The organism is Mycobacterium sp. E2699 (assembly GCF_001666745.1).
In the GTDB taxonomy this organism is placed as follows: domain Bacteria; phylum Actinomycetota; class Actinomycetes; order Mycobacteriales; family Mycobacteriaceae; genus Mycobacterium.
In genome coordinates, this window is record NZ_LZJH01000143.1 from 1 (window position 1) to 57671 (window position 57671).

Here is a 57671-nt window from a genome sequence, read left to right on the forward strand (position 1 = left end):
CCTCGGCCTGACCGATCTCCTCGTGGGTGCCGCGCTGCCATGAAGCTGGGGACCCGGAGCTCGGTGCATCTGCTGCTCGACCGGCGGGTGGGACCCGGTCTTGGGGCCGATATCGGAAACCTGCCAGGTATTGCCCACCTTGTTGACGGTGACCTGCAACAGGATGATGGACACCTTCGGCGTCGGGTTCTGCAGATTGCGGGTGGTTTGGTGGGCCGACACCACTACCTGGTAGACCCCGCCGGGCTGAGCGACCGGGTCGATGGCCAGCACCTCGCCGGTGGAGGTGACCTGGGCCTGCAGCATCACGCTTTTGAGCAGATCGCTGGCGTTGACGTATTTGTCTTTAAGCTGCTGCGACACACCGTCTTCGACGGAGCGGAAGAAGGCGTCGGGGTCTTCGAAGCTGTAGGTCAGCGACTTCAGCGCGTAGTCCTTGGCCAGCTGCGCCACGGTGTCGCGATCGGCCTGCTGTCGACGGAGCTCCGCGAGCTGGCCGGTCACCTGCCGATACTTCAGGTAACCGAACACGCCACCGGCGAGCACCGCCGCCACGAGTAGGGCCGCGACCCAGTGCCAGGGCTTTTCCAGCCTCGGGGGCTGCAGTCGCCACCTCGAGGACCGGTCGGGCCGCGCCTGGTCGTCTGCGGCGCTACCGGTCTCGTCCCGGTCGGCCGCCGGCGTTGCCTCGTCCGCCTTTTCGTCTTCGCTGACGATGGAATTGGTCATGTCAGTTCCTTCTTTGCCGTTGCCTTCTTCGCCGATCACCGATGCCATTCGGGCACGTTGAGTTGCACCCGCATGCCGCCGGTGTCGTTGAAAGTCGATTCCCAGAAGTCGAGCCAGTGCCCGGCGTCCACCTTGATGTCGTGCAGCGGTGCGACGGCGGGTTCCAGGACGGTCGTGAACGTGCTCAGCGGGCCGGCCAGCATGTCGAGCCATTGGCTGAGCTTGGCTACCAGAACCCCCGCCGGATCGTCGGGGCCGACGACGCCCACGCCGGTGTGCGACAGCGTTTCGATTTCGTGGATCATCCGCAAAAACGCCGGCACCGAGCGGGGAAGCAGCTTGCCGGTCTCGCTGATCACTTCGCCCGCGTTGATGTCGCCCAGGTTGGTGGTCATCGTGGCGAAGTTGCTGAACAGCGCGGCCAGCAATTGCTTGTCGTCGTGGATCACCTTCGCGGTCAGCCCCGCGGTTGTGGCCAGGGAATCGACCGTGTCGTCGTTGCCGGCGAACGCCGCGGAGACGTTGTCGATGATCGTGTGCACCTGCTCGAGGTTCAGCGCCGACATCAGGGCGTTGGCCTTGGTGAGCAAGTCGGCGCCGGTCACCATCGACGCGACCCGGTCCGCGGGGATCACCGTCCCGTCGCTGAAGTACGGCGGCGCAATCAGTTTCGGCTTGAAGTCGACGTACTGCTCGCCGGCGGCGGAGAGGTTTTCCACGCTGATCGCGCTGTCGGCGGGCACCGGGTGCGTGCTGTCGAGGTCGATCGACACCGCCAGCCCGCTCGCCGTGGTCTCGATGCTCCTCACCCGGCCGACCTTGATGCCACGCATCGTCACCTCCGATGTGGGCATCAGGCCGCCGGAAGTGTTGAGCATCAACGTGAGTCGGGTGACTTGTTTCGTCGGGCTGATGTCGAGCACGCCGATCGACATGTACGCCGCGCCGGCCAGTGTCATCACCGCCAGGATGGCCAGGGTGGCGCGGGCACCGAACTTCATGGCAGCATTCCCATGCTCTGCATCGCCTTGACCGCCTGGTCGGCCTTGTCGGCGGGATCCACGCCCTCGTGCCCGGTCGGTGGGTGAAGTTCGGAGACAATGTATTTCGGGCCTCCGTTGCGGAAGAACCCGAGAAGCTTGTAGTGCAGGAACGCGATCAGCTTGTCGGCGAGCACCGGAATGGTGGTGTCAAGGGTTGCCACCGTTCCGACCATTGGCGTGAGGTAGGAGAGCATTTGCATGATGTCGCCGGTGATCGGGTTGGTGAGTTCTCCGCCGAGCTTGCTGACGTCTCGGGAGTCCCCGACGACGTCGAGGATGGCCATGGTGATCGCCGACAGCCCTTCGAGCTTCGGCGGGCCCTCGGTCACCAGCCGGTTGAACACCGCGGTATTGGCCGCCATGTTGGTGGTGATGTTCTCCATGCTGGACAGGATGCCGTCGATGGTGTCCTGGTTGGCCGCCAGGTCATTGAGGACGCCGGCGAGGGTCTGCTGCATCCGGGTCAGCTCGGCGGGGTTTTTCGGGAACGACTTGTTGACGTTGACGACGGTGCTCTGCAGCGTGCCGATCGCGCCGCCCGCCACCAGGTTCGACACCGATCTCAAGAGATCCTCGACGTTGTCGGCTGGGGCGGTGTTGCGCAACGGGATGGTGCCGCCGTCGCGCAGCATTGCGGTGTCCCCGGCCCGGTCCTCTGGCGGCACGAGCGCGATGTAGATGTCGCCGAGGGGGGTGGCCTGGCGCAGTTCGGCGCGAGTGTTGCCGGGAAGCTTTGTGCCGCCGGCGATATCGACGTAGGCGACCGCCGTGGTGCCGTCGAGCTGGACGTGGTCGAGCACGCCGATCTGCACTCCGCCGGAGTCCACCTTGGCCCGGGCGGGCAGGTTGAGCACGCTGGAGAACTGGATCTTGATCCGGTAGGCGTGGTCGGGACTGTAGGCGCCCGGGACCGGCAGCCGGGTCGGATCCAGCGAGCACGCCGCCGTCAGGCAGATCGCCATCGCGGTCAGCAGCACGCGCACCGAGCTCCGGGTCCCCAGCTTCATGACAGCGCGGCCCCCAGGATGAGATCGGTCAGGCCGAGGGTGACCGGGTCCGACGCGGCGCCCGACGCGCAGGCCGCCGCGGCGCCGGGGACGTTGCGCTGCCGCAGCCCCTCGCAGATGGCGCCGGCCTGCGACGGCGAAATCGCCACCTGCGGCGGAATATAGGTGACGTTGTGGGTTCCCCACGCCGGTTCGTAGATGTCGCTCAGCCAGTGGCTGAACTGCGGCCACGACTTGATCATGGCCATGATGGCCGGGGTGTGTCGGTTCAGCATGTCGCTCAGCCAGCCGATCCAGTGGTCGAACCTTTGGTAGACCCGCGGCCCCCACCGGTTGATCGCCTCCACCAAGATCGGCAGCAGGTGCGACAGACGGCTCATGGCCGCCCCGAAGTTGTCCGACAGGCCCTCGACCAATTGCGTCGTGGCCGGCAGCGTTTCGACAAACCCGGCGAAGCTGTCCCAATTCTTGAGGAAGTCCGAGGTGAGGATCTCGCTGTTCTCGAACAGCTGCCGGTAGTCGGCGTCGGCCTTGTAGGGGTCGGCGAGCATGGTGACCAGATTGCGCAGGGTCTGGTTGAGGCCGGTGCCGGTCCCGTCCAGCGAGCGGCTGGCCGCGCGCAGGCTGTCGTTGATCGCTTGCACGCCCGGCGCCCGGGACGGGTCTTGGCCGTGTTGAGGTTCCATGATGGCGTCGGCGAGCTTGCCGATGGCAGTGAAGGTTTCGCTGATGCTGATCGGGGTCTTGGTGGACTTCAGCCTGATGCACCCCGGCCCGGTGAACTTCGGGCCCGAGGTGTAGGGCTTGGTCAGTTCGATGTGGCGGTCGGTGACAATCGATTGCGAGTAGGTGACCGCCCCGACGTCGGCCGGTAGGTCGAGGTCGGTGGGCACGGTGAAGTCGACCTCGACATGGTCGGGCTTGTTGACGATCGCGGTCGTCGTGCCGACCTCGATACCCAGCAGCGCCACCTTGTTGCCGGGATAGAGCCCTACCGCGTCGGTGAATTCGGCGCACATCGCGCGGGTGGGTGTGCGCATCAGCGTCTTGGTGCCGAAGATCACCGCCGCCGCGACCGCGGCTACCGTGGCCACCACCACGGCGACACCCCACCGGGAGCGCAGCCGCGAGCCGACAGCCGACAACCTGCTCATCTCAACAGTTCCTCATGATGTTGGGCAGGCACAGGTCCTGTCCGGGCACCAGCCGGCTGTGTTTGTCGAAGACGACCCCGTTGCCGCTGAGCATCGGCAACACGATGTTCAGGCTCTGCCCCAGGCCCTCGAGCGCCTCGCCCCACCGCTCGGGATGGGCGTTCAGCGTGTCGGTGATGTCTTCGAGTCCGTTGACAACCGGCCCGACCTCGCGGCCGTAGAACACCACGATGCGGTCGAGGATGCGGGCCAGTTCGCTGAACAGGCCGAAGAACTCGACAATGTCGACCGACTTGGAGGTGTAGGACTGGCCGATGATGTCCAGCTGCTCGAACAGCGTGATGAGCTGCTTACGCGCGGCGACCGCCGCCCGCAGGCCGTTGTTGGTGAAGTCCAGGCTGCGATGGAAGTCGGCGGTGGACTTGCTCATCGACGTCGTCAAGGCATTGGCCGAGCGGAGCAGGTCGCGCACCGCCTCGGGAAACTTGTTGGCGGCGTTGGCCACCTCGGTGAACGTGTCGTGGATGACCTGGCCGTCGACTTCCTTGATCAGCGGGGTCGCCGCCTGGATGATGTCGTTGACCTCGAACGGCAGCGCGACCCGTTGCGGCGGAATCACGTTGTGGCCCAGCGGAAGAGCACCCTTCGGGTCAAGCGCCACGTAATGGCCGCCCAGCGGCGTCAGCAGCTTGATGTCCAGCGTGGATTCCGAACCGACCGCCACCGAACGCTCGACGTCGAACTTCATCTCGACGACGGCGCCGTCGAGCCGCACGCCGGTGACCTTCCCGACCGGGATGCCGGCGATGCGAACCTGGTCGCCGGCGCGCACACCGCCGGAGTTGGACAGGCGCGCGACATAAGCGGTCTGGCCGGTCGGATTGAGGTAGGCCATCGCGGTGGCGGCCAGCGCCGCGACGATGACGACGACACCGACGATCCCGTGCCGGCGATTGCGGACCGCCGCGGCGCGCTCGTCGAGCACCGGACGCCGCCGCCGTACGCTCTTGTCCCCGAACGGCATCATCGGCACACCACCAAGTTCTGCTGCGCGAAGGACACCTGCCCGATCCCCGGCAGGGTGACTTCGCCGTGCGAGCACGAGAACGACGGTCTGGCGGGCTGGTCGTCGGCCAGCCAGTCCCGCATTCCCTGGATCAGCGACGGCGCGAGCGACAGGCCCGCGATGATCGTCGCGGTCTGCGGCCACATCCGGCTGGTCAGGTCGTAGAGCGGAACCGTGGTCCCGTCGAAGGTGTGCTCGGTGTACTGCAAGATGTGCGTGGTGTTCCGCAGGACGGGCAGCCCTTCGTCCATCGCCGCACGGAACTCCTCGGCCTTGGAACCGAACTTGGTCACCACGTCGTTGAGCGTGGCGATGAGATGAAAGAGTTGCTGCGATTTGCCGCCCAGGTCCGCCGAGATCGCGCTGAGGTTGCGGAGCACGGCGGTGATGACCGCCTGGCGGTTCACGGCCAACTTGGAGATGACGTCGAGGTCGTGCAGGAACGGGCCGATGCCGTTTTCGTCACCTTGGATCAATCGCAGCAGGTTCTCGCCGAGCAGATTGAACTGGGCCGGGTCGAGGGTTTGAAATATCGGCCGAAACCCGTTGAACAGCTTCGCCACATCGAACGAGGGAATCGTCTGCGCCAGGCCGAGGGTGGCCCCGGCCCGCAGCCGTTGATCCGGCCTGGCCGGCTGGACGAGTTCCAGGTAGCGCTGACCGACCAGGGTTTGGTAGCGCACCGCGGCAACGGTGTTGGTGAACACCGGGTGATCGTCCTGCGCGGTGAAATCCACCTTGGCGATCCGGCCGTCGAGCCGGATGGTTTCCACCTTGCCGACCTGCACGCCGGAGATGCGGACGTCGTCGCCGGCGTAGAGGCCCGACACGTCGGAGAATGCCGCGGTGTAGTGGGAAACCGCCCCGGTGACGGGACTGCGCAAGGCGGTCAGCACGATGAGCGTGCAGACCACCGACACCGCGGTGAAGATGGTCAGCCAAATCACCGATTTGGTAACACTTCTCATCGGCCACCCCGCTGCGGTGCGGGCGCGGGCGGCGGGGACGGTAGGGCCGCCGCCAGCCCCGGCATCGTGTCCAGGGTGACTTCGATCTGCATGCGGACCTTGCCGTTGATGATCGGAAACGCCGCGCTGGTGCGGTCCAGCAGACCCGAGAGCCGGTCATAGACCGGCGCCTGGCTGCCCTGGAGGTACGAGAGTGGCAGCAACACGTCCATCACGGATTTCATGAAGGGCGCGAGCCACGCGATGTTCTTCGCGAAGATCCCGTCCGTCTTGAAGAGGAGCTTCGCGGTCTGGTCCAGGATCAGGTTCATGCGCTCGACCCCGTCGGGGTGGGCCAGAAATTCCATCCCATTGAGTAGGTCGTAGGCCAATCCGATGAGCGGGATCGCGTCGCTGGCGCCGTTGACCACCGAGGCGAACACCGACAGCGACTGTGAGAACGGCACCTTCTGGGCGTCGACGAGCATCTTGATCAGATCGAAGTAGGACCGGGTCACCGGCTCGGTCAGGTCCGCGTGTCGGCGCACTATCTCGATGATGTGGTCGACGTCGGGCGAGTCCACCATCTTGCCGATTTTCTGGCCCTGGCGTAGCAGGCCGGTGATGGAAGCCGACCGGACGTTGGCGCCTATCAGCAGCGTCTGGTTCGGCCTCAGCCGGGCGCCGGTGCCGCTGCTGACGAGTTCGACCGCCGCGAGGCCAAAAGTGTTGGAGGACATGAAGTTCGCGGTCGTGTCGGCGGCGAGGGCCCGCGCTTGCCGCGGCTCGAGTTCCACCGTGATCTTCTGGCGGTTGTATCCGGCGGATTCCAGCGATTTCACCGATCCGATCGTCAGCCCGCGGAACTTCACCTCCGCGCCCGGCGTCAGGCCCTCACCGATCGAATCGGCCACCACGGTCAGCTTGAACGTGTCGTCGTAGCCGCCGTTGCCCAGCTGATACAACGAGACGCCCGCGATGCTCAGCGTCACCGCTGCGATCAAGCCCCGGATCCGCAACGAGCGCGGACTTGGCGCCCGCACTCCTTGGTCCGACCCCGGCAGTATCGGCACGACTACCCCGATATCCGGATGCCGGGGTTGTTGCCCCAGAACAACAGCGTCAGCACCATGTCGGCGGCGACCACGGTGACGATGCTGGCGCGGATGGCCCGGCCCGAGGCCCGCCCGACCCCCTCGGGACCACCGCTGGCGAAGTAGCCCTGGTAGCAGTGGATGGCAATGATCAGCGTCACGAAGATGGCGGCCTTGAGCACCGAGAACACCACGTCGGACGGGTGGATGAACGAGTCGAAGTAGTGGTAGTAGGTGCCCGAGGACTGCCCGTGCAGCACGTTGACCACCAACGCGCACGACACATAGCTCAACGCCAGCGTCACCACGTACAGCGGAACGATGGTGATCATCCCGGCGATGACCCGGGTCGTGACCACGAACGGGATCGACTGAATGCCAAGGGCTTCCAACGCGTCGATCTCCTCCGAGATCCGCATGGCGCCGATCTCGGCGGTCATGCGGCACCCCGCCTGTGCCGCGAAGCCGATCCCCGCGATCATCGGCGCCATCTCGCGGGTGTTCGCGTACGCGGAGACGAACCCGGTCAGCGGGCCCATGCCGACCATGTCGAGGGCCCCGTATCCCTCGATTCCCACCGAACCGCCGACCGCCGCGCCCATGAAGATCAGCACGCCGATGGTGCCGCCACCGACGATGAGCGACCCGTTCCCCCAGATCATGTCGACCAACAACACCCCGGTCTGGTGCCGGTAACGCTTCAGCGTGTGCGGGATCGCACCGAGCACCTGGAACAGGAAGGTGATCTGGTGTCCGAGGCGCTGAAGCAGCGAATCACCCCGTCCGGCGACCCACCGCGAGGCCCGCAGCGGCGCGGGTAGGTAGCGTGCCGGCACGGCGATGCGGGCCATCAGCCCACCCTCAGCGGCATGGACATCGACAACCCTTGCGTGATCAGGAGGTTCAGCAGGAACACCGCCACGATGCCGATGACGACGGAGGCGTTGACCGCGTCGGCCACGCCGCGCGCGCCGCCCTTGGCCTCGAGGCCGCGCTGGCAGGCCACGAGGATCACGACCACGCCGAAGAGCCACGTCTTGAGGACGGCGACGACGACGTCGTTGACGCTGGCGAAGGACGCGAACGACGCGATATAGCTGCCGGGGGTGCCGGACTGGAAGCCGACGTTGATGGCGTAGCCCGCCGCGAGCCCCATGAAGATGATGAAGGAGCACAGCACCGGCGCCACGATCACGATCGCCGCCAGCCGCGGGGTGACCAGCCGCTGCACCGGGTCGATGCCCATGACGCGCAGCGCGTCGACCTCTTCGCGGATGGTGCGGGCGCCGAGATCGGTCGCCACCGCCGAACCCGCCGCACCGCCCAGCAGCAGCGCGGCGACGACCGGTGCGCCCTGCCGGATCACCCCGAGGCCGCCGGCCGCACCCGACACCGAAGAGGCGCCGACCTGCTGGATGAAGTTGCCCACCTGTACCGCGACGATGACCCCGAACGGGATGGACACCAGCAACGCGGGTATCGCCGTGACGCTGATGATGAACCAGGCCTGGTTGAGGGTGTCGCGCCACGGGTGACGCAACCTGATCAAATCCCTGAGCAGGTATACGAAGGACTGGGCGGCGAGGTCGAAGAAGCGGCCCAGCGTCTGCAACGAGGAATCGAGTTGGTTGAGGCCGTACCGCAGCGGTTTGGCAAGCAGCGGGACGATTCGCCCGCCGGCGGGCCCTTCGACGGCGGGCCGATCTTCCGGCCCGGCGGCCTCCAGCGGATGGGCGACGTCTTCGCCGTCGGTGATGGTGCTCGCGTCGACATCGACACAGGAGACTTCACTGCCTTCTGTCTCGGTGGCCGGTTCAGCCGCTGTCGCGTCGTGGACACCTGCGGTCAACGGCAAATCCCTTCCTGATCGCTGTCAGGACTTCGCCCCCAGCAAAGATTACGCGTGTTTGACGTGTGTTTATCAGCGGTAGGTGCGTTCTACCAGCGGCAGCGAGGGTCTGTTCGCGGAAGCAGGCGAGTGTGACGTACGTCACATTTCGTGGAGCGTGAAGACCTCCACGGCGGCAGTTTGCCCTGCAACGCGTGGGATCCGCTATCGATGAGCCCAGGCGGTCGAGAAGCCAGTCCGTCGACGCACGAACGGGTGAGAAGGATGGCGTCGCCCGTGCGTTTTCGGGTCTTGACCGCGTCGGGAGCGCAGGGGAGGTTCAACTGGTATGCCCACACCCGACCGGCCCGGCGAACCCCCGGGTCTGCTCGACCGCCGTCAGCTGCTCACGCTGGCGGGCGGCCTCGGCGTGGCGTCCATACTCGGTGCGTGCTCGACGTCGACGACCGGTGTCCGGCTGACCGCTGCGACGTCGGCTCAGTTGCTGTGCCGAGACGCCTGGGGCGCGCGGGCCGCCCGCCCCGGCGGCAAGCCGCACACCATCACCCGCATGACGCTGCACCACGAGGCCGTGGTTCTCGGCGACAACCGCAACGCTCCGAGCCGCCTCCGAGAGGACCAGCGGTACCACCAAGACCAGAAGGGCTGGATCGACATCGCGTATCACGTCGGTGTCGATCGCAACGGCAACATCTACGAACTGCGGAGCACCGAAATCGCCGGCGACACCGCGACGGACTACAACACGACCGGCCATTTCCTCGTTCTCTGCGAAGGAGACTTCGATCAAGAGGCCGTGTCGGAAGCCCAGCTGCACGGCGCGGCTCTGGCGTTCGCCTGGGCCGTGCAGAACTTCCGCATCGCGACCGACACGCTGGCCGGCCATCGCGACCTGGCCCAGACCTCGTGCCCCGGTGCGAACTTGTATGCCCATCTCACCTCAGGAGACCTGAAGCGGCGCATCAACGATCTGGTATCCGCCGGTCCAGTGGATCTTCAGCGCTTCTGCGGACCCGACGCCGCCGCGAGAGTCGCGGCGATCGAGGCGGGCGGCTGAGCTTCGTGTTGGGCACCGGCCAGCCGACGCGCCGACAAGCGACGAAAAGAATGTTTGCGGTCAGGTAAAGCGGGCATGGCTCTCAAACAGCTGACTACACCGGTCTACAGCCGGTGTCCGCATCTACCAAGAAGGGGCCAGCGTGTCGGTCACACATCTCAGCGGTTTCGGGACCGCCTGTCAGGAGGCCGTGAGGGCGGTCCTACACGCCATCACCACCGGCGGGGACGAACGCCGGGGACACCTCTGCGACGCGAAGTTGGCAGTCAACACGGCCTTACGCGTCGCTAATAGCGGCGAAGAATGGTATCTGGCCGAGCACCTGCGCCAGGGCATCAAGGATGTGGAGACTCGACTGCGGGACGCTTCCTAGCCGCCTCCGTCTGGCTGCCATAGCGACGGCGAAAGTCCTTGTCCCGCAAGGACGCGCGGCGGCAACTTTCGTTGCGTCATCGCAGCTGGGCGCTGCGGAGGCTGTCGCCGCGGCCTACCGGCCAGGGCGTTCGCCGCTCGAGTCCCAGTATTCCGGTCCATCCATCTCGAGAACGCCATCGTGGGCAACCGGATAATATTTTTCGATGCGGCGGCGCACTGACTCAAGAAACTGATCAGTCGTCGGGAAGTCCACCGGCAATTTGTCCTTCATGATTTCTTCGGCCGGGACCCCTTGCCGAATGGCAAATCTGGGAAGGTATTGCCACTTCCCGGACTGATCGTGCGGGCCAAAAACATTCATCGCATCAAGCGGAGCAATCATGCAATTGATCGATCCATCCCGCGTTGAGTCATAGATCTGAATCTTGCAATCACTTGAACGGAAGAAGGCGACGGCGCCGTTCCGGCCGCCTTCGTCAACATCACCGTCGTACTCCTCCAGCCGAAAGCCCAGTTCGTTGAGCAGAGGCTCGACAATGGACTTGACTCCCGCCAAGAACTCCTCCGTCATTACCGCCCACCCCCAATCCGCACCCACGTGTTTCCGACCTGCCGATAGCCATACGCCTCGGCGTTGCTCTTCAAGAACGCAATTTCCTTGGCGGAGAAGGAATCTGCATCCAGCGCCAAGACCTGTTCCACACTACTGAATTGTTGCGGCAAATGGTATTCGATGCGAGGCACACCGTTCTCCATCTGGCTGCGGAGGAAGTTTTCGTTCACTTGCCACGCGAGGCCGTTGGCGTCAGGCTTGCTCAGCCCGAAGGTCATGGCGTCCCAAACCGGGTCGCCGGTATCGAAATAAATTCCGCCGGTGCCCCGGGCCTCCCCGATGTAGCCACCATCCTGGCCCGCCCACTTACCTAGGACCACCCGGTCCGGGCTGTCACCAACGTAGTGAGTCGACATGTCAGCGAGTTGCTGGCTGAGCCCCGCAGTGGGTTCCCCGTGCACGAACGAGGCATAGAGATCCTGCGCCGCCTCGTCTGCGAAGGGCTGGTAAGTGACGGGGTGATCGAAGCCCACCGGTACGTGCGGCAAATGCGTTGGACCGTAATCGATTGCGGCGGCGGCATCGATGTCGGCCAGTCGGCCCACGCCCGCCCCTTCGCCACCGAACAGCAACCCCGGCAGGGCGAACGCGCCGTCGGAGGCCTTGCCGCCCAGGTAGTAGGCGGGACTGGGCGAGTCCAGCATGTTCTTCACTTCGCCGACCGCCGCACCGAACGGGTTCTGGACCGTCTCGACGGTGCCCTTGAGCATCTGCTGCCACGACTCGAGCACGCCGGGCGCCCCCGGGCCTCCTACCCCGAGAAGGTTGTGGATGCCCTGTTCTGTGGCGAGCCAGCGGTCAGCGAACCCTTCGCCGAACCCCGGGGGCGGCGGCGCCTTCGGCTCGGGCGGAACGTAGTTCGGCATCCCGCTGTCGATCCACTGTTGGGTGCGGCCCACGATGTCGTTCAGGCGCGCCTCGATCTGTTCCGGCGGCACGCCATCGCGGATCATGGATTGGCGGGCCAGCGCCTTGAAACTCTCCACGTCCGCGGGCTTGAGCTGTGGCGGCGGGCCGGGGACAACGGGTTGATGAAGCCGGCTCAAGAGGTCCGGCAGGCTGCCCGGTTGCGGCTGTTCGGCCTGGCCGGTCGAGGGCTGCTTGCCGTCGGGCAGCAGGAGGTCTTGCAGGGACGGCGGCTTGCCCGCGGCGCCCGCCGCCGGGGCGGGTGCGTCCGACGGCGGGCCGTTACCGGCCGCCGGATCTGCGGCGCCTTCGGGCAACAGCATGTCTTCCAGCGACCGCGGGTGGCGTGCTCCGGGGGGCTTGGGCCGGCCTTGGGCCGGCGGGGGACCGCCGGCCGGCGGACGTCCGCCGGCATCCAACGGGACCTCGCTCACGGCCGCGCGGATGGCGGCGGCGAGCTCGTGGTCGGCGCTGTCGGCGTGCGCCTTCAACAGAATCAGCCGATCCTGCAACAGCTGCTGCTGTGCGGCGAACTCCAAGGTGTCGCGCCCAATCCAGGTGTCGCCCACGTCTATTCGCCAGTCCGGCGTGATCTTCCAGCCCTTGGCGTCAGCGGCGCGCTCGATGTCCGCCAGCTCGTCCTTACACGCGCGCACGTCGGCCTCGGCGCGTGACACCGCGGCGGCCACCTGCCTGGACTCCTGGCCGTCCGCCTCGACGTCGCGACGAGCCTTACCCAAGTCGGCGCGAAACGCCTCGCCGGCCTCCCCGTCCCAACCGGCAAGAACGCTGTTGACCTGCTGCAGGTTGTCCCCCAACCGCTGCAAGGTGGCGGCGCGTCCGTTGGCCGTCTCGAACACCTGCTGGATCGCGCCGAGATCCCACCGCTTGACGTCATTTGGGGTCAACGGCCCCACGGGCTACCCCTCGTCCCGCAGCGACCCGAAAGCCCGCGCCGAGTCGTCCTCGTTGGTCGCATAGCTGAACATCGCCTCGGCGACATGCGACCCCAGCCCGTCCACGCGGAGCCGGTGTTGGTCGTGCCGGATCTCCCACCGCGCCGCCAGCTCAGCCAATGCCAGCTGCGAGGACCCGACCCAACCCGGCGCGGCCCCGGCAAGCCCTTCCTCATGCCTGAGGAACTCCACAGCCGCCTGACCGATTGCGTTGAACATGTCGTTGCTGCCGACGTGCAGTGCCGCGGGATCGACCTTGAATCCATCGGTCACGACGGCCCCCCTTCGGCTCACCGGCGTTGCGCCCTGAATCGTAATTCGTCCCGGGAACGCGCGCCCTTCACCTTGAGCGATCGACTGAACACGAAGCCCAAATCAGGCGGTCGACTGCCGGACCGACACCGACAAATCACGGCGCCGCAAGCAGAAGTGGGTAAACAACCCAAACAGCATGGCACCAGGTTGGGAAACCAGGTCAGTAGTCGGAAGGCGGCATCAGATGGTTGGTCAAGAGGGGGGCCGGTGGGACGTCGGCACCAAGGATAAGGCGGTCTACCTTGAGCGCGTCTCCGAGAGCGACGAGCGGGTATTCGACGACTTGCTGGCAGCCGATGAGGCCCGTGCATTGGCCGGGCTGTTGGCGAAGTACGCCGACAAGCTCGACGCCGCGGAGGACTCCCGCAAGTCTGACGATTCCGACGAGACGAACAACTCCGAGGACGCTGACGCAGCCGACGAGCCCGAGGATTCCGGCAAATCGGACGATTCCGACGACTCGAAGGACTCCGAGGACGCCGACGAGTCGTCGGCGTAGCAACGGAGTTGCCCGGAACCGGGGCCGATGGGTGGGAAGTCGTGTGGAGGTCCGGCTTTTTGACCCGCGCTCAGTGCACGAGGCCGAGTTCCTGGTCGATCTGCGCCCAGTAGCGGGGGCCGGTCGGGGTGAGCAGGATCCAGTCGTGAACTTGGCCGTTGGCCAGTATGAAGCTCATCGGGGCGCCGTCGGCCAACGCTGCTTGCTGGAGCGCAAGCGTCTCGTTGAAGAGTCCATCCAGCGAGCCCGAGTAGACATACGTCGGCGGAAGGCCATGAAGTTGCGCGGGTGACCCATCCAGCGGACTCACCTGATAGTTGGTCAGAGGAAGGTTGGCCGCCCACACCGTGCCGATCTGCCCCCCGGACCGCGCCAAGTCCAGCCAGGGGGACAGCAACACAATCGACGCGGGCACGGTTTGGCCGTGGGCCACCAGGTATTCGGCGGCGGCCAGGGCGAGGTTGCCGCCCGCTGAGTCACCGGTCACGCTGACGTGCGAGGCCCCGTGTAAGGCGATCTCCGAGGAGATGAGGCCGGCCATGTTGGGCACCACCGTGCCGGCGGTGCCGCCCTGCTGCATCAGCGGGTAGATCGGCACCTCGATCGTCGCGCCGGTCTGGTAGGCCATCACCGTGTAATCCAGCCAGTGGAAGATCGACGGCCCGAAGATGAACGCGCCGCCGTGAATGGCCACCACGTAGTCGCCGGTCGGATGAGCCGGGGTGATCTGTACGACGGGCATGCCGTTATAGGTGGTGTGCTGCACCGTTTCGCCGAGCAGCAGCGGCAGCAACCGCGGCGGCGTGTTGGACACGCCTATCCCGAGCAGCGGATTGTCGCCGGTAAACGCCGCTAACAGCGGGGAACCCGGCTCGAAAAACAGGAAATTGAGTTCCTGGCTCAACCCGCTCGCCAGCGTCGTGGGGAGCTGCTGGATTTCTTGTTGAACACCGAGCACCGCCTGCTCGAGGGCCACCAACGGGGATGCGTTGGCCGCCTCGGTGGCGGCATACGCGCCGGCCGCGCCGGTCAATGCCTGGGCAAACCACTTCTGATAGGCCGCCGCCTGTGACCCCAGAGCTTGATAGCCCTGGGCGTGGGCGGAGAACAGCGCGGCGACCGCCAGGGAGACCTCGTCCTCGGCCGCGGCCACCACTCTCGTGGTGGCACCAGCGGCGACCTGGTTTGCCTTCGCTACCGCCGAACCAACCGAAGCCACGTTCGTGGCCGCGGCTGACATCACCTCTGGCAACGCAACAACATACGACACCGCGCCGCTCCCATTACCAATCGCCGATCAGCCAGAGCTTATGCCTGCCCCGAGGAGTCACGTACGAGTTTGCCGTGACTGCCTGGACAGGATCCGACACGGGCACAAGACCGTCGCGGGGACTTTCAGTCCCAACTGCAACGCCCACCTCCGGGCAGGTTGACGCGGTCGTGGATCTCCATGGAGGCCAAGACCTGCGCCGTCTGCACCGTCGGGGCGTAGGCGACGGCGTAATTACTGCCCGCACCGAGGGCGATGGCCATGCAGCTCGTGGTGCTTCCAACGAGTTGGCAGCCGGTCGGGAACTTCGCGCGGCAGTTCGCCATCGCGTATTGCTCGGCATCAGACTGGGTGTAGGCGTTTGTGTAGAAAAACGCCTGGGTCTTGTTGCTCGTCGAGCTGGAGCTCACCGCCCCGGCCATCCAGGTGGCGGCGGCGTGTGCGGGCGACGCATGCCAGAGGGCGCCCGTCAGGACGAGCGGGGCGGCCACTGCCAGCGGCGCGATGCTGCGGGCAGCCGGTTTCCAAGAGTACGTTGCCATTTGACTGGTCTTTCTGTCGTTTCTTCCTGTCGTTGTGGTGCAGCACCCGGCAGTGGCCACGGACGACATCGGCTTTCCTGACCGGACAGATCGACCGCGACGGCTGCTGGCGGTTTGAGGCACGCCCGCGCCAGGCATCCCGGCTGGCGCGGAGTGATGAGCAAACCAGTAGCTCATTTAACGATGATATTACATACTCGACGCATGATCTAGATGTCTTGTCTAAACTTTAAGTATTACCGCCGTGGGTGTCTCGGCGCTCGGCAGCAGCAGGTCGAGGCGTGTCGCAAAGGGCGCTAATGGCCAACTCGACGGGCCCGAGTGAGGTGAGTGAAACGGGCGAGCGTAAAGCCGGCTGACCAACCAAATTGGCCCTGTGAGCGGCGTAAACGATGGTGGAGCTACCGGGACGAACCCGACGCCCTACCAGGCATTTTGGATTCTGAGCTGCGTTTTCGTTACGTCTCGTCAGATTTCGGTCCCGCTCGTTACCTGCCGATTCGTTTTCGAGTCTTGGCGGCGTCAAGAGTGGTCAAAGCAGTGAGTCGCCGGGCGCAGGTGGTGCCAAGACGGACGCCGCGGTCCGGCGGCTACGTCGCAGCCTCGTTCACTCCATGTCCTTTGTGGCCTCAAGCGCCGCCGCGTCGGCCAGAGTGCGTTGGGCGTTTCAATCGGTGCCTTTGGTCCTTCGGCTTGCATCTCTTCGGCCCTGACGGTCACGGCCACCCTGAGCGATCGTGCCGGTGGGTAATCGCCGATCAGAAATGAACTCAGATGTGGCAACCACCACGTGGCGCGATCTTGGTAGGCGTTGACGGCTCGGCAGCGGCACTGATTGCCGTCCGGTGGGCGGCCCGTGATGCAGCGCTGCGGAATGTGCCGCTGACTGTGGTCCATGTCGTCGACGCCCCCTTACCGGAGTGGTTCGAGGTCGCCGCGCCAGCCGGCTTCAGGCAATGGCAGGAACAGCGGGCACGGGGCTTCATCGAGTCGGCGATCAAGGTCGCCAAGGCGAGCACTGATGAGTGCGGTCCGGTGCAGATCGATGGCAAGGTGTTTCATTCGGCGACCATCCCGACGCTCGTCGGCATCTCCGCAGACGCGGAGATGGTCGTCGTCGGCTACCGGGGACATCGCGGCGCGCTGGCCCGCAGTTCCCTGGGCTCGGTGAGTTCGGCATTGGTCTACCACGCGCATTGCGCGGTCGCCGTGATCCACGACGACGGAGCCATGATCGGCGACGACGCACGGACGACGGTGCTGTTGGGTATCGACGGCTCGCCGGCGTCGGAAGCGGCGACTGCTATTGCATTTAACGAAGCCTCCCGACGAGGTGTCGGTCTCATGGCTATGCACGTCTGGACCGATCCCCGGGTTTCCGGCTCCAAGGGGTTGTTTCAGGACGCCAAATGGGACGCTCAGCTATCCGAGGAGGAGGAGACGCTCGCTGAACGGCTGGCGGGTTGGCGCGAACGCTATCCCGACGTGGGGATCCGTCGCAGAATCGAAACCGGTGATCCGGCACGTCGGCTGATCGAGGCGTCCGAACAGGCGCAACTGATTGTGGTCGGCAGCCACGGCTGCGGCCGGTTCAGGGGCACTTTGCTGGGATCCGTCGGGGCGGCGGTGGTCAACAGGGCCAGGATCCCGGTGATCGTGGCGCGTCAGCCCTGACGGCGGCCGTCGTGGGTGGGCTTAACCAACAAATGTTGATGTTGACGGGAAAAGAGAATGGCCAGAGCTTGTGGCCCTGACCAGTCAGTTCTCGGTGGAGCTGCCGGGAATCGAAGACGCATATAACACGGTTGACCTGCGCAGACGCGAAATGGGTCAGCACGAGGTGACATGGGGCTATACCAGCCGGTAGGACGTGAGTGCTGACCGCCGTCAGCACCCTTCGCCCATTGGAGCACTTCGCCGGATCGGTTCACCCTGGGGGTGGCGTTGTGTATCCAATACTGGTGTGGAAGACCAACTAGGCATCGCTGCAGCAGACCAACTCGCCGACTGCGGGCAGGAGGCCGGCTAGCTTTCACCCATCCCGGCCGCATTACTCGTTAACCCAAGCGCGGACCAGCCCGTGGCCGTCGATAGCTCCCGCTGTCACAAGTTCGGCCCTAACATCGGTCGGGTGGTAACGGGACATGAACCATGGGAGCGCCGGATCGAGCCGGCGGACTCGGCGCTGCTTTCCTTCGACGATGCCCTCAACGAGGAGCTGGATCAGCAGAACGGCGCATTTCCCTGGTGGGACGGCCATTCCAATTGGAAGACCCTCACCATGATCGCTGATTACTTGATTCAATCAGTACGAGGAGCGCGCGAAGCGCTGGTCGCCGCGTCGTTCGCCGCGAAAACACACCGCGAGTCAAACTATGCAGCCAGCGTGGCTTACACCAACGCATTGCGAGCGCGGGCGAAATCGGGCGAGACGACTCCGGAAGCGGCCTTCGCGGCCATTTACGACGACGACGCCGCTATCCGGCGAGAGCGCAACATCGTCAGTTCGGCAGAGCATTGCTTCTTTCACCTCGGGCAGACACTCGACCGACTCTCGGCGGCGCTGATTATCGTCGGCGGTTTCGGAGTGGGGGATGTTGTTAGCGCCGACTGGGGGACTATCGTCGGAACCCCGAAACGACCTGGCTTGGTTCAGGACTTGGCAGCACCGGCGCCTCGTAACAGGGTCGAGCCGCCAGCAACACGGGGCCGAGCACTCCAAGAAAAGCTTCTCGAACCGGTCACGAGACCGGACGACTTCGGGCCACCGGGGTGGCTGGACTGGCTGCGCGATACGCGCAATGCCATGACACACCGATCGCCAGCGACAAAGGTGTTGTTCTTAAACGGCGACGCGAAAAGAGGCCTGCATATCGTGCGGTTGTTCTACCGCCAGGGCAGGTGGAGCGAACTGCAATCTGTGATCTACGGCCGACCGCAACATGACCAGACGTTCTGGGGCGCCTTCATTACGCGCCCAAGCGAAGACATCCTCGATGGACTGTGCGAGTCGGTCTGCAAGTTGGTGGTCGATTTGACTGGCGGCATGAGAGCTTGCTGGGATTCGCGCAAGGCGTATCCCGCGCTCATCGTCCAACAGGGATCCCAGTGGCAGAAAATCCAACCGACAGAACCGATTTCGGCCTTCGACGGCTACGGAGAAGACGTAGGATCACTTGTTCGGCAGCAGTCTATAGTCAGCGATGACAACTTTGGAAGGTGGCAGGCAGCCGGTGTGTTCGGTAACGATGACCGTTACGCGGAATGGCTTAGGTAGCCTTGTGCGGTTTCTGACCATCGCGGTGAGGCCATGAAAGGTCGCAGGCGTAAAGGGAGACTGAGCCACATGAGCCGACGCCCGCGCCCCCTGCCTCGGAGTGCGCAGCGCCCGCTGCCCCGCGCTCACCTGCGACGAATCCGGCCGCTGTGAGACATGCCGGCGCTGACACGAGCGCCAGGGCGACCGCCATGGAAACCATGCGTTCCCCATAAGGCGAGCACTTGGCGACTAGGCCGGTCACCTTCTAGCTATGGTTACGATTTTCGTTCAGCATGCGTCCGACCACGCAGAAGGTCAGATCGAGTTCTGCGACATTCCTTCGAGCACCGCACAACTCGTCTATTTCGCGACAGGCGTCAGCCACCCCGCTCAGTAGCAGACCTGCCTGCCCAGGAAACCTCGGGCCGATCCACCAGGTGAGGTGGTGAAGCGTATGGCAGGCCTTCCGAGATAAGTTGTATCGGTTGCCATCTCAGTGGAGTTTGGTGCGCTGGCAGGAAACGAGAGGATCATTTCGCTGTAGAACATCATGTCCGTTGGGCATCCAGAGTCGACTGCTGGTCGTGCCTCGAACGCCGATACGTTTATGGCGTATTGTTCACGGTGGCCTTCTGCACAGCTGGGTTCGCAGACCTGATAGCTGAGGATGCCGGTTCCTTGAGCGCCCGCCGCGCCCCAAAAACTCCATGACATGGACTCAAGACGCTGTCCGCCATCGGCACAGGTTTGAAATGTGACTGCGGCGGGACGTTCTGTCGGCGGATCGTCTTTCGAGTAGCACCCCGGTAATGCGTAGCGGTACGCATTAGTGACTGTCGTTGTAGTGGGGAGAAGTGCTGGCGGCAGCGAATTAGGAGCTACCGCACTCGAAGCCGTCAGTGTCGGTGTGTTGGCGGTCGAGGCCTTATCTTGCATCGTATTAGCGGAACCGGACTGATGCTCCTCCCACGGACGCCATGCCGACGCGATTATGCCTACGAGCAGGATGATTGCAAGACTGGCACCGGAGGCAAGCCGCCGACGCCGGGATCCGACGGATACTGACTTGGTAGCGGGTCTCCCAGAAGCAGGGGCTGCCACTGTTTCAGCCTGGTCTTGGTTGAGCGCCGCCCGTGCTGCATGCGCCAAATCCTTCGGTGTTGGGTATCGGTCCCTGGGACCCTTCGCCAGGCCGGCGGCGATCACGTCATCCATTGCGGTGGAGATGCCGGGACGCTGTGCAGAAGGTTTGGGCGGCGGCGCGGTCATGTGCGCCATCGCGATCTGCTCCAAGGTGGTACCGGGGAAGGGCAGTCTGCCGGTGAGCGATTGGTAAAGCACGCATGCCAGCGCGTAGATGTCGGAGCTGGGTTCGATTTCCCCGCTGCTGAATCTTTCGGGGGCCATGTAAGACCAGGTGCCGATGGTGGCCCCGGTGGACGTTATACCGGTCTCTCCGGCGGCGCGGGCAATGCCGAAGTCGATCAGGTAAGCGAAGTCGTCATCGGTTACCAAGATGTTGGAAGGCTTGATATCTCGATGGACCAAGCCAGCTTGATGCGCTGCATCGAGTGCCGAGGCGACTTGTTCAACGATGCCTACCGACCGACCGGGTTCCAATGGCCCACGGTCGAGAAGGGTCTGCAAGTCCTGCCCCTTAATGAGACGCATCGCCACATAGAGGCGTCCGTCGATTTCGCCGACGTCGTAGATGGGAACGACGTGCGGTTCGTCTAGCCGAGCGGCTGCGCGGGCCTCCCTGCGGAACCTCTGCTCGAATGTCCTGTCCTCAGCGAAATGCGGGAGCAGCGTCTTAATGGCCACCGTCCGATCAATGACGGTGTCGTGGGCCCGCCAGACCTCACCCATGCCGCCCCGACCCAGCAACTCTAGGAGCCGGTACCGTCCGAACGGAGTCCCCTCGATCATCATCCTCCCCTAAGCAATCGCCATTAAGATGATGTCACCTGCCATAATCCGGGGCCGCTAGCAGGCTGTGGCCTTCAATTGATGGACTCCAAAGTCTCGATAAGCGGTTGGCCTCGGCCACTCAATCAGCCAATCCGCTTTCGGCGTCCAGTATGCGACCGATGTCTGCGGCCTCCCCCGGATCGATCGAGGGTTTTACGTCGACGTGCACACCCGTGAATCAATCATGCATAGCCCGTACTTCTGCGGGTTGTAACAGCTTTCATACGCCTGCGACCCGAGGGCTCTTCCAACAGCTGAGGCGATTGGCGAGCTTGGTTCGTCAAGCACTGGCGAACGTGTAGTCCTCGGTGACCGGATCAACTTCGACCGGTGCGTCCATGGGTCGAGTGTGGCAGGGGCCGCATGACATCGATTCCTGTGTGGGGCCGTGCGGAGGCTAGCCGGTAGGGATGGATAAGCAGTGACGATGCGGGTGGAATCGGAAACCGTCACGTTGGGAACCAAGACGCATATAATACGGTTGACCTGCGCGAATACTCGAAGGGTCAGCTCGGCACGACTTGGGCGAACATGGGTTGACATTGAGGAACGTGCTGACTGCCGTCAGCACCGTGACGTTCATTCGCCCAAGAGATCCGCGATCGCCTTGGCGCGCCGAGTCGGATAACGTCCGGTGCGAGCTACCGCCGATAAGGGCCGTAGCTGCTCCAGCCATTCATATGGGGCTCGAGATCGTTGTGGCTAGCGGATGTCACGCAAAGTAGGCGTAGCGGCCCGTTGATCGGATCGGTGCTATCAGCATGCTGTCGAATCCAGGCGGACCATTTCCTGGCTTCGTCTTGGAAAGGATCGTTGAGCCGATCGGCTCGTGCATTGACTTCGTCGGCGTATGTCCGCATGGTTGCGGCGGCCTGCCGACGTTCAAGTTGGTCGCGGAGCATTTCAGCGTTGCGTTCGTAGGTGAGCTTCGTGAACGCCTCCTTCTTTACTTCCTCCCATCGGTTCTGCCGAATCTCTGAGCGTCGCGTCTCCTCTTGCCGAGACCAGTCGGCTTCAGCTTCGGCGATCTCGAGTTTGTGGATCAGCGTGGGCAACTGCTCTTCGATCGATGCACCGGGGGCGTCACAGAAGGACAGAATCGCTTTGTCTTCCCAAATCTTGGTGATCGTGACTTCCAATTTACCCGACGCTTGAAAATTCTTATTCGCAATTGTTCGCGTCTGGCGCGTGTAGTAGTCGGTCTCAGTGACGTATGCCTGCACGTGGCGGCCGCGTTCATCGAGTTCACGCACGGTGAGGACAAGCTCTCGCGATGGAAGTTGAAGCGAGAGGTCAGGAACTGGTTCGGCGCGGCCCCTCGACCAGCTGCGCGCTCTCGAAGGGATCTTCCAGCCAACCTCGCTGGCTGCTGCTATCAACCCTTGCAAGAAGCGCGCTGCACGACCGATTTCGGCCTTGGATACCAATGACTTTTTGGTCTGGAACTCAACAACAGCGGGGTGCGGGTTTCGAAGCTGACGGGGAATGTCGAACGAGCGGATGGCAGTCAAGGTCTCGAAGTTTGGCTCCAGATAGACGGTCACTCCCAGGACGGGATCCATGCGCGTTGATTCCTGGGCAAGTCGCTGATTGTCGGGCAGATGACCCGAGTTTTCGAGACTGACCCGCATCCGCTGGATGTCGTCAGGGTCAGCATTAGTCCCGAGGTCTAGGCGACCACCTGCTGCGATGACATCACACAGCAACTCTTTTGCGCAGTCGCGGAGTTGCTGTTGCTCGCGTTCACGCGCCTCCCTAGCTTGTTCCTCTCGGCGGGCGCGTTCTCGTTCTGCATCGAGGCGTTTGGCTTCTTCTTCCAGGCGTTGTTTGCCTTCGGCTGTGATCTGGGCCGACCAAGTCGCACCGCTGCCTGCGACGCGAAGGAGACCGCGGTTATGGAGTGCGCGCGCGGAAACGCGGTGCGAGCCACCTTCGTATACACCATCTCCGCATCCGTCAGCGACCCACCGCAGCAGCTCGAACTGGGACACGCTCAGATAATTGGTGGCTCGTCCCATCACTACTCCCCTCGTCACACTGCGGGTCGTGGAGCCAGTCTGGATAGGCGGACGCGTTTTCTCAACCTATGGCGGATCCCAGGATCGGTAGGGTCGTACGCACGCCAATGGCGGGGGCTAGCGGGTGACCGTCGATGCCTGGCCTCATGCGTGCCTCCCGGTAGGCCTTTGGACCATCTGCAGGCCAGAGGACACCAATTTGAAGCTCGCGCAACTCGCAAATGTGCCGGTGGCCGATACTTACGAGTGTTAGCTGATACGCATGTGTATGCGCGTCTATTCACCTGAGACACAGTAGATTACTCCAACGGTACGACTTGCCAGTGCTTGCTTAGTGGGCTGCGGGCTGTGTGCGCACTGGCGAGCATCGTCAGGGTCCACGGTGCGTGCTCCAAAGCCGTTGCGACTCCATAACCCTGACCTTTTACGAGTGCCGTACAACGCTTACGGGACTACGGTTGAGTATGGTCCAATTGCCGAAAAACCTTGCAGGCGAAGTAAGCCCGTCTCTTGAGACTTGAACAGGAGGTCCCCTCGACCAAGGAGTGTTTCGGCTCCGTTTTCATCAAGAATTACGCGCGAGTCAACAGATTGCTGCACTCGCAATGCAACCCGAGAGAAATTGCTCTTCATGAGGCCCGTCACAACATCTGTCGAGGGTCTTTGGGTCGCGGCGATTAGGTGGCCGCCGACTGCGCGTGCGACTTGAAGAAACCGAGTGACTAGCGATTCGAACCGGCGTCGGTCTGCTGTGGACAGGACCAACTCCGCAAACTCGTCGATGATCACGACGAGTGGGCGCAGCGGAGCCTCGGCTTCGGAATTTTCGACATCTGCTAGCAGTTGCCGAAGATTCGTCACTTGGACTCGTGTCGGGCGGCGTAATGCTTCTTGCGCGTAGGCACGGAAGGTTGCACTACGCTCAGGGAGTCGTTTCTCAACAATTTCCTGGAAGAGTTCTAGCGCACCCGATACGCCTGAATGGAAGTCTGTCGACGAGCGAAACTGAGGCGCATCACTGAAGTCCAGGTAGTCCGCCAGCCCCTTAGCGTCGATCAGTACAAGGTCGATGTCCTCAGGCCAGTAAAGCTGCGTCAGTTGCCACAACAGGCTTCTTAGAAAGACACTCTTACCGCTGCCGGTCGTACCTGCGACCAGGAGATGAGGCAAAGCGTCTAGGCTCACCCACTCGGGTGAGAAATCGGATCGAACCCCCAGCGCGAGCATGGGATATTCCGCGGCACCTTCGGGCACCCGCAAGGTCGTTACATCGGGTATGACCCGTGATCGCCTTGGCAACTCCGCTACGGCATAACCTGGAACTCCCCGAAGATTGGCAATCCGAACCGATTGCACACCTAAATCGCGCGCCAAGTCTTCTTCCTGGGCTTGAACTGAGGCAAGCTTCGCTCCCGGTTTTACTACGAAGGGCACCTGAATGACAGCCGGTCCCTGGACCACCTGCTCAACATCGATCCGAAGAAAAGGAACATCTCGGGCAATAAAGGCGTCCCGAAGACGCGCCGCTTGCGTCTCAACTTCGTCCCGGTCTGCAGACTCCAACGGTCTTTCTCCGGAAGCGGTCTCTTGGACGACGGCACCTGCAACTCGCTGTCCGCCGCTTGTCGTTGGAGTCACCTCGTCAAGGGCGGAATCAGTCGGACCCGTGTCAGCAGCATCTCCTCCAACTGCCGCGCCGAGTTGGTCGAGTAGGTTGGATGGGATCTCAACGGCCGACCCTGGCTGTTGGTCGAGGGCACGCTTTAGCCAAGGCACCCCGAGCGCAGTCACCGAAATTGAGCCGCTCTCATCCTGGGCGTCCGTCTCCTCGACAGCCTCCGACTGGGTCGGAGAGACGACAAACAGACGCGGTTCAATCTGGATTTGCCCAGGATTGTTGGACTCGAAGACTTCATTCAGCGCCTTGAGCCGTTCGCGGTAAACCCCGGCAAGCGATACGCGGATCGGCTCCCACTGCTGCAACGCCTCGAGAAATACTTGCCGCTTGAGGATCTCGCGCCGGGAAGTCGTGAAAGGTTCTGGCGATTCTTGACCAAACACTTGGCGGAGAAGCGATTCCATCACGCGCACCTGATCGATCGCTTCTCCGACGGCTGAACTGTTCGCAAGACTGGCCGAGTCCGCTTCTGTGCGGGCCTTTACCTCGATAGGCTGAACGGACCAAACATCATCGCCTTTGCGGAAGACGATGAGGTCAGCGCGTTTATCGCTTCCCTCCCTCAAGCCCAACCATCGCCGAGCACCGTCTGTATCGAGACTGACGATCAATTGGGAATCGTCCTCGTCAGCTAGATACCCCACCGCGGCTGCCAGACCCAGTCGACCCAGCACCGACTCTTTTGAAAGGGCGCCACGCGCTTTAAAGAACCCGAGTAGGCCCTCCGGAAGCGCCATACGCACAGCATCCAGAAGAAACTTAACAGTCGATTCCGGATTTGGTGCGATCCAGGTTGTTTGCTGCAGGTAGGCCAGAACCGGCTCCACGAGGAGCACAATCTGTGAGGAATAAACGAAAGCGACGTGTGTTGCAGTGGGCATTCTGCCAACTAGGCGGGCACCCCCGAGTTCTAGGGGGGGCACAAGAGACGAAACGCCCTCGCACAAGACCAGCCAACTGCATACCTCGGCTAGCTTAGCAATTGTCCGAGACATCTTATCGGACAAAAGTGGAGATCGCTGCTGAGTTGGTATCGGCATCTCTAAGAGGCCGGCCTGCGCCTCTATAAATTCGCTGAGAAGGCCCGATCCGCTGCGAGGCCTAATGATCGGCCTTGAATCCTCGAGGGGGTCAGTGTCAAAGATCCATTCGGATATTAGGCTGCCAAGCGGCGGTGTCGCAAATTCAGCACCTTGAGCTGAGTTCTTTACGTCCGCAACATCGAACATGAACATGACATGTGGGACAACCTCAGAGTCAGCAAGCACGCGCGGTAAGTCACTTGCATCATTCAATTCGCGGACTTCAAAGTCAAATGCGCGACTGGCAATCTCTCCGCTGACGAGTTCCTCTTTCGCCTCAGCGACGGCGTTCCGCAGCTCCTCGATATTGGCGTCTGAGCTGAATGCCGTGACGCTCACGCGATCCGCTACATCATCAGCGATCCACTTTAATAGTGCCTTGGTGGTTTTAATGGGTGGGTTCAACAGACCAACCGCCAAACTTAACTTCGAGTACGGGTGGACATTGAGAAAGCGTGATGTTAGTTGCTTCAGCGATTGGGTGACATCGGCGGAATCGATTTGACGAGGTTGCCTGGCGTAATGCAGTGCACCTTTGAATTGGCCGGTATATCCGAGAGATATAGCTGACCCGTCTACCAGAACCGAAATAGACGGCACGGCAGGATCCAGTGATCCAACCACTAGGTCGTACATTGTAGAGAGGTCTGTCGGACTCGCCAGAAATTCCTCCGCAGCACGCAAACGGGGTTCGATGAAAAGCGGATGAAGGGGCAGCACGTATGCGTTAGTAGTTCCGCGGTGAACCGTAATGCGCATGTCGGTCGAAGCGAGTTGCTCGGCAAGAGTTCGAACGTATACTCTGTCTCCCTTATCTAAATTGTCTCGTAGCATCTCGAGAGACTTCCAGAGGTCAATCCAAGATGTCACTAGGTTCGTTGCGATTCCGCGCACGGTCGGCGACCCCATAAAAAGCCTTACGCCTTCACTTCCAAGGGATCGCCTAAACGGATCAAGAGCGGCCCGCAACTCGATAATTGTTTCGATCAACTGCGAGCATGTCGCGACCGACCTACCAGCCCGTTCCATCTCAAGTATGCTGAGTTTTTCTGCTATCTTGGTAAGATCACGCCACTCGGTTTCGCCCAGACCAGGAATGGCAAAAGGGGCCTCGTCGGGAACTTCCTCTATTGATCCGGCTTGCTCAGCATAAGTCGTCGAAGCGCTTGGGTCCGACATCAACGGATCTAACCCCTCGAGATTGTCATACACCCAGTCTGTAATCTCGGTCGAGCCGACAGTTATTGCCACATCGTCGGAGGCATCGTCCACCACTTGGGCGAGAAATCCGTCTTCGTCAAATTCATTGTTGGTAAATTCATCGATAAGATCGTTAAATGAATCCGAGCTACCTTCCTGCTTCTTCTTCTCTCCTCGGCCGCCGCTGCTCGCCTTCACCGCAGCCTGGACGTCTGCGAAGTTAAGGCTTCTCAAGTGCGAATTGTCGCCAGTGGCGGCGAATAACCGAAGCGGGGCATAGTCCCCTCCCTTAGTTTCGGTCCCGCTGGTAGCGACTAGACGGATTAAGCGCTGCCTAGTGCTCGCATCCATCGTGCGAAGTTGCGAAACCAACTGAAGGTTAGCTTTGAGGCGGTTAAGATCGATAGCTTTGTCGTGATCATCAGGCAGCAGGCCTAACCGCCATAGTTCTTTGCGAATGCGTTCTGGAGTGCCCGAGTCATAAGGAAGAGCGGCTTCACAATAATCGGCGCAACCCACCAGGTCTTTTATCTGCGACCAAGTCTGAAGACTCCGAATTAGGCGAATTGCCGGCTGTGGTGCGGATTGGCTCCGCAGTTCTGTAAGTAAGTCGTCGAAAATCGCCACCTTGATTGTGTTCACTGAGACGACTGGGACCTCAGCCAGCCCGGCTGCTCGATCGCGTTCGAGATCACCGATAATCACAATCGCATCGGTAGTCAACGCATCGTTGCGCCAGTCGATAGCTGTAGTCACGTCCGATGTCGCAATGATTTCGCCTATTTCAGGTAATTCCTGATCGAGGAAGACGGCGAACCTAACGCCACCCCGCGCGGCCAGTTCAGTCATGATCGTGCCCAACGGCATGGGAGAGAAAGCCGGCGGTACGCGGACAAACGCGACTCCTTCGTCCAGCCGCGTTCGAACAGCTTGACATACGGCAGCCGCTAGCCTGTCCTCGCCGGTCACTGCTTTGCCCAAATCTTCAATGGATTGAGCACTTCCGTAACTCCGTCGCTGTAGCGTCGCGCAAGCCCAAGCGAAGAGAGAAGGCGCGCTAGGAAAATCTGATTCTGCTCAAGTTCATCTTCGGCTGCTCGTTGGGCCATTTCGCGCGCGCGTTCACTTGGCCCGAACACCAAGCCGAACCGCTCAGCAAGTCGATCACTCCATACCGACATCGGCACCGCGCGATCGTCATCTTCGTCGATACCTGCTAAAACGAGCGCGGGCGCAAGGGCCACCTCTATGCGCAAGCGCGGCATAGGTCCGCGCCTTGGGCCGACGAACCCACAATGGCGACCGACCGCAGAGAACCAATCACGGGGCTTGTTCCCCATCGCGCTTGCGAGTGCTTCTTCGAGCGTCCTAGCCATCGAGATCTCAGGGTCATAGTCGGCCCGCCAACTAACGTAGAGTTCTCGCAATTTCTCTGGCGCTAGTTCGCGACCGCCTGCCAGTTTCTTTTGCTTGCATTGCTGAATATAGGTCACAGCCTCGCTCCCATCGGGAACTGCGCCGTCGAACCGGTCGACAATTTCGGCCCGAAGAGCCGTGTATAGATACTCCCTAAAACTTTGATCAACCCGATTCAATGATTCAGCAGAAGCCGCGCGCACAGTAGACAGCGAGCCAGGGTCGCCGGCTTCACAAAGAAGTGTGTAGGGTTGTCCACCAGACACAAGTATTTCGGGCACCTGTGCAAATGCGAGTAGACCAGCGAACGTCGCGCTGTACGCCAAAGTTTGAAGTCCCAACAGAGAATCCTTGGACTGCACGCTCAGTTGCAAAGCACGAATTACCAGCCCAGCAAGGTCTTCGGCAAGATTCGCAACAGTGGCCTCCTCGGCCCACCACGTTGCCGGTGACGGATCCTTCACGTCCAGTGCCTCAACTGTCGCATCGTCTGACAGCAATTTCTCTATTGCCCAGTACGGATTTGGTTGCGCTTGTCGCAGCCGCGCTGTCAGATTCCGTATTAGTTCGGGCGCTTCCGGTCTGAGAAAAGCCAAACGCGCCGCCAATTCCCCTAGACGAAAGTGAGTTCTATCGGATGTCACTAGACCTAGGTGGGCAAGTTGAAATGACGCATTGGCCAAAAAGACAGCGCCGTCTGATGCTATAAGCGATCGCACTGCTCGCCTTAGACGGTCCAGCCGGAAATCTTCCTTCGGCAACTTTAAGCGTGTTTTCTCCAATAGTTGGTCATTTCCGATCGCCCAACCCCCCGGGTTTCTGTCTGATGTCGCGACGAGATCGACTGCCGGCCTGAAAGAGCGCTGACCTGAGAGGCAATTATGAAAAAATCCATTCAAGACGTGTACGGGCTTTGGCGAGTTTGAAGTTGGGAGGATGACGAGAAATTTAGTGGTCTGGTCATTGAACCACTCATTGAGATCGAGCGGCGCCGCGATCGTCAATTGATTACCTCGATCTCGAGTTTTTCGGGCCTTATACGAAGCTGAGTAGCTTCGCTCGTGCGATGGTCGAATATGTGAACTTCCGGGTCTTCTGTTGCGGCGATGCCGGCCTGCGAAAGAAACAGATCTACAGCGAAGTCAAGGGTTTCCTGACCTCGGTCCACCGTCAGAACGCGGTCGGCCCCCAAGCGTACCCACGTGTCAAAATCAATCAATAGATATTGATCGGAATCAGCCCAGGTCAGGAAGACTTGCGTCGGGAAAAACCCTGACTGCTGGTATGCTTCATACTCCCTCGCGTATGGGACGCGTAGTTCTAGAGAATCGATCGGCTGTTTACCTGTAGACGCTAATGCTGACGGCCTTCGATGCGCCGTCAATCCGTGTTGTCGAGTTATCCACAGGTCGTTTTCGGTGTCTTTCTCAAGACGATACCGATTTATCCGTCGCACCAGATCACGTACGATCGGACGCGGATTCGACAGGGCGTCCTCAAGCATTCGTCCATACTCAGGCGCTGAAGATTTGCGGGACAGCAAGCTCGCAACATCAAGTCTGCGGCCAAAGAAAAAGTAGCACCGTTTCGCACATTCGAAGGCTTCGAGCCCGCGATCTTCGTCTTCGCGTGCAATTATACTTGGCACTGGCCCCGGATATTCTACTGAATCGAGTTTCACATTACCGAAGCGGCCTTGCCAAATGTCAACATCTTCGCGGGCCATCGGTACCGTGACCGGGTCGAACTGAACTGAAATCTCGCCGGCAACTCGATTGGCGGCTTCAAATATTTGCATCCAGAAGTAACCATGTAAGCGGTCCACTTCGTCGCCACCCGGCGGGCAGGTCCATCCAAAAAATAGATCTATCAGGTATACCCACACCTCACGCGCCGAAAGATGCCGGCCACCATCACTCAGCATCTTCAATAATTGGCCGATGCGGCCGCGCGCAGTCTTTGATGCCCTAAGCATCTTTGCCCCAACGACACGCGGACAGGCCTTGGACGACGAATCTCTGCACGTAGAACACGGCGAAGTTGCGGCGACCGGGAGTAGCTTTTCGAGCGCCCCTATAGCAAACGCTGACCGAGGTAGCTGCCGTCCTGCCAAGTTGATCACAAGAAACTCCGACTCCTCATCAGGTTCTTCGTCTCCCATGGCCCTCCGGTGCAGTACCTCACGTATTTCGGGAAAAAACGCATCCTCCGATGCTTGTGCAAGTGAACTCAACGGTCCTTCGTTGATTGTCAGAAGCAAGGTTGCGTCAGCGGCCTCAGTGGCCTTGACGGTTGCCAAGATCTCGCCGTCGGACAGACTGCTGGCGTCTCGAATGAAGATGACAGAGTCCTTCGGAACAGGGAGAGGAACTGGTGAATCTCGTGTCACCTCAAAACATGTGCGCGTTGCAAGTCTGTCGAGTGCGCACTGGGCGAGATGAGACTTTCCGTCCCCGGCGTTACCAGCGACTACGACCGACCGTCGCGCCGCGAGTGAAGCAGCCACGACGTCAGCGAGTTCATCCGGTACGTCCAATGCCGCTCGAACCTCCGCCGTCCAGCGGTCGGCGTACACAGCGCCGCGCTCGAAAATTGACCGAATCTCGCTGCGTCCTGCCTGGTCGGCCAACACTTCTCCTTGACTCTAGGTACCCGTGGCGTTGTCCTGGTCGAACAAAGTCATTGGTGCACTTAGTCTAGAGAACTGGATGCGCCTTACCTCGCTAATGAGGTCGTACAACTCTGCGTCGAGCCCAGTCTCCAATCTAGCCCGGCGGATCAGCGCGTCAGCCGTGGGTCGAACCCAACGTTCCCACCATTGCTCGGCGACCTCAGTAGCCGATGGTAGGTGGAGCCGGGGAGGTTCTGACCAGCCGAGAATGACGGCCGAGGGGTCATCGACCAAAGGGAGCACATACAGAGGCCGCCTCGTGGCGTGCCGGCGAAGGTCCGGCAAGCCCGCATAAGACAACGCCCTTCCAACTGAACGGAACCGTGCTCCCGATCCTTCCCCAAAAGCTCGCGATATATGCGTGTACCCGTCAGCGGCTGCATTAAGAGCGCGCATCGCTTCGGTCGTCTGGAAGGAAATATGAAAGCTGCCGAAGCCCGTTGTCTCGCCTACTTTTCGCCATTTTGCTTTACCAACCGAGACTCGGTTGTACTGCGCGCTGTGGCCGGGGTACAGCCCAGATGTGAAGACCACAAGCGGACCAGGATTCGGTACGGCATCTCGCACACCTTCGTCGTATACGACTGTCGAGATTTGGCCGAGGGGTCTGTCAACTCCCCATAATGAGATCACCTCTGCAGATCCGGCGAGCGCGGCCATAAGCTTTCCCATTCTAATTGGCCCGAACGGCGGAGCAGCGCCGCAGATCGAAAGCTCAATAGCGACAAAGCCCATGTGATAATGCCAGAGCTTGCGAAGGCCTGCGTCCAAATCTTGCAAATCTTTGGCCGACAATAATTCCAGTGGTGCGCCTGAAATAATCCGACCCAGAACTTCGATGCCACGTATGAGATCTGACGCACTTTGCGCCCGCTTCACGATACGTAAATGCCTATTCTCAAGGCCCTGATTACCCGTGGCTCTAGTTTCGTCGAAAAGTTCCCGATGCGCTCGAACCAATCGACCCAGTGCTTCGACGTCGCGGGTCTCCGCCGCATCAGCTAAGCCATCAGTATTTACATGGCGAAGTAACCGCTCGAGGACGTCACGCGTCGCGGCCGCCCGTTCTGGCGCACGAATCGGGTCTGCCGCCAACCGCCCGACGAAGCCAACCTTGCCTGATGCGTCTCCGGCAGAAGTTGCCAGCCAATCGTCTCGTGCTCGGATCTCGGGCACGACGTTCCGCAGTTGCAGTATCCCGAGTGGCAAACGCGGCCAACGAGAATCAGTTACAAGGACAGAAACTTCACGTCCGGGCGCGGAAGCCTCGACGCCCATCGACCACGTAGCGCGCACTGCCCGCCAAAGCGTGCGGGACTCCGCGTCGTTGTCGACGTTGGACGCACTGCGTACAGAAATTGCAGGTGGCTGCTGAGCCAGTTCGGAAAGGGCGTGGTGGGGAGCGTACTGCGTGCTGCGAAGCAGCGTGGCCGCGTCATCAAGCCATTTCGTCTGGCCACGGTCGACGAAAGCATGCGCCCGACCAGCGCGATACCGCGATCGAAGCAGTGCTCGCTGAACAGTCGTATCAAGCGACGCGGATCCGCCAGCGTTTGCGAGAAAACACCGCCCGTCTCGGACAAGTGGATAGTAGCCGGCGAGTATGTAATCCCGAAGCACGAGCACTGCGACCTTAAAAACGAGCGTTTCGACGTCGTGCACGTCTTCGCCTATGTCGCTGGCCTCTCTTTCGAGAAGGTCAAGCATCTGTGATTGCTTCGTGTCCGCCAAGCGATCTAGCAAGTCCCGGTAGCGCACCACCAGCGGACCAAGCCGCGTTGGCTCGAAACTCTGCACGTCACTGGCGGCCACGCGGACGGTCGGTGATCCACTCATAGACGTCCGATAGTAGCTGCTCGGGCCCGCCGCCGTGACACCAACCGCACGGTCGAAGCCTAGCCCTCTCGTTCGCAGAACGAGCGCAGCACGTGCAACTGCTACGTGCAAGGGTGCCGGACTCTCCACAGGTAAGTGTTCAGTCACCGAAGTGGCTTGACTACGAGGGCGACCGCCGCCATCCCATTGCACTGGGAGCGTCGAGCACTCGAGCGTTGCCGGCAAGCATTTCAACTCAGCACGCTGTCTACCGTGCTTCAATCCCCCTGCAGGGTTACGGCGATCACAGTCGCCGGACCCGGTCGACATCGATCTGGCATGGTGACTTGATGGCTGTCATGTTCATGTGCAGAGCTTTAGGAGCGGCGAATGGAGCCCAGGGCACTCAAGTGCCTGATCAACCTTCCCGCGAGTGAACGAAACGAGGTCATCGCCGAAGGGCTCGAGATGCTCGGTCGTTACGTTGAGCGGTTGGTGACCGATGCGAACTGGATGCAAAAGGACGGCAGATTCGAGTCGGCGGCAATACTTGACATCTTCGCCGGTGAGCAAGCAGCGTCGTTTGCCATCCTGGTGGACCTGGCTCGCGCTGGCTGGAGCATAAGTACCCCACGCATTAACGAACAGATAAGAAGATTCAACGATCACCTCTCGCGAGGTCTATACGTAGAAGCCTATGACGGCTGCCCGGCGACTCTAGGCGAGATTGAACGCCTTCTCGACATGGAGCGGCGCTCCCACTTCCTCGATGGGCCAAGCGACGTCGATTGGATCTTCCGCAACGCGATCATCGACCACCGGGAAGGCCCACTCTATGTCGACTATGTCCGTCATGAAGATCGGTGCCAGTGGGTTACACCGCTAGAGCGGAATCACTCATTCCGTCGCATTCCGAAGATCGTCTCCCTGGTGCTGAGTCTTCGATCGGCTGGAATATGTAATGCTAATGCCCTCGACTATCTGGTCGAGATTTGGAGACCGATTGAAATTTGGGATAGAAACCTCCATTGGCAAACAGTTGCGAAAGCTAACCGAGAAGTGCTGGTTCGAGTATTCGAACCTTACGGGAGGATTGAGCAGATCCATGCTCAGCGGATTCTGAATGATTGGATCCATCCGTTGAATTGGCTCGATATGTCGATGATTAAAGTTTCCCATGCAGAACTTCAGCAAGAACGCAATGACTGGCGAAACGAGCAGTGAGGTTGATCGATCGCTCGGGCGAGTCAAGCGCGCTGGGGGGCGCCCTCTCGCGGCGCCTCATGCTCGCCTCGAACGGCCAGCGTTCCATCTCTCTGAACTGGTCTCTGTTGGCCTCGACGCAAGACGGCGAAGAAACCTTAAGCGCTGTTGCATGCCTCGAACCTGCCAGCGATCTCTCTCTGCGCGAAGGAGACCAACTCTCGGCGATTCGCCAATCACTCTGTCCTTTTCAAGGATTAGATTTGTCGGCACGCAACTAGCCGACAGGTGGGGAAACTATGTCCGAAGCTACCGAGCAACTTCGCGAGGTTCTGAGCCGTAACGGTGTTGCGCTACCGGTTCTCTTCGTCGGTTCCGGCTTCTCCCGCCGTTACCTCGATTCTCCAACGTGGATCGGTCTCCTAGAGATTTTTGCGCAGCGGCTTGGGCGGCCAATGTCCTACTACCGGGCCAAAGCGGAAGACGATATGCCGCTGGTTGCCACCCTCCTGGCCGACGACCTGTTCGAGCCCTGGTACAACGCTCCCGAATACGCCGCATCGCGGACGGAGTTCGAACAGTACGTGCGTAACCGTTCCGATCCTCTCAAATACGAGATCGTCAAATACCTGAAAACGCTCGCTCCGCCGGAATCAGGTCCAAGACGGAAAGAGTTGGAGAAATTTTCTCGGGCTCATATCCAAGCAGTTCTAACCACAAACTGGGATGAACTATTGGAGCAGAGCATGCCGGATTTTGAGACGTTTGTGGGCCAGAACGATGTACTCTTCACAACGCTGCAATCAGTCGGTGAAATTTACAAAATTCACGGCAGCATGTCGGACCCGCGAAGTCTTGTTTTGACCCGAGACGACTATCAGACGTATTGGAACCGCAACCCATATCTGATTGCAAAAATACTTACGCTATTTGTAGAACACCCGATTATTTTTATTGGCTACAGTGTTAGCGACGCACACATTAGACAACTTCTAGCCAATCTGGTGGAATGTCTAACGCAGTCTCAAAGAGATGTTCTGAACGACCGTCTTGTTTTCGTTAATCGGAAAGAAAAGGGTCAAGCCACGGAATTTTCGCACGGCACGCTCACTGTGGCTAACCACACTATCGCCATACGTGAATACTCACTGTTCGACTTTTCTGAGCTTTACGATATGCTCGCCACATTGCCCAGAACATTCCCCGCGAAGCTTATGCGGCAGCTCAAAGAGAGCGTGTACAGACTGGCTTATGACAGCACACCTCAAGGAAGACTCCGGGTCCTACCTATCGCCGAAGGCGAAGACCTCAACAATTTAGAGGTAGTCGTCGGCGTGGGCACTTCCGAACGGCTGGCCGAGATCGGGTACGGGCATTTCAGCCGCGAGGATCTAATTCGAGATATGCTGTTTGGCGCGACGCAACACAATACTGAGGCTCTGATGAGCAGAGCGATTCCCGAGCTACTGTCTGTCGTAAAGTATCTGCCGGTTTACTATCCACTGCGTCTTGCCGGCCGTATTGATGAGAACGGTGGAGTTCGGGAAATCGAAACGCTACCGGAGCGAGCGCAAGCAGCCCTAAGTGATGCCGAGTACCTCTTCCCTACAAGTATTTTGCCGACTACGTCCCGACGGCAGAAGAGTTTTCGCGAGCTACTGCGTGAAAGCGATCGGGTTGCAATAAATCACGGTGTCTGGTGCCGCTATGAGGAAGCTGACGTAATTGCGCTCCGAGAATTTCTGGTACAGCTTCTTACTCGGTCAAGAAAAATCTCCACTGATGTGGCACGACTCGCATGTAAGTACGACCGCCTCGTTTACGGCTTTGACTACGAGGGCGATACACAGGCCCTCCGCCAATCGCTGGATGTCGAAGTACCTGTCGTGGGTGAACCTCGGGATTAGCGATCTGTATCATTCCGCCCGGTCCGTATCTTCTCGCCCATCCGACTGATACCAGACTTCGTCCCCGTCATCGGATGGCTCGATGACGCCCTCCTTGTCGCGTCATGCTGCGCATCGTGGTGCGCACCGCCGGCCCGTAGATGCTGCAAGAACATTGGCCTGGCACACCGGAAGGACTGCGGGACGCTGTGCCGGGTCTGCGGTCTGGCCCAAGAGGGCTGAATCACGCTAACCGGAGGGATGTTCGACCCCACCGTTGTGTATATGCCGAATCGTCTTCCTGGATGAGATTCCGCCCGAAGGCTAGTGCAGTCTCCGTCCGCAGTGCGTCCGCAGTACTCTCGCCTACCGCCAACATCACCAACGCGCTGACCAGCAATCAACTGGCCGAACCAACGCAGCAAAATAAAGCCCAAGTCGATTCGTTCGCATTGAGCAGATCGACACGGAGGGTGGGGGGGACCCCCTTAGGCAATCAGCACCCGCCTTGTACCGCCCAGCGTGCGCTCTCTCTCCGCCGAAAAGTCCAGCAGACGAGGCCAGGGCAGACATTCGGGCTTAGCCGTCGCACCGCGCTCGGTGAGAATGTTAGGTCGCGAACTGCTGGGCTAGCCATTCTTCGGCTTCTGCGCGCCGCACCATTACGCGCCGGCCAATACGTGCCGTCTTGGGTCCGTACCCGATAGCGCGCCAATGGCGAACCGTGTTGACCGGCGTGTTGACCATCTCGGCGAACTCCTGCAACGTCATAACCGGGCTGTCGCTCATGGCGCACATTAGATCACTCAACGGGCGCGCATCCCGGCAACGTCGACCGTGTCACTCGGCCTCCGTAATGCTCTCGCCCAATCTCGGCATAACCTGTAACCGCAATGACGAAGGAAGAAGAGGCCGCTGAAGCTGAAGCCCCTTAGCGCTGGCTAGACTTGGGCCCGGACGATCCGAACGTCCATGTTTACAACATGGAGCGGTTCAGCGCAGCGGCTAATGAGCTACGAGCGGCAATCGCGGCGCCGCGACCAGGCTTGTTGTGGCGCCATATCGGCATACTGCTAGAGCTGTCCGCCGATGAGGCACAGCGGGCTTTCGGTGCTAACTGCTGACTTTCCGCTAGCTCCTCCGAAAGACGGCTGTACCCGGGTACGCGCAACCCTAGGGATTGCATGTACCCGGGTACGTGACGACCAGCTGCTTATGCAGCTTCTGCTGCCCGACGTTTGAGCTCCTCCTGAAACGCCGTGCGTGCCAGCTCAGCTCGGGACTGCCCACAATTAAGCGCTTCTTTGATCGCGCGAATCGTGTCTACGTCCTTTCCCCCGTCGTACAGGTCGAGCAGCGTGGCAGCATCGCCAACGGCACGCGCGCGGTCGTACTTTGCTTGCTTATCCAGTGCAACCGTGACGGCGTGTTGGAAGCCGTAAGTCAAGTGTCCAGTATCGTCCTCGATCACTTTAAAGGTGCCGATGACCGGACGATGGTCATTATCCGGTAGCTGTTGGCGGACTCCGCCGTGGCGGTCTTTGAAGAGTTCCAACGTCGCGGCTCCGCCTTTGCCAGGCCGAAATGCCTGCTCGACAGACACTTTCACTGCTAGTCCGCCGACGGCGCGCGTCTTAGCTTGGGTTCCAATCGGACCGTGTTGGCGGGAATCGGCGTTCTTAGGCAGATGGTCTACCACGAGCACCGCAGCACCTGCCCGCGCTAGGGGCTTAATCACATCGCCGTGCACGAGAGTGAAGTCGTCAGAGTTGTTGCTGTTACCCCGAAATAGCGGGATGACCTCGCCGAGTGAATCTAGGACAACCACATCGGGCCTAAACACAGTTAGGTCGGAGACAAGCCGCCTCAGCTCTAGCTCCGTTACCGGCTCGGACAACCTGAAACTATGCAGATCAGTAAGAAGTTCCGTAGGAACCCCCAACAATTGCAAGCGATTAATCAAGCTGGCGGCCCCGTTATGGTCAAGATCAATGATTGCAGCGCGTCCGCCGCGCTTTAGGGTCGATGCAACTGCCGCGAGGCACAGCCAGGTCTTGCCGCATTCAGTGTCTCCATAAATTAAATTAAATTCGCCAGAGTAGAAGAGATAGGATGCGTCGACAAATTCTAGAATGTCAGGTTCCGGCGCCACGGCCCCGCCCCGAAGGACAGCGGACACATCCACGTACATGCCACTGTTATTGGTCATCTTAATCCTGCTGCTTTAGTTGTTAATAAGGGACCGCTTACCCAATGGCTCAAACGGGGCCTTCGCCGGCGCCTCATCTAGGCGGGTGAACTGTTCGTTCACCCAGTTGATGACGTCTGACCTGCGGTACCTCACTCGGCCAGCGATGACTGCCGACTTAGTACCCAGCCCTTTACGCCGCGCGTGGTGGTCCTTAAGCGTATTAATGGGGATTCCGGTTAGTGCGGAGACTTCCTCGTATCCGATCAGAATGGCTTCGGTCATAATTGCGATGCTTACTGGCGATGTTGGTGACACATCCATTCGTGCGCCTACCAGCGCGACCCCGCCGTGTCGTGCTGATTCCTATTGTTTCACAACGGTACGGCAAATCGTTCAGACACAAGATCATCGTGTTCTAGGTTAAACCAGCATCTTCGCGATAGCGCTGGCTGCAACCTCGTGGCTGCTACGATCCAAGTGCCCATAGCTGTCAACCGTCGTTTTGATTGACTCATGCCCTAGATGGGCCTGAATAACCGGCAACGGCACACCTGATTGAATCATCCAAGACGCACAGGTGTGCCTTAGGTCGTGGATGCGCGGGCGCTTTTGTAGGCCAGCTTTCTGGGCCTTCGCAAGCGTCTTGTACCAGACATTTGAGCGCCATGAATATATGCGCACTGGCCCGCCATTCGTGCTGGTAAATAACCACTCATTGCTGTAATCGAGCTGGCTGAGGACGATTTCGGGAACGTTGATAGTGCGCACCGACTTCTTGGTCTTGGGCGGTCCCAGCTCATAACCGGACCCAGCCCGCTTCCAGGCTCGGACGATCCGCACCGTCGACTTTTCGCGGTCAACATCCGACGGCCTAAGCGCCAACGCTTCGCTAGCCCGGGCACCCGATGCCACCAGGAACTCTACTAACGGCTGGTAGTGTGGGCTAAACGCCGCCTTGAGAATTTGAAACTCTTCGCGGGTCAGGAAAACCATTTCCTGTTCCTCAGTGCGCGGTAGCCGGACGCCCTGGCACGGGTTGGCGGCTAACTGTCCATCTTCGACGGCACGCTTGAGCGCACCCGACAGAAACCCGTGCTTGTTCTCAATTGTGCCGCCAGCGGCACCCGCCTTGTGCATGCCGTTCACCCACTCGGCAACGTCGTCGCGGGTGAGCTTGCCTAGCGGGATTACCCCGAGCGCCGGCCCGATGTCGCGCGTGGCATACCGCTTGTACTCGGTCACCGTCTTTCGCTCCACGCCGCTGAGACTGCGGATGTGGCGGTCTAGCCACTCCCCGACCGTCAGCCCCGACAGGGCGCGTTGGGCGTCTACGACCCCAGCGACCTCCATCGCACGTTCAGGTCCAAGCGAGTCGACAAGCTTGCAGAATCGGTGGGCCTGTTTCTCGTCGGCGAAAGATGTGGACGACTGGCGACTACCCCGGCCCCCGAGTCGATAGGTCACTGAATAGTAAGGCGAGCCGTCTTTGCGCTTGCGGGTGCGAATGAACGCCATGGCGGCATCATATCGACCAATGTGCTGACGTGGTGCTGACTCGCTTTGTAGCCACTATTGTTTGTGCTGGTAAATCGGTGGAGCTGCCGGGAATCGAACCCGGGTCCTACGGCATTCCCTCAAGGCTTCTCCGTGCGCAGTCCGCTATGCCTCTACTCGGATCTCCCGGTCACGCGAACCAGCCAGGATGACGATCCCAGTCGCTGTGTATGTCCCGATGAGTCCCGCGACCGGACTCACCGGTGGATCCCTCTAGCTGACGCCAGGGTCCGGGTCGAGGGCGTTCCCGGTCTGACGGACTAGCTGTCGCTTAGGCAGCGAGAGCGTAGTCGCGCTGATGTGAATCGGCGCTTATATGGTTGCAACGACGCTTACGGTGGTCTCTTGCCTGCACCGGCACGCTTCCCTTGATTCGATGCGCGAAGTCGAAACCTTTCAGCCCCTTGTCTATCTTCCTTCGAGCATCCCCGCCGATTTTCGGCAGGAAAATCAATGGTACGCGCTAACCAACGACGGACGACGGAAAAAACTTCCCGACCGACCGACCCGCGACAGCCGAGTACCCCCCGGTCTCACGACTCCAGGGGGTACTCGGTGTCGAAGCGGCGAAAACGTTGCCGACCGCTTACTTGATCCCCACGACGTCCTGCGCGATGGCGGCGACGCGGGTCTGCGCTGCCGAAACGATGCGTTGCCGGTTCTTGTGCGCCTCCTCGTAGGCGATGATCGTGCGGACGTCATCGGCCGAGGTCAGCTCCTTGATCGCGGCGACCGCGTCGTTGACGTTCAGGTCGTCGTACTTGCGGATGGGCAGTTCCTTGGCGTCCAGGACACCGGCGGCGGCACGGCCCGAGTGCAACGCGTCGGCGGCCCCGTCCGCCCCCTCGGAACGGGTGACGCGCTCGGCGGCCTTCAGCGCCGCACTCTGCGAAGCCGACAGCGCCTTGGCCGCGATCTCACCCGCGTTGCCCCCGCGCTTGACCAGGTCGTTGAACGCCGGACCCGCGGAGCGCAGCGCATCCACGGTCCGGTCCACGCCGCGCGCCGACCATGCGACCGGCAGGTTGACCAGCTTCACGGCGGTACCCGCGGCCACCTGGAGAGGTGTGCGACGAAGTGCGGCCGGCCCGCCGAGCGCATCCTCGGCCAGCACGGTGGTCAGCCAGTCGACCGTCGCCGAGTGGGCGGTGATCAGGCGCTCGGCCAGGTTCTCGATGTCCTGGCGCTTGGCGGCCACCGCCAGTGCCTTGGCGTAGCGGGCACGGTCCAGCAGCTGGTCCTCGAGCGCGAGGTCACCCAGCAGGGCCTCGTCGAACGGTTCGGCCTGCTCCGTCAGCGCCTTGACCGCCGCGGCCGCGCGACCCAGGAACGGGCCGATGACGTCGGGGTAACCGCCGAGCTTGCGGATCGCCGCGGCCAGAGCCTCGGCCCGCTTGCGACCGTTCGCAGCGTTCTGCGAGAGCTCGCGGCGCACCGCCTCGGTGCGCGCCTGGATCACGCGGGTCTCCGCGATCTGGATCTCGGTGTTGGTCAGATCGAGCAGCGTGCGCAGCTGCGCGAGCAAACGAGTGGTGTCGGGTGCAGTCATAACTAGTCGGCCCTCCTGGCGTTGACGATTCGGTGTCGGCGCGAGGCGCGCCTGTACTTCTGCGGCTACCCAATGAGGCGGCAGGGCTACACATACGCCGCGCAGTGTGACCTACATCGCGGCCAAAGATGCTGCTAAATCACGAAATTGAGATTTTCGACGACCTGGGTCGCGACGTCCCGCGCACCGGCCAGTTCGATGTCCCGGGAGCGCGCGGGACTCATCGGGCGCCCGCCGGAAAGCCTGGTGAACTGCAACCCGTCCAGCCGGATCGTCGCCGTCGGTTCCTGGCCGCCGAAGTCGCTGACCAGCCGGGCGCGACCATCCACGCTGACCCGGATCTCGCGGGCCACCGGGCCGGTCAGCTCGAACAGGATGCGCGAGCCGTCGGGCGCCTTGCCGCGCTTGCCCACCACGTATCCCATGGTGGAGGCGATCTCGTCGAGGGAGAGTTTCGTCGCGGGCCCGCGCAACGCGTCATCGGACGACGGGCGCGACAACGCCTCGCGGATGTCCTGATCGTGCATCCAGCAGTCGAACACGCGGACCCGCATGAACCGCCCGTAGCTTTCCGGGCCGACCGGCGTCGGCGTCACCGCGTCCCATTCCTCGTCGGACATGCTCGTCAGCGCCTTGCGCCGGTCGCTGGTGACGTCCCTGAACCGTGCCAGGACGTCGGCGCCGGCTTCGGTGCGCAGGTGACGAACCCAGCATTCGTTCATCACGCCGATATCGTTGCGGACGTGCTCGAGCGCCGAGACGTCGATGTCGGGCTGCGGCGCGGCGACGCCGGCGAGGAAGGACTCGGTGCCGATCATGTGCGCCACCAGTGCCTTGACGTCCCACCCGGGCAGCGGGCTGGCCGCCTGCCAGTCCGCCTCCGTGAGCCCGTCGAGCAGGGCGTCGATGTCGTCCCACACCGCGAAGAGGCCGGCGAGCACCTCGGACTTGTCCAGTTTGGTCACGGGGCGATCGGCCATGGTCGGATAGTAGGCCGCGAGCCGTCCCTCAGCTAGCGGCGATCATCGCCACCGAGCCCATGGCCATCACCATGCCGACCCCCTGCAGGCGGCTGACCCGCTCGCGCAGCACCACCATCGCCAGCACCACCGTCGCGGCCGGATACAGCGAGATCAGGATGCTGGCCAGCGAGAGCAGCCAGGTGTGCAACGCCAGCAGCATCGTCACGTTGGCGCAGATGTCCAGCAGGGCCACCGTGAGCGCCATCTTCATCGGCTTGCCGCGCGGTAGCCGCAAGTTGTTGCTCATTGCCGACATCCCGAACACCACGATCGTGGCGGCCAACCGGGCGAACACCAACGGCCACAGCTTGGTCGCATGAGGCGCCTGGTGCAGGAACACCATGTTGAGTCCCATCGCCGAGCCGGCCAGCACGGTGAGCCAGGCCACCTTCGGGGTGAAGCGATACGGCGTCACGCCGTCGGCGGTGGCCTCGCGGCTCACCAACGTCACCGCGATCAGCGCCAGGACGACGCCCACCGAGGCCGCCTGGCCCGGTCGCTCCCCCAGCGCCACACCTACCGCCACGGGCACGGCCGCGTTCAGGACGGCGGCAAGCGGCGAGACCACCGAGATGGGTCCGGAGCCGAGCGCGGCGAAGAACGCCCACATCCCGAACGCCATGCCGATGCCGTACAGACTGCCCCAGATGATCGCGCCGGACTGGATCGGGCCGCCCACGCCGATCGCCAGCACGCCCAGTATCAGTGCCTCGAGCGGGTAGGCCACGAGCATCACCCGCAGCGCGGCCACCCGTCGAGCGGCGACACCGCCCACAAAATCGCTGACACCGTAGGTGACGGCCGACAGCTGGGCGTAAGCCGCCCCGATCAGTTCATGCCCTTGGCTCGCCGACCCAGCTCTCGATGCAGTTCGCGATTGGCGTCGCGACGGGCCATGTCCTGGCGCTTGTCGTAGGCTCGCTTGCCGCGCGCGAGCGCGAGCTCGACCTTGACCTTTCCTTCGGAGAAATACAGAGACATTGGCACGAGCGCGAGGTTACCATCTCGGATCTTGCCGACCAGTCTGTCGATTTGTTGCCTATGTAACAACAACTTTCGATTGCGACGGGGCTCATGGTTGGTCCAGCTACCATGCTGATACTCGGGGATGTACAGGTTGCGCAACCACACCTCACCGTCGTCGACGGTTGCGAACGCGTCGGCCAGCGACGCGTGGCCCTGACGCAAACTCTTGACTTCGGTGCCCTGTAAAGCCACTCCCGCCTCGTAGAGCTCCTCAATCGAATAGTTGTGGCGCGCTTTGCGATTGGTGGCCACGATCTGTTTGCTGCCGCGCTTGCCGCCCGCCGCCTTGCCGCGGCTCGAGTCTTTGGCCACGGCTACCGCCGCACGTACAGGCGCAAGGTCGCGTAAGCGGTCGCCCCGGCCATCGCCAGGCCGAGCAGAAACAGCCACGGGGCGATGTAGAGGATGTCGGCATAGTCGATCTTGGCGATCAAATGAGCTTGGTAGAACTGGCTCAACGCGTTGTCGAGGAAGAACGCACGCACCAGAACCAAGCCGACGACGGCGATCACCACGCCGATCGTGGCGGCCACCATCGCCTCTACCAGGAAGGGAAGTTGGGTGTACCAGCGGCTGGCCCCGACCAGACGCATGATGCCGATCTCGGTGCGCCGGGTGTACGCCGCGACCTGAACCATATTGGCGATCAATAGAATCGCGCCGACGGCCTGCACGAGCGCGACGGCGAAGGCGGCGTCCCGCAAGCCGTCCAACACGGCGAACAGCCGGTCGATCAGCTCTTTTTCGTTCTGGATGCCGCGCACCCCCGGCTGGCCGCGCATGGCGTCATCGAAATCCCGGTGTTGTTCGGGGTCGTTCAGCTTGACAACGAAAGATGCTGGAAAAGCGTCTTTTCCGGCGACGTCCTTGTACTCCGGGAACTTTCGGATCGCATCGTTGTAGGCGTCCTGCTGATTGATGAACCGCACCGACTTGACGTCTTGTCGCGCATCGATCTTGTTCCGCAGCGCTTTACACGGGCCGGACGAGCAGGTCGGATCGTTGGCGGAGATGTCTTCGGTGAGGAAAACCTGGGTCTCGACGCGGTCGAGATAGATCTCGCGGGAGTTGTCCGCCAACCGAACCACCAGCAGGCCGCCGCCGAACAGGCCGATCGAGATCGCCGTCGTCAGGATCATCGCGGCCGTCATGGTGACGTTGCGACGAAGGCCGGTCAGGACCTCGTTGAGCAGGAAGCCGAAGCGCACTTAGCGGTCCATCCCGTAGATGCCGCGCTGCTCGTCGCGGACCAGCCGGCCCAGCGACAGCTCGACGACCCGCTGCCGCATCGAGTCGACGATGTGGTGATCGTGGGTCGCCATCAGCACCGTCGTGCCCGTCCGATTGATCCGCTCCAACAAATCCATGATGTCCTTACTGGTGTCCGGGTCGAGGTTGCCGGTCGGCTCGTCGGCCAGGAGCACCAGCGGCCGGTTGACGAACGCGCGGGCGATCGCCACCCGCTGCTGCTCACCACCCGACAACTCGTGGGGCAGCCGGTTGGCCTTGCCGGACAGGCCGACCGTCTCGAGCACGTCGGGAACCACGCGATTGATCGCGTCCCGGCGCTTGCCGATGACCTCCAGCGCGAATGCGACGTTTTCGTACACGGTTTTCTGCTGTAGCAGCCGGAAATCCTGGAACACGCAGCCGATCACCTGGCGCAGCTTCGGGATGTGGCGTCCGGGCAGCTTGTTGACGTGAAACTTCGACACCCGGATGTCTCCGGCGTTCGGGGATTCCTCACCCAGCAGCAGCCGCATGAACGTCGACTTGCCCGAGCCCGAGGGCCCGATCAGGAAGACGAATTCACCCTTGTCGATCTTGACGTTGATGTCGTCCAGCGCCGGGCGCGCCGACGCTTTGTACTTCTTGCTGACATTGTCAAGGGTGATCATCACGGCACGCCAGTGTAGCGGTGAATTTCGCTGGCAAGCGAAGTCAGCTCGCCGGCAGTGGCGAACTCGGCGCCGGGCCCGGCCCCGGCTGGGGCAGCTGCGGCGGGGTCGGCGTGGGGCTGGTGCTCGGCGGGCAGAAGGGCGGCGGCAACAGGCATGGCGGCGTGGGCAGCTGGAACGGCGGCGGCGCGGTGGTGGTCGTCGACGTGGGCGGCGGCATCGTGGTGGTCGGCGGGACGGTCGTCGTCGGAGTCGGAGTGAACGTGACGGTCGGCGGCGGCTGCTGCACCCGGCTGCGCGGCACCCAGGTGTAGTTCGGGTCGGGCACGAACCCCGGCGGCACCACCTGGGGGGCCGCCGGCTTGGGAGCAGGTTCCGGGCGGTACGTGTCGTAGACCCACCACACCGCGAAGAACGCGACGATCAAGACCAGCGTCGACGTGCGCATCCGGCCGCCGAAGAGGTGGCTCCAGCGCCGCTCGGCACCCCCGGCACGCTTCTCGAGGATGTTCAGGGTGAGCTTCAACGCCGCTGCACCGCCGCACCCTCATCCGCGCCGTCGGACCGCGCCTCGGCGGCCTGAGCCACCGGGACCGAGGGATCGTCGACCAGCCCCACCGTCGCGTCGGCCGCGGTCATGATCCCGACGCGGGCCAGAGCGCGGATGACCAGGACGCGCAGCTGCCTGCCGACCTCGAACTGTTTGCCGGGCAGGGTGCGGGCCACCACCCGCAGGGTGACGGTGTCGACCTCGATGCTTTCCACGCCCATCACCGTGGGCGGGTCCAACAGCAATTCCCCCAGCACCGGGTTGTCCATCGCGCGGTCGCATTCCTGGTGCAGCACCTCGTTGACGCGGTTGAGGTCGGCGGTGGTCGACACCGGGATGTCCACCACCGCACGCGCCCAATCCTTGGACAGGTTGACCACCTTGACGATCTGCCCGTTGGGGATCGTCAACACCTCGCCGTCCGGCGAGCGCAGGCGGGTGACCCGCAGCGTCACGTTCTCCACCGTGCCGCTGGCCTCGGTCGACGCGACGACGGTGAGGTTGACCAGGTCTCCGAACCCGTACTGCTTCTCCACCAGAATGAAGAAGCCGGAGAGCAGGTCTCGCACCAGTTGCTGGGCACCGAAACCGAGCGCCGCGCCCACCACGGTGGCCGGCGCGACCAGGCCGCCCACCGAAAACCGCAGGATGTCGGCGATCTGCAGCATGACCCAGATGCCGATGATCACCACCGAAACCCAGGAGATCACCGACGCCACGGCCTGCCGGTGCTTGGTGGCCTCCGAGCGCACCAACGCGTCGCTTTCGGCGAAGCCCACGTCGAGCCGGCGGGTGACCTGTTGCGCCACCCAGTTGACGAACCGGGCCGCGAGGACCGCGGCGATGAGCACCATGACGATCCGCAGACCGCGGGTGATGATCCATTGACCGGCGTCGCCGCGCCAGAAGTCGTGCCAGCCCAGCGCCTTGATGGTCGCGGTGGAGGCAAGAACAGTCGTGTTAGTCAGCATCTTTTCGGTTGCGCCACCGGATCCCCGCTTCCAGGAATCCGTCGATGTCCCCGTCCAGAACGGCGGTCGGATTGCCCACCTCGTACTCGGTTCGCAGATCCTTGACCATCTGATACGGATGCAGTACGTAGGAGCGCATCTGGTTACCCCAGGAGCTGCCGCCCTCACCCTTCAACGCGTCCAGCTCAGCGCGCTCTTCTGATCGCTTGCGCTCCAACAACTTTGCCTGAAGCACTCGCATTGCCGAGATCTTGTTCTGCAGTTGCGATTTTTCGTTCTGGCAAGTCACCACGATACCCGTCGGGATGTGGGTTAAACGAACCGCCGAGTCGGTGGTGTTCACCGACTGGCCGCCGGGGCCGCTGGAACGGTAGACGTCAACGCGCACATCGCCTTCCGGGATGTCGATGTGATCGGTGGTCTCCACCACCGGCAGCACCTCGACTTCGGCGAAGGAAGTCTGGCGCCGGCTCTGGTTGTCGAACGGGCTGATCCGCACCAGCCGGTGCGTGCCCTGCTCGACGGACAACGTGCCGTAGGCGAACGGCGCATGCACCGCGAAGGTGGCGCTCTTGATGCCCGCCTCCTCCGCGTAGGAGGTGTCGAACACCTCGACCGGATACTTGTGCTGCTCGGCCCAGCGGACGTACATCCGCATCAGCATCTCGGCCCAGTCGGCGGCGTCCACCCCGCCGGCGCCGGAACGGATTGTCACCAGCGCCTCGCGTTCGTCGTACTCACCCGACAGCAGCGTGCGCACCTCGGTGGCCTCTATATCGGCGCGCAGCGCCTTGAGTTCGGCGTCGGCCTCCGCCAGGGTGTCGGCGCCGCCCTCACCCGCTTCGGCGGCCAGCTCGTAGAGCACCGGCAGGTCGTCGAGGCGCTGCCGCAGCTCCTCGATCCGGCGCAGCTCGCCCTGCGTGTGAGACAACTCGCTGGTCACGCGTTGGGCGCGGGTCTGGTCGTCCCACAGTTTGGGGTCGGAAGCCTCCTGCTCCAGCTTCTGGATGCGGGTGCGCAGACCGTCCACGTCGAGCACCCGCTCCACCGTGGTCAGGGTGGAGTCCAGGGCGGCGATGTCGGCTTGACGGTCGGGTTCCACAGGCGCCCACGTTACCAATGCTCAGGTCGTGGCCCGGGCGGCAGCGTTTAGCATCAAGTGACCAGCCCCACAGCACAGAAGGCTCGAGGACATGCGCCCGCCTCACCGGTATTACATAGCGATCGTCGGCTCCGGGCCGTCGGGATTCTTCGCCGCGGCATCGTTGCTCAAGGCGGCCGACGCGTCGGAGGACATCGATGTGGCCGTCGACATGCTGGAGATGTTGCCGACGCCGTGGGGGCTGGTCCGCTCCGGCGTCGCCCCCGACCACCCGAAGATCAAGTCGATCAGCAAGCAGTTCGAGAAGACCGCCGAGGATCCGCGCTTCCGCTTCTTCGGCAACGTGGTGGTGGGCGAGCACGTCGAGGCGGGTGAGCTTGCCGAGCGCTATGACGCGGTGATCTATGCCATCGGGGCCCAATCCGATCGGTCGCTGAAGATTCCGGGCGAGGACCTGACCGGCAGCATGGCCGCCGTCGAATTCGTGGGCTGGTACAACGCGCATCCGAGCTTCGAGCACAACACCCCCGACCTTTCGGGCGCCCGGGCCGTCGTCGTCGGCAACGGCAACGTGGCGCTCGACGTCGCGCGCATCCTGGTCACCGACCCCGCGGTGCTGGGGCAGACCGACATCGCCGACCACGCCCTGGAGTCGCTCCGCCCCTGCGGTGTCGCCGAGGTGGTCATCATCGGCCGGCGCGGCCCCCTGCAGACGGCGTTCACGACGCTGGAGCTGCGCGAGCTCGCGGACCTCGAGGGCGTCGACGTGATCGTCGACCCGGCTCAGCTGGAGGGCATCAGCGACGAGGACGCGGCCGCGGCGGGCAAGACGACGAAGCAGAACATCAAGGTGCTGCGCGACTACGCGCAGCGGGCGCCGCGGCCCGGGCATCGGCGAATAGTCTTCCGGTTCCTCACTTCTCCGATCGAGATCAAGGGTGACGGCAGGGTGGAGAGCATCGTGCTGGGCCGCAACGAGCTGGTCACCGACGAGAGCGGCTGGGTGGCGGCCAAGGACACCGGCGAACGCGAGGAACTGCCCGTCCAGTTGGTCGTGCGTTCGGTCGGTTACCGCGGTATGCCCACCCCGGGGCTGCCGTTCGACGAGAAGACGGCGACCATACCCAACACCGCGGGCCGGGTGGAGGGCAGCCGCAACGAGTACGTGGCCGGGTGGATCAAGCGCGGACCGACGGGCGTGATCGGCACCAACAAGAAGGACTCCCAGGACACCGTCGACACCCTGCTGGGCGATCTGGCCCGCACCGAGCAACTCCCCGACTTCCCCCCCGACCACGCCGACAGGCTGGCCGACTGGCTGGCGGCACGGCAGCCGAAGCTGGTCACCTCCGCGCACTGGGAGATCATCGACCGCCACGAACGAGCGGCCGGCGAACCGCACGGGCGTCCCCGGGTCAAGCTGCCCAGCCTGGCCAAACTCCTGGACATCGGGCACGGCTGACCGGGCGGTCAAAACCATTGGCGATCAAGCGAATACGGATAGCGGGCCACGCCGAGTTTCACCAGTAGGCGCGCCACGTGCCTGCGCACCACCTCTTCGTCCAACTTCGTGCGCTCGGCGATCTGCCGGTTGGTCAGGCCGTCTCCGAGCAGGCTCAGCAGCGCGCGGTCCCGGTCGTTGAGGGCCCAGACCCCTTCGCCCTTCTCGGCGATCCGCCACAGCCTCTCCATCAGCGCGGCCGTGGCCCGCGGGTCGAGCAGCGATCGCCCGGCGCCGACATCCTTGATGGCGCAAGCCAATTCCATGCCCTTGACGTCTTTGAGGACATAGCCGCTGCCGCCGGCCAGGATCGCATACAGCATGGCCTCGTCGGCGGTGTGCGACGTCAGGATCAGGCAGCGCAGCTCCGGCGTGGACGACAACAGATCCCGGCACAGTTCCACGCCGTTCCCGTCGGGCAGCCAATCGTCGAGCACCGCGACGTCGGCACCGACGCCCGGGATCTTGGTCATCGCCTCGGCGACGGATCCGGCCTCCCCCACGCAGTGGAGTTCGGGGTCCGCGCACAGCAGATCCGTCAGGGCGCGCCGCACCGCCACATGATCGTCGACCAAGAAGAAACCCACGCTCACACGAGTCCCCGCCGCCGGCCTCTACAAATTGCTCGAACGCGTGACGAGAATGGAGCTTCCCGCGTTGTGCGCGCCGCACAGGTCGTGGCACGCGCGCGCGTCGGTGACGAAAAGCTGATCCGGCCCGTGGTCGGCGGCCAGAAACTCCACGACGCTCCCCCGTACGATGGCGCACTCGACCTGCACATCGGGGTACCGCCGCGTCCACCGGGCAATCCGGCGTCTCAGTTGCGCCTGCGCCGAACGCTTGGTGTCGGCGTCATCGGGTCCCGTGGCGTGGGATACCGCAATCACTCGCAGCGGGGCGCGGCGCAATCTTGCTTCCTCGAAGGCTTGGCGCAGCGCCCCTGCTTCGTCCGCTTGCACCGTGACGCGAGCGACCTTGGCGGTCGCCCGCCTGCCCCTCGGGCGCGGGATGACTGCGACGGGGCACAGCGCCGACGAGGCGAGGCTCGAGGAAAGCGAGCCGACGCCATGGGCGGCGTGGTTGAGCCCGATGGATCCGACACACATCATCTCCGCCGACCTGGATTCTTCGATCAGGTTGGCGAGCGGCCTCCCCCAGAGGATTTCGGTTTCGACCTTCGCCGGTTGCCCGGTCGCATCGATCGCCCGATGCGCGTCTTGCAGTGCCAGACGGGCGGCCGCCAACCGGCCCTTGCGATCCCCGGCAGGAGCAGATTCCGGTGGCTCGATCACGTAAACCAGTCTCAGCGGTATGTCGCGGCCGACCGCCTCGTCGACCGCCCAGCGGGCCGCCGCAATGGCTGCCTTCGATCCGTCGACACCAACGACGACGGTCGGAGCTGAATCACGCATCCGCATCTCCTGCGCTGCTCGGAACTGCCACATCATCGTTACGGCCTCCCCGTAAGGTATTGCCGGGTGCGGCGGTAACCCCAGGGGCGTTAGGTTCACAAATGGGGGCCATTGGTCCCTATCTAGGGCTCGCGGCCGCATTGCCGCCCCTGGCCCGCCGCCCCACCCGAAGGACTCGCGGGTTCCCGTCGCAGGGCGTCACTTCGCCGCAACCGCACTGTTTCGCCGACATCGGATTCGGGTGCAGCAGAATTCGACGGCGCTTCGGGCTGCGACCGCTTTTCTTTAGGTATCGCTTCCCGCATTGCGCTGAATTCGGCCATTTTCGGTGAGCGGCATTGGATCGGGCCGACACGCTGGACTTTTGGTGCTAAATCTCCACTACTGGCGCGAAACCGCGCCTACATTCTTATCACCACCGCGCCGACGCGGCGCTGGCGGGTAAGTGCCGAATCGGGATCGGCACGGTTCACCACGTACACCAACAGGGAGACCTGACAATGGATTACGCCCTTTTCCCGCCCGAAATCAATTCCGCTCGTATTTACAGTGGCCCGGGATCGGGCTCGCTAATGGCGGCCGCTGGAAGCTGGGATTCGCTGTCCGCCGAATTGGGCAGCACGGCCGAGACCTACGAATCCGTGCTCTCGAGCCTGACCACCTTGCACTGGCGCGGCCCGGCGTCCGATTCGATGACGGCGGCGGCCGCCCCTTACGTGCAGTGGCTGACCACGACCGCCCAGCAGACGAAACAGACGGCCATGCAGGCCAGGGCCGCGGCGACGGCGTTCGACCAGGCGTTCGCCATGACGGTGCCCCCACCGCTGATAGCGGCCAATCGGGCGCAGCTGCAGGCCCTGATCGCGACGAATTTCTTCGGCCAGAACACGGCGGCGATCGCGGCGACCGAGGCGCAGTACGCCGAGATGTGGGCCCAGGACGCGACCGCCATGAACGGCTACGCCGTCAGCTCGGCGGCGGCTTCCCGGCTGGCCTCGTTCTTGTCCCCGCAGCAGACGACCAACCCGGACAGCGTGATCGAGCAGAACGCAGCGGCCAACCAGGCAGCCGGCGGCCCACTCGCGAACGTGTATTCGCTGTTTCAGCAGTTGACTTCGCAGCTGGGAAACGCCCTCAACCTCAGCCCCGTTCCCATCAGTACAAACCCGCTCAGCGTGCTGGATTCCATCCAGCTCGTGAACACCGCGATCCAGGGGACCGGAACCATGGCGGGGATCCCGGCATCGCTGAGCGCCAATACGGCCAATCTCTTCGGCATCCAAGCGAATATGGCGTATCTGGCCGGCCTCTCGGGGCCTTCCCCGGCGCTCGGGCCCATAGGGCTCGGCGAGCTGAGGGATGCCGCCAGCGCGACGGGACCCGGCGGTATGCCTAACGCGATCACCGTGAGCATGGGCCGGGCGAACACGATCGGTCCGATGGCGGTGCCGGCCGGCTGGTCGGCGCCGTCGGCCACCCGCGTCGCGGCGCTGGAGCCCGCCGGCCTGACCACGCTCCCGGGAACCGACGAGCTCGCCGGTTCCGGTTATCCGGGCGTGCCCGGGATGCCGGCGGGCACGATGGCGCGGGCCTCGGGCGTGCTGCCGCGCTACGGGACCCGGCTCACCGTGATGACGCGCCCGCCCGCGGGCGGCTAGACGGCCGGCGGCTCGGCCGGCGCGAGCCGCCAGTTGTCCGGATTCTTCGGCGAGTACACCACCGGGAGCAGCTGGCCCATGGTCGGCCAGTGCTCGACGTCGACCGCCATGCGCTGGTAGACGGCGTACTCGCTGACGGTCGGCCCGTTGATGACGCCGGCGATGGTGACGTACTGCTCGCCGGCGGCGTCCGGCCGCGGGCTGACCCCGGTCACCAGCAGCGTCCCGCTCGCCAGCTCACCGCGTGGGCCGCGCGGAATGAACCGCTGGGCCAGGAACACCCCCAGAACCGCCACCAGCAGGATCAGCACTCCGAATTCCCACACCCGGCCATGGTAGGACTGCTCCCATGGGTCGCGACGATCTCGCGCTGGCGCTCGCGCTGGCGGACCGCGCCGACGCGCTGACCGCCGCCCGGTTCGGCGCGTTGGACCTGCGCGTCGACACCAAACCGGACCTGACGCCGGTGACCGACGCCGATCGCGCGGTCGAGACCGACCTGCGCGGGGCGCTGGGACGCGAACGGCCCGACGACAGCGTCGTCGGCGAGGAATTCGGCGGGACCGCCACCTTCAGCGGCCGGCAGTGGATCATCGACCCGATCGACGGCACCAAGAACTTCGTGCGCGGGGTGCCGGTGTGGGCCAGCCTGATCGCGCTGCTCGTCGACGGCGTCCCCGCGGTGGGCGTCGTGAGCGCGCCGGCGCTGCACCGCCGTTGGTGGGCCGCGCGAGGCTGTGGCGCGTTCGCCGCCGTCGGCGGCGGCCCACCGCGACGGCTCACGGTTTCTTCGGTGGCACAACTGGATTCGGCGAGCCTGTCGTTCTCCAGCCTGTCGGGATGGGCGCAACGCGGCCTGCGCGATCGCTTCATCGGGCTGACCGATGCGGTGTGGCGGGTCCGCGCCTACGGGGACTTCCTGTCCTACTGCCTGGTCGCCGAGGGGGCGGTGGACATCGCCGCCGAACCGGAGGTCTCGGTGTGGGACCTGGCGCCCCTCGACGTCCTGGTGCGCGAGGCGGGCGGGGCGTTCACCGACCTGGACGGGACCCCGGGCCCGCACGGTGGCAGCGCCGTCGCGACCAACGGACATTTGCACGAGCAGGTGCTTTCCCTCCTGCGGGCCTAATCTTTGTGAATTAGTTAACACGCAGTCCCAACTATCTTACTCCGGAGTAAGATAGAGATATCCGCATCGCCCCAACGACAGAGGCTGCTGACATGACCGACACTCGCTCCGGTTCACAACAGACGAAGACCCCCCGCCCACGGCCGAAACGGCGCGGCCGCAAGACCGGCGTCGGGCTGCAACCGCACAAGCGGACCGGCATCGACATCACCCTGGCGCTGCTCACCCCCCTCGTCGGCCAGGAGTTCCTGGACAAATACCACCTGCGCGACCCGCTCAACCAGGGCCTGCGCTACGGCACGAAGACCATCTTCTCCACCGCCGGCGCGGCGTCCCGCCAGTTCAAGCGGGTCCAGAACCTCCGCGGCGGGCCGACCCGGCTCAAGTCGAGCGGCAAGGACTACTTCGACCTGACCCCCGACGACGAGCAGAAGATGATCGTCGAGACCCTCGACGAGTTCGCCGCCGAGGTGTTGCGTCCCGCGGCGCATGACGCCGACGAGGCCGCGACCTACCCGCCGGATCTGATCGCCAAGGCCGCCGAGCTGGGCATCACCGCGATCAACATCCCCGAGGACTTCGAGGGCATCGCCGCCCACCGCTCCAGCGTGACCAACGTCCTGGTGGCCGAGGCTCTCGCGTACGGCGACATGGGCCTGGCGCTGCCGATTCTCGCGCCCGGCGGCGTGGCGTCGGCGCTCACCCACTGGGGCAGCGCCGACCAGCAGGCCACCTACCTGCACGAGTTCGCCGGCGAGAAAGTGCCGCAGGCGTGCGTCGCCATCGCCGAACCGCAACCGCTGTTCGACCCCACCCGGCTGAAGACGACCGCGGTGCGCACCCCGAGCGGCTACCGGCTCGACGGCGTGAAATCGCTGGTCCCCGCCGCCGCCGATGCCGAGCTGTTCATCGTGGGCGCCCAGCTGGACGGCAAGCCCACGCTGTTCATCGTCGAGTCGTCCACCAAAGGCCTTGCGGTCAAGGCGGATCCGAGCATGGGGATTCGGGCGGCGGCCCTGGGCCGGGTCGAGCTGTCCGGGGTGTCGGTGCCGCTGGGTGCGCGGCTCGGCGAGGACGAGGCTTCCGACGAGGATTACTCGGAGGCGATCGCGCTGTCCCGGCTCGGCTGGGCCGCGCTGGCGGTCGGCACCTCGCACGCGGTGCTCGACTACGTCGTCCCCTACGTCAAGGAACGCGAGGCCTTCGGCGAGCCCATCGCGCGCCGCCAGGCGGTGGCCTTCATGTGCGCCAACATCGCCATCGAACTCGACGGCCTGCGGCTGATCACGTGGCGCGGCGCCGCCCGCGCCGAACAAGGCCTGCCGTTCACTCGCGAGGCCGCGCTCGCCAAGCGGCTCGGCGCCGACAAGGGCATGCAGATCGGCCTGGACGGCGTGCAACTGCTCGGCGGCCACGGCTACACCAAGGAGCACCCGGTCGAACGCTGGTACCGCGACCTGCGGGCCATCGGTGTGGCCGAGGGCGTCGTCGTTATCTAGGTCGTTATCGCACTCGAGCCGAAAGACCAATCATGGCAATCAATCTGGAACTCCCTCGCAAGCTGCAGGCGGTCAGCGTCAAGACCCACCAGGGCGCCGCCGAGATGATGCGGCCGATCGCGCGCAAGTACGACCTCAAGGAGCACGCGTACCCGGTCGAGCTGGACACCCTGATCAACCTGTTCGAGGGGGCCTCCGAATCGGTCGCCTTCGCCGGGGCCGACGCGCTGCGCGACGAGGACGAGGACAGGGACCGAAACCACAACGGCGCCAACATGGCCGCGCTGCTGCAGACGCTGGAGGCCAGCTGGGGTGACGTCGCGATGATGCTGTCGGTGCCCTATCAGGGGCTGGGCAACGCCGCCATCTCCGCGGTCGCCACCGACGAGCAGCTGGAACGCCTGGGCAAGGTGTGGGCGGCGATGGCCATCACCGAACCGGGCTTCGGGTCCGACTCCGCGGCGGTGTCCACCACCGCCAAGCTGGACGGCGACGAGTACGTCATCAACGGCGAGAAGATCTTCGTCACCGCCGGCTCGCGCGCCACCCACATCGTGGTGTGGGCGACGCTGGACAAATCGCAGGGCCGCGCCGCGATCAAGTCGTTCATCGTGCCGCGCGACCACCCCGGCGTCACCGTCGAACGGCTCGAGCACAAGCTCGGCATCAAGGGGTCCGACACCGCGGCGATCCGGTTCGACAACGTGCGCATCCCGAAGGACAACCTGCTGGGCAACCCGGAAATCGAGGTCGGCAAGGGCTTTTCGGGGGTGATGGAGACCTTCGACAACACCCGCCCGATCGTTGCCGCCATGGCCATCGGAGTCGGCCGCGCAGCACTGGAGGAGATCCGCAAGATCCTCACCGAGGCCGGGGTGGAGATCTCCTACGACCGGCCCTCCCACGCCCAGAGCGCGGCCGCCGCCGAGTTCCTGCGGATGGAGGCCGACTGGGAGGCCGCCTACCTGCTGTCGCTGCGGGCGGCGTGGCAGGCCGACAACAAGATCCCCAACTCCAAAGAGGCGTCGATGAGCAAGGCCAAGGCCGGCCGGATGGCGAGCGACGTCACCCTGAAGTCCGTCGAGTTGTCCGGCACCGCAGGCTATTCCGAGCAGTCACTGCTGGAGAAGTGGGCCCGCGACTCCAAGATCCTGGACATCTTCGAGGGCACCCAGCAGATCCAGCAGCTGGTGGTCGCGCGCCGCCTGTTGGGGCTGTCGTCGGCGGAGCTCAAGTAAGCGCCGGCGGCCGGCCGGTGCGCGACACGGTACGGCCACCGCGTGGACAGCGATCCCTCGGGTGCGGTTAGCGTCGTCGGTATGGACACGTTTCACGCGCTCGTCGCGCGCCAAGATGGTGACCGGATTACCGCGTCGGTCGAGACGCTGAACCCCTCGGACCTGCCGCCCGGCGAGGTGACGATCCGGGTGCAGTACTCGAGCGTCAACTTCAAGGACGCGCTGGCGCTGACGCCGGGCGGCGGCGTGGTCCGCAATTACCCGGTGGTGCCGGGCATCGACCTGACCGGCGAGGTCGTCGAGTCGCACTCCCCCGACTTCGCCGTCGGCGACAAGGTGCTGGCCCACGGGTATGCGATCGGCACCGGCCACCACGGCGGCTACGCCGAGTACGCGCGGCTGCCGGCCGACCAGGTGGTGGCGCTGGGCGACCTGACGGCGCGCGAGGGCGCCGCCATCGGGACCGCCGGCTTCACCGCCGCGATGAGCGTGCGGGCGTTGATCGACTGGGGCCTGCAACCCGGCGCCGGGTCGGTCGTCGTCACCGGCGCCTCGGGCGGCGTCGGCTCCGTGAGCGTGGACCTGCTGGCCGCCGCCGGCTACCGGGTGGTCGCCTCCACCGGCAAGGAGCAGGCGGCCGGGCTGCTGAAAGAGCTTGGCGCCGCGGAGGTTATCGGGCGGTTGCCCGAGGACCCCGACGCCAAGCCGCGACCCCTGGCCAAGGCGCGCTGGGCGGGCGCGGTGGATTGCGTGGGCGGGGCGACCCTGGCCGATGTGCTCAGCGCCGTCGACTACGGCGGGGCGGTGGCCTGCTGCGGCCTGACGGGGGGCCCGGCGCTGCACACCACGGTGATGCCGTTCATCCTGCGTGGCATCGCGCTGCTCGGGATGGACTCCGTGCTGATGCCGATCGGCCGGCGCCGCAAACTGTGGGCGCTGCTGGGCGATTCGTCCCCCGCAAGCGGGAGGTACCCCCAGCGGCCCCGCCACCTGGAGTCGGTGATCCACGAGGTCGACGTGAAGGACGTCGTCGGGGTGCTCGACCAGCTGCGCGCCGGCGCCTTCTCGGGCCGGGCGGTGGTGCGGGTCGCCGACGGGTTTTGAGTCGGCAGTAGGCTGTCCGACCATGCGGGCGGCACGGGTGACTCGGCTGGATGGTCCGGACGCGATCGAGGTCGGGGAGGTCGACGAGCCCTCGGGCGACGGCGTGGTCGTCGACGTGTACGCCGCCGGCGCGGCATTTCCCGACGCGCTGCTGACCCGCGGGCTCTACCAGTACCGGCCGGAGCCGCCGTTCGTGCTCGGTGCGGAGATCGCCGGCGTGGTGCGCTCGGCGCCGGAGGGCGCGCACGTGCGACCCGGCGACCGGGTCGTCGGGCTGACGATGCTGTCGGGCGGCATGGCCGAGGTGGCGATCCTGCAGCCCGACCGGGTGTTCAAGCTGCCCGACAACGTGAGCTTCGAGGCCGGCGCCGGCCTGCTGTTCAACGACCTGACGGTGTATTTCGCGCTGACCGTGCGCGGCCGGCTGGCCCACGGCGAGACGGTGCTGGTGCACGGCGCCGCCGGCGGGATCGGGACGTCGACGCTGCGGCTGGCGTCGCTACTCGGGGCGTCCCGCACGATCGCGGTCGTCAGCACCGAAGACAAGGCGGACGTCGCGACGGCGGCCGGCGCCACCGATGTGGTGCTGGCCGAGGGGTTCAAGGACGCGGTCAAGGAGCTCACCGGCGGCAGCGGCGTGGACGTG

The 57671-nt window shown here is 63.2% G+C and carries 49 protein-coding genes and 1 other RNA gene (1 of these 50 running past the window's edge); 14 read left to right on the forward strand and 36 right to left on the reverse strand.

Translation table 11 applies throughout. From position 1 onward, the window contains the following. The 9 genes from A5696_RS23685 to A5696_RS23725 form a co-directional block, all read right to left on the reverse strand. On the reverse strand, positions 1-729 hold a 729-nt coding region (locus tag A5696_RS23685), incomplete at its 3' end, for a hypothetical protein (protein WP_231964574.1). A 35-nt stretch (positions 730-764) separates the two neighbouring features. Then, complete coding sequence (locus A5696_RS23690) at positions 765-1730, reverse strand: MlaD family protein (protein WP_067883428.1); 966 nt, start codon at positions 1728-1730, stop codon at positions 765-767. After that, complete coding sequence (locus A5696_RS23695; protein ID WP_067883429.1) at positions 1727-2779, reverse strand: MlaD family protein; 1053 nt, start codon at positions 2777-2779, stop codon at positions 1727-1729. Before A5696_RS23695 ends, A5696_RS23690 begins: the two co-directional genes overlap by 4 nt. After that, entirely contained in the window at positions 2776-3933 is a 1158-nt protein-coding gene (locus A5696_RS23700) for an MlaD family protein (RefSeq protein ID WP_067883430.1), read from the reverse strand. Before A5696_RS23700 ends, A5696_RS23695 begins: the two co-directional genes overlap by 4 nt. Before the next feature lies 1 nt (position 3934). Beyond that, positions 3935-4960, reverse strand: coding sequence for an MlaD family protein (locus A5696_RS23705; RefSeq protein WP_067883541.1), 1026 nt, complete (start codon positions 4958-4960; stop codon positions 3935-3937). Continuing rightward, a complete protein-coding gene (locus tag A5696_RS23710; RefSeq protein ID WP_067883431.1) occupies positions 4957-5967 on the reverse strand; it encodes an MlaD family protein in 1011 nt (336 codons plus the stop codon). The genes A5696_RS23705 and A5696_RS23710 overlap by 4 nt, the downstream gene beginning before the upstream one ends. Then, positions 5964-6947: an MlaD family protein gene (locus A5696_RS23715; protein ID WP_369803389.1), complete on the reverse strand. Its 984-nt coding sequence runs from the start codon at positions 6945-6947 to the stop codon at positions 5964-5966. Before A5696_RS23715 ends, A5696_RS23710 begins: the two co-directional genes overlap by 4 nt. Before the next feature lie 74 nt (positions 6948-7021). After that, positions 7022-7891: an ABC transporter permease gene (locus A5696_RS23720; protein WP_067883432.1), complete on the reverse strand. Its 870-nt coding sequence runs from the start codon at positions 7889-7891 to the stop codon at positions 7022-7024. Beyond that, a complete protein-coding gene (locus tag A5696_RS23725; protein ID WP_067883543.1) occupies positions 7891-8709 on the reverse strand; it encodes an ABC transporter permease in 819 nt (272 codons plus the stop codon). Before A5696_RS23725 ends, A5696_RS23720 begins: the two co-directional genes overlap by 1 nt. A gap of 508 nt (positions 8710-9217) precedes the next feature. On the opposite strand from A5696_RS23725, the gene A5696_RS23730 reads away from it, so the two are divergent. Then, positions 9218-9946 (forward strand): N-acetylmuramoyl-L-alanine amidase, encoded by a 729-nt coding sequence (locus A5696_RS23730; RefSeq protein WP_197517061.1) that lies wholly within the window; start codon positions 9218-9220, stop codon positions 9944-9946. Positions 9947-10433: 487 nt separating this feature from the next. Here the strand turns inward: A5696_RS23730 and A5696_RS23740 are convergent, their stop codons facing one another. The 3 genes from A5696_RS23740 to A5696_RS23750 are packed head-to-tail and all read right to left on the reverse strand — an operon-like array spanning position 10434 to position 13069. After that, complete coding sequence (locus A5696_RS23740) at positions 10434-10892, reverse strand: hypothetical protein (RefSeq protein WP_067883434.1); 459 nt, start codon at positions 10890-10892, stop codon at positions 10434-10436. Beyond that, positions 10892-12700 (reverse strand): WXG100 family type VII secretion target, encoded by a 1809-nt coding sequence (locus A5696_RS27815; RefSeq protein WP_156738568.1) that lies wholly within the window; start codon positions 12698-12700, stop codon positions 10892-10894. The genes A5696_RS23740 and A5696_RS27815 overlap by 1 nt, the downstream gene beginning before the upstream one ends. A 60-nt stretch (positions 12701-12760) precedes the next feature. Continuing rightward, entirely contained in the window at positions 12761-13069 is a 309-nt protein-coding gene (locus A5696_RS23750; RefSeq protein ID WP_231964576.1) for an RNA 2'-phosphotransferase, read from the reverse strand. 226 nt (positions 13070-13295) lie between these two features. On the opposite strand from A5696_RS23750, the gene A5696_RS23755 reads away from it, so the two are divergent. Beyond that, entirely contained in the window at positions 13296-13610 is a 315-nt protein-coding gene (locus A5696_RS23755) for a hypothetical protein (protein ID WP_067883436.1), read from the forward strand. A 70-nt stretch (positions 13611-13680) separates the two neighbouring features. Here the strand turns inward: A5696_RS23755 and A5696_RS23760 are convergent, their stop codons facing one another. Continuing rightward, on the reverse strand, positions 13681-14880 hold the full coding sequence (locus A5696_RS23760) for a PE domain-containing protein (protein ID WP_082956651.1): 1200 nt from the start codon (positions 14878-14880) through the stop codon (positions 13681-13683). Between the two features lie 125 nt (positions 14881-15005). Next, positions 15006-15422, reverse strand: coding sequence for a DUF4189 domain-containing protein (locus A5696_RS23765; protein WP_067883438.1), 417 nt, complete (start codon positions 15420-15422; stop codon positions 15006-15008). Between the two features lie 774 nt (positions 15423-16196). Between A5696_RS23765 and A5696_RS23770 the strand changes: the two genes are divergently transcribed. Then, the gene (locus A5696_RS23770) at positions 16197-17096 is read left to right on the forward strand and encodes a universal stress protein (protein ID WP_067883439.1); all 900 of its coding nucleotides are present in this window, start codon (positions 16197-16199) and stop codon (positions 17094-17096) included. 457 nt (positions 17097-17553) lie between these two features. Next, positions 17554-18699, forward strand: a complete 1146-nt coding sequence (locus tag A5696_RS27820; RefSeq protein WP_156738569.1) for a hypothetical protein — start codon at positions 17554-17556, stop codon at positions 18697-18699. A gap of 372 nt (positions 18700-19071) precedes the next feature. Here A5696_RS27820 and A5696_RS27365 read toward each other — a convergent pair whose 3' ends face one another. The 6 genes from A5696_RS27365 to A5696_RS27375 form a co-directional block, all read right to left on the reverse strand. Continuing rightward, the gene (locus A5696_RS27365) at positions 19072-20613 is read right to left on the reverse strand and encodes a serine/threonine-protein kinase (protein ID WP_231964577.1); all 1542 of its coding nucleotides are present in this window, start codon (positions 20611-20613) and stop codon (positions 19072-19074) included. Between the two features lie 680 nt (positions 20614-21293). Next, positions 21294-22670, reverse strand: a complete 1377-nt coding sequence (locus A5696_RS23785) for a hypothetical protein (RefSeq protein WP_067883546.1) — start codon at positions 22668-22670, stop codon at positions 21294-21296. 444 nt (positions 22671-23114) lie between these two features. Then, positions 23115-27479 carry a DNA translocase FtsK gene (locus tag A5696_RS27370; protein ID WP_197517062.1) on the reverse strand — a complete coding sequence of 1455 codons (4365 nt, stop codon included), beginning with the start codon at positions 27477-27479 and terminating at the stop codon, positions 23115-23117. Positions 27480-27595: 116 nt separating this feature from the next. After that, complete coding sequence (locus A5696_RS27825) at positions 27596-29050, reverse strand: hypothetical protein (protein ID WP_156738570.1); 1455 nt, start codon at positions 29048-29050, stop codon at positions 27596-27598. After that, positions 29047-30675: a hypothetical protein gene (locus A5696_RS27830; RefSeq protein WP_156738571.1), complete on the reverse strand. Its 1629-nt coding sequence runs from the start codon at positions 30673-30675 to the stop codon at positions 29047-29049. Before A5696_RS27830 ends, A5696_RS27825 begins: the two co-directional genes overlap by 4 nt. Before the next feature lie 15 nt (positions 30676-30690). After that, entirely contained in the window at positions 30691-32553 is a 1863-nt protein-coding gene (locus A5696_RS27375) for a Druantia anti-phage system protein DruA (protein ID WP_197517063.1), read from the reverse strand. A 369-nt stretch (positions 32554-32922) separates the two neighbouring features. On the opposite strand from A5696_RS27375, the gene A5696_RS27835 reads away from it, so the two are divergent. From A5696_RS27835 to A5696_RS28560, 3 genes are all read left to right on the forward strand, one after another. Then, entirely contained in the window at positions 32923-33756 is an 834-nt protein-coding gene (locus A5696_RS27835; RefSeq protein ID WP_156738572.1) for a hypothetical protein, read from the forward strand. Between the two features lie 278 nt (positions 33757-34034). Next, a complete protein-coding gene (locus A5696_RS27380; RefSeq protein ID WP_082969120.1) occupies positions 34035-35642 on the forward strand; it encodes an SIR2 family protein in 1608 nt (535 codons plus the stop codon). Positions 35643-35690: 48 nt separating this feature from the next. Next, on the forward strand, positions 35691-35864 hold the full coding sequence (locus tag A5696_RS28560; protein WP_231964579.1) for a DUF1232 domain-containing protein: 174 nt from the start codon (positions 35691-35693) through the stop codon (positions 35862-35864). A 366-nt stretch (positions 35865-36230) separates the two neighbouring features. Here the strand turns inward: A5696_RS28560 and A5696_RS23790 are convergent, their stop codons facing one another. The 13 genes from A5696_RS23790 to prfB form a co-directional block, all read right to left on the reverse strand. Then, positions 36231-36410, reverse strand: a complete 180-nt coding sequence (locus tag A5696_RS23790) for a helix-turn-helix domain-containing protein (RefSeq protein ID WP_067883547.1) — start codon at positions 36408-36410, stop codon at positions 36231-36233. Positions 36411-36834: 424 nt separating this feature from the next. Continuing rightward, complete coding sequence (locus A5696_RS27390) at positions 36835-37830, reverse strand: AAA family ATPase (protein WP_082969121.1); 996 nt, start codon at positions 37828-37830, stop codon at positions 36835-36837. A 402-nt stretch (positions 37831-38232) separates the two neighbouring features. Further along, the gene (locus A5696_RS23800) at positions 38233-39327 is read right to left on the reverse strand and encodes a site-specific integrase (protein WP_067883443.1); all 1095 of its coding nucleotides are present in this window, start codon (positions 39325-39327) and stop codon (positions 38233-38235) included. Between the two features lie 75 nt (positions 39328-39402). Then, positions 39403-39770, reverse strand: a transfer-messenger RNA (tmRNA) gene (gene ssrA, locus A5696_RS23805). Positions 39771-39952: 182 nt separating this feature from the next. Next, positions 39953-40915: a hypothetical protein gene (locus A5696_RS23810; protein WP_067883444.1), complete on the reverse strand. Its 963-nt coding sequence runs from the start codon at positions 40913-40915 to the stop codon at positions 39953-39955. Positions 40916-41049: 134 nt separating this feature from the next. Beyond that, a complete protein-coding gene (locus tag A5696_RS23815) occupies positions 41050-41895 on the reverse strand; it encodes a maleylpyruvate isomerase family mycothiol-dependent enzyme (protein WP_067883445.1) in 846 nt (281 codons plus the stop codon). A 28-nt stretch (positions 41896-41923) separates the two neighbouring features. Next, positions 41924-42673 (reverse strand): EamA family transporter, encoded by a 750-nt coding sequence (locus A5696_RS23820; protein ID WP_197517064.1) that lies wholly within the window; start codon positions 42671-42673, stop codon positions 41924-41926. 92 nt (positions 42674-42765) lie between these two features. Continuing rightward, positions 42766-43275, reverse strand: coding sequence for an SsrA-binding protein SmpB (smpB, locus tag A5696_RS23825; RefSeq protein ID WP_067883447.1), 510 nt, complete (start codon positions 43273-43275; stop codon positions 42766-42768). Positions 43276-43277: 2 nt separating this feature from the next. After that, complete coding sequence (gene ftsX, locus A5696_RS23830; protein WP_067883448.1) at positions 43278-44171, reverse strand: permease-like cell division protein FtsX; 894 nt, start codon at positions 44169-44171, stop codon at positions 43278-43280. Continuing rightward, positions 44172-44861, reverse strand: coding sequence for a cell division ATP-binding protein FtsE (gene ftsE / locus A5696_RS23835; protein ID WP_067883548.1), 690 nt, complete (start codon positions 44859-44861; stop codon positions 44172-44174). Positions 44862-44904: 43 nt separating this feature from the next. Then, a complete protein-coding gene (locus A5696_RS27395) occupies positions 44905-45387 on the reverse strand; it encodes a hypothetical protein (protein WP_082956653.1) in 483 nt (160 codons plus the stop codon). Then, positions 45384-46382 (reverse strand): mechanosensitive ion channel family protein, encoded by a 999-nt coding sequence (locus A5696_RS23845; RefSeq protein WP_067883450.1) that lies wholly within the window; start codon positions 46380-46382, stop codon positions 45384-45386. The genes A5696_RS27395 and A5696_RS23845 overlap by 4 nt, the downstream gene beginning before the upstream one ends. After that, positions 46372-47484, reverse strand: a complete 1113-nt coding sequence (prfB, locus tag A5696_RS23850; protein WP_067883451.1) for a peptide chain release factor 2 — start codon at positions 47482-47484, stop codon at positions 46372-46374. The genes A5696_RS23845 and prfB overlap by 11 nt, the downstream gene beginning before the upstream one ends. Positions 47485-47575: 91 nt before the next feature. Here prfB and A5696_RS23855 point away from each other — a divergent pair, with 91 nt between their 5' ends. Next, a complete protein-coding gene (locus tag A5696_RS23855; protein ID WP_067883452.1) occupies positions 47576-48946 on the forward strand; it encodes an FAD-dependent oxidoreductase in 1371 nt (456 codons plus the stop codon). 8 nt (positions 48947-48954) lie between these two features. Here the strand turns inward: A5696_RS23855 and A5696_RS23860 are convergent, their stop codons facing one another. Both A5696_RS23860 and A5696_RS23865 read right to left on the reverse strand, forming a co-directional pair. Further along, positions 48955-49578 carry a response regulator gene (locus tag A5696_RS23860; RefSeq protein WP_369803386.1) on the reverse strand — a complete coding sequence of 208 codons (624 nt, stop codon included), beginning with the start codon at positions 49576-49578 and terminating at the stop codon, positions 48955-48957. A gap of 21 nt (positions 49579-49599) precedes the next feature. Beyond that, a complete protein-coding gene (locus tag A5696_RS23865) occupies positions 49600-50433 on the reverse strand; it encodes a universal stress protein (RefSeq protein WP_231964578.1) in 834 nt (277 codons plus the stop codon). Between the two features lie 464 nt (positions 50434-50897). Here A5696_RS23865 and A5696_RS23870 point away from each other — a divergent pair, with 464 nt between their 5' ends. Beyond that, positions 50898-52055 carry a PPE family protein gene (locus tag A5696_RS23870; protein WP_067883453.1) on the forward strand — a complete coding sequence of 386 codons (1158 nt, stop codon included), beginning with the start codon at positions 50898-50900 and terminating at the stop codon, positions 52053-52055. Here A5696_RS23870 and A5696_RS23875 read toward each other — a convergent pair. Beyond that, the gene (locus A5696_RS23875) at positions 52052-52381 is read right to left on the reverse strand and encodes a hypothetical protein (protein ID WP_067883454.1); all 330 of its coding nucleotides are present in this window, start codon (positions 52379-52381) and stop codon (positions 52052-52054) included. The two genes, A5696_RS23870 and A5696_RS23875, sit on opposite strands and share 4 nt — an antisense overlap. Before the next feature lie 23 nt (positions 52382-52404). Here A5696_RS23875 and hisN point away from each other — a divergent pair, with 23 nt between their 5' ends. The 5 genes from hisN to A5696_RS23900 all read left to right on the forward strand — a co-directional run. After that, positions 52405-53184, forward strand: a complete 780-nt coding sequence (gene hisN, locus A5696_RS23880; RefSeq protein WP_067883455.1) for a histidinol-phosphatase — start codon at positions 52405-52407, stop codon at positions 53182-53184. Positions 53185-53276: 92 nt separating this feature from the next. Beyond that, positions 53277-54683, forward strand: a complete 1407-nt coding sequence (locus A5696_RS23885; protein WP_067883456.1) for an acyl-CoA dehydrogenase family protein — start codon at positions 53277-53279, stop codon at positions 54681-54683. Between the two features lie 32 nt (positions 54684-54715). Next, positions 54716-55921 carry an acyl-CoA dehydrogenase family protein gene (locus A5696_RS23890; RefSeq protein ID WP_067883457.1) on the forward strand — a complete coding sequence of 402 codons (1206 nt, stop codon included), beginning with the start codon at positions 54716-54718 and terminating at the stop codon, positions 55919-55921. Between the two features lie 81 nt (positions 55922-56002). Then, positions 56003-57025: an acryloyl-CoA reductase gene (locus A5696_RS23895; protein ID WP_067883458.1), complete on the forward strand. Its 1023-nt coding sequence runs from the start codon at positions 56003-56005 to the stop codon at positions 57023-57025. 22 nt (positions 57026-57047) lie between these two features. Continuing rightward, positions 57048-57671 carry the 5' portion of an NADPH:quinone oxidoreductase family protein gene (locus tag A5696_RS23900; RefSeq protein WP_067883459.1) on the forward strand. The gene runs 348 nt beyond the window's last position, so only the first 624 of its 972 coding nucleotides appear in the window; it begins with the start codon at positions 57048-57050; the stop codon falls past the right edge of the window.

Bases quoted from the DNA above. Each gene is read 5' to 3' on its own strand.
- A5696_RS23690 (WP_067883428.1), bottom strand. From the start codon at position 1,730: ATGAAGTTCGGTGCCCGCGCCACCCTGGCCATCCTGGCGGTGATGACA.
- A5696_RS23695 (WP_067883429.1), bottom strand. From the start codon at position 2,779: ATGAAGCTGGGGACCCGGAGCTCGGTGCGCGTGCTGCTGACCGCGATG.
- A5696_RS23700 (WP_067883430.1), bottom strand. From the start codon at position 3,933: ATGAGCAGGTTGTCGGCTGTCGGCTCGCGGCTGCGCTCCCGGTGGGGT.
- A5696_RS23705 (WP_067883541.1), bottom strand. From the start codon at position 4,960: ATGATGCCGTTCGGGGACAAGAGCGTACGGCGGCGGCGTCCGGTGCTC.
- A5696_RS23710 (WP_067883431.1), bottom strand. From the start codon at position 5,967: ATGAGAAGTGTTACCAAATCGGTGATTTGGCTGACCATCTTCACCGCG.
- A5696_RS23720 (WP_067883432.1), bottom strand. From the start codon at position 7,891: ATGGCCCGCATCGCCGTGCCGGCACGCTACCTACCCGCGCCGCTGCGG.
- A5696_RS23730 (WP_197517061.1), top strand. From the start codon at position 9,218: ATGCCCACACCCGACCGGCCCGGCGAACCCCCGGGTCTGCTCGACCGC.
- A5696_RS23740 (WP_067883434.1), bottom strand. From the start codon at position 10,892: ATGACGGAGGAGTTCTTGGCGGGAGTCAAGTCCATTGTCGAGCCTCTG.
- A5696_RS23755 (WP_067883436.1), top strand. From the start codon at position 13,296: ATGGTTGGTCAAGAGGGGGGCCGGTGGGACGTCGGCACCAAGGATAAG.
- A5696_RS23765 (WP_067883438.1), bottom strand. From the start codon at position 15,422: ATGGCAACGTACTCTTGGAAACCGGCTGCCCGCAGCATCGCGCCGCTG.
- A5696_RS23770 (WP_067883439.1), top strand. From the start codon at position 16,197: ATGTGGCAACCACCACGTGGCGCGATCTTGGTAGGCGTTGACGGCTCG.
- A5696_RS27365 (WP_231964577.1), bottom strand. From the start codon at position 20,613: ATGATGATCGAGGGGACTCCGTTCGGACGGTACCGGCTCCTAGAGTTG.
- A5696_RS23785 (WP_067883546.1), bottom strand. From the start codon at position 22,670: ATGGGACGAGCCACCAATTATCTGAGCGTGTCCCAGTTCGAGCTGCTG.
- A5696_RS27370 (WP_197517062.1), bottom strand. From the start codon at position 27,479: ATGACTGAACTGGCCGCGCGGGGTGGCGTTAGGTTCGCCGTCTTCCTC.
- A5696_RS27375 (WP_197517063.1), bottom strand. From the start codon at position 32,553: ATGAGTGGATCACCGACCGTCCGCGTGGCCGCCAGTGACGTGCAGAGT.
- A5696_RS27835 (WP_156738572.1), top strand. From the start codon at position 32,923: ATGGAGCCCAGGGCACTCAAGTGCCTGATCAACCTTCCCGCGAGTGAA.
- A5696_RS27380 (WP_082969120.1), top strand. From the start codon at position 34,035: ATGTCCGAAGCTACCGAGCAACTTCGCGAGGTTCTGAGCCGTAACGGT.
- A5696_RS23790 (WP_067883547.1), bottom strand. From the start codon at position 36,410: ATGAGCGACAGCCCGGTTATGACGTTGCAGGAGTTCGCCGAGATGGTC.
- A5696_RS27390 (WP_082969121.1), bottom strand. From the start codon at position 37,830: ATGACCAATAACAGTGGCATGTACGTGGATGTGTCCGCTGTCCTTCGG.
- A5696_RS23800 (WP_067883443.1), bottom strand. From the start codon at position 39,327: ATGGCGTTCATTCGCACCCGCAAGCGCAAAGACGGCTCGCCTTACTAT.
- A5696_RS23810 (WP_067883444.1), bottom strand. From the start codon at position 40,915: ATGACTGCACCCGACACCACTCGTTTGCTCGCGCAGCTGCGCACGCTG.
- A5696_RS23815 (WP_067883445.1), bottom strand. From the start codon at position 41,895: ATGGCCGATCGCCCCGTGACCAAACTGGACAAGTCCGAGGTGCTCGCC.
- ftsE (WP_067883548.1), bottom strand. From the start codon at position 44,861: ATGATCACCCTTGACAATGTCAGCAAGAAGTACAAAGCGTCGGCGCGC.
- A5696_RS23845 (WP_067883450.1), bottom strand. From the start codon at position 46,382: ATGCTGACTAACACGACTGTTCTTGCCTCCACCGCGACCATCAAGGCG.
- A5696_RS23855 (WP_067883452.1), top strand. From the start codon at position 47,576: ATGCGCCCGCCTCACCGGTATTACATAGCGATCGTCGGCTCCGGGCCG.
- A5696_RS23865 (WP_231964578.1), bottom strand. From the start codon at position 50,433: ATGATGTGGCAGTTCCGAGCAGCGCAGGAGATGCGGATGCGTGATTCA.
- A5696_RS23870 (WP_067883453.1), top strand. From the start codon at position 50,898: ATGGATTACGCCCTTTTCCCGCCCGAAATCAATTCCGCTCGTATTTAC.
- hisN (WP_067883455.1), top strand. From the start codon at position 52,405: ATGGGTCGCGACGATCTCGCGCTGGCGCTCGCGCTGGCGGACCGCGCC.
- A5696_RS23885 (WP_067883456.1), top strand. From the start codon at position 53,277: ATGACCGACACTCGCTCCGGTTCACAACAGACGAAGACCCCCCGCCCA.
- A5696_RS23890 (WP_067883457.1), top strand. From the start codon at position 54,716: ATGGCAATCAATCTGGAACTCCCTCGCAAGCTGCAGGCGGTCAGCGTC.
- A5696_RS23895 (WP_067883458.1), top strand. From the start codon at position 56,003: ATGGACACGTTTCACGCGCTCGTCGCGCGCCAAGATGGTGACCGGATT.